We start from the raw sequence: 50,457 nt of genomic DNA on the forward strand, positions 1-50,457 counted from the left end.
CACCCGTCCTGCGACAGTCCGGTGGACCCGGACCCGCCCAACGAGGGCGGACGTTCAGAACGTTCGGTGGTGCCATGAGAAGCGCTCCCCCGCGTGCGAGTCAAGACCGAACGTTCTATCTCGCAAATATGGTGCGGACCGTCCGCAGCGGACCGCGCGGCGCCGTCGCTACGATGGGCCCCGTGGCTGAGATCACCGTGGTCGGCGCCGGAGTCATCGGGCTGTGCATCGCCCACGAACTGGCGGTGGCCGGCCACCGCGTGCAGGTGCTGGCCGCGCAGGAAGCGTGGGCGAGCGTGTCGGGCGTGGCGGCGGCGATCTGGTTCCCGCACGACGTACACGCCTCCGCGCCGGTGCTGGACTCGGCTCGGGCGACCTACCAGCGGCTGAAGCAGTTGGCGTCCCAGCCCGGCACGGGAGTACGCATGCGCCCCGGGACGGTACTGGTGCGCGATGCCGATGCGGACACGTCATGGACGCGTGCCGTGCCCCGGTACCAGTGGCTCGACGCCTCGCAACTGCCCACTGGCGTAGTCACCGATGCCGGGGTCTCGGGCGTGCGCTGCACCGTGCCGCTTGCTCTGACCGACGTCTACCTGCGCTGGCTGCACAGCGCGGTGCTGGACCTGGGCGTGCCGGTGCGCACCGCCGAGGTCCGGTCCCTGCGGCGGGTGCTCGATCAGGAGCAGCCCGATGCCCTTGTGGTGGCCGCCGGGATGCGCTCGGCCGCGCTCCTGGGCGACGACGACCAGACGTACCCCATCCGCGGCCAGGTGGTCCGCCTGGCCAACCCGGGGCTTACCGAGTGGGTCACCGACGACGACAACCCCGAGGGCCTGACGTACGTCGTACCGCGTGACCACGACGTGGTGTGCGGCGGTACGGGAGAACCAGGCTCATGGGATGAGCAGGTCGACTCGCAGACGGAGCAGGCGATCTTGCGCCGGGTGGAGCGGCTCGTCCCCGCCCTGGTCGGCCAGCGGGTGCTCTCGCGTGCGGTGGGCCTTCGCCCGGCCCGTTCGAGCGTGCGCCTTGAATCCGTGGCCGGGTACGACCGGCCGGTGTTCGCCTGCTACGGGCACGGGGGCGCGGGTTTCACGTTGTCATGGGGAGACGCGGCGCGCGTCGTCCGACTGGTCGGTCCGGCCTGATCCCTTGCGCCATGGCCGCTTCACGCCCGCCCGACCGTGCCGCGCGCCCGCGAACTGAACACCCCGTCACGCGGGTTGGGGCCCGGCGGGGTGCGCTGCGCGTGGGCGGCGCACCCCGCCGGGACGCGACCTGGCCGGCGCCGCCGTGGACGCGGACTTCCGGGCCGGTCATCAAGCCGCCGCGGCCGCAGGCGTGCACCGCGTCTACGACGCCGGTCTCCGCGTCGCCGTAGCGGCGGTGCACGCCCCTGTCCGCGGAGGGGCGCCGGCTACAGGCGCTCGCCGCCGGTGGCGTCGATGATCTGGCCCGTGATCCACCGGGCGTCGTGGGAGGCGAGAAGGACGACGACATCGCCGACGTCGGTGGGATCGCCCATGCGGCGGAGAGCGCGGGCCGCGACGCGGCCGGCGATGGCCTCGGAGTTCCCGCGCAACCAGTGGGCGTTCATGTCGGTGTCGGTGGTGCCGGGGCGGATGGCGTTGACGGTGATGCCGCGCGGGCCGAGGTGCTGGGCGAGCGGGCCCGTGAGAGCTTCGAGGGCTCCCTTGGACATGGTGTATCCGATGATGCCGGGCATGGGGAGGCGGGCGGCGCCTGAGGAGACGTTCACCACGCGTCCGCCGTCGGCCAGGCGCGGCAGTGCTTCCTTGATGATCAGAAATGGCGCGGTGGCGTTGATCTGCAGCAGGCGGTTGACGTCCTCGGCGGAGGTCTCCTCGATGACGCCGTCGACGACGATCCCGGCGTTGTTCACCAGTATCCGCACGGGCGCGTCGCGCAACTCGCCCGCGGCCGCGTCGTAGGCGGCCCAGAAGGCGGTGCCGGAGTCGGGTTCGGCCAGGTCGGCGGCGAAGGAGAACGCCGCGCCACCGGCCGCGACGATCTTCCCCACGACGTCGGCCGCGGCGGCCTCGTCCTGGCGGTAGTGGACTGCGACGGTGTACCCCTCGGCGCCGAGACGGTCGGCGATGGCGGCTCCGATGCCGCGGCTGCCGCCGGTGACGACAGCGATGCCGTCGGGCTTACGGGCGTCGAGCGCTTCGATGTCGCGCAGGTCGGTGTCAGACATGGTGCCTCTCTGTCGCCCGCGATCGGGCGGTACTGGGTGCTGATGACGTGGACGCTCCCCCGCTCTGCTCGCTCGCGGCGGCGTCCAGGGAGGGGAACCTCGACCCCCCGACTTCTATTCCGACCGGAATAGAAGTTGCCAAGCCGACGATGCGGGTATGCCGCACGCGACCGCGGGCGACCCGCGACGACGCCTTCCGCGAAGCCCGCAACGACCGCCGTCGCGGGTGGGAACCAAGGGCATCCAAGGGCATACGTCTTCTAGTCCGATCGGTATACATTTCAGCCCAGATCACCGCTCGTAGTGGAGTAGCCTGCACACATGGCTGGTTCGCGGAACGCCGTCATGGGTCGGCCTCGGGAATTCGACATCGACGAGGCGCTTGAGCGCGCCATGCAGCTGTTCTGGGAACGGGGATACGAAGGGGTCAGCCTCACCGATCTGACCAAGGCCATGGGCATCACGAAGCCAAGCCTGTACGCGGCCTTCGGCGACAAAAAGGAACTGTTCCGCAAAGCCCTGGAGCGCTACAGCGAGGGCCCGGCCGACTACGGCACGCGCGCCCTCGAGGAGCCGACCGCACGAGGCGTGGCCGAGGCGATCCTCCATGGAGCGGTCCGGACCACGACACGCCCGGGCTGCCCTGCGGGGTGCCTGGGCGTGCAGGGCGCGTTGGCGTCGAGCGAAGCGGGGCGTCCCGCGCACGACATGCTGGTCGAGTGGCGGAACACCGGCGCTCTGCGCCTTGAGGAGCGTTTCCGGCGGGCCGTCGACGAGAGCGATCTGCCGCGCGACGCCGACCCCCGGCGGCTCGCCCGACACGTGATGACGGTGGCGTTCGGCATCGCCGTCCAGGCCGCCAGCGGCCTCAGCCGCGACGAACTCCAGGACATCGCGGACATGGCACTGGAGTGCTGGCTGCCATACGGGGCGCGCGGCGGACAGGCACAGGACGTTTCCGGCCAGTCCGACTGATCTGGAAGCGCAGCGACAGCGGCCCTCGCCCACCCGCCCGCCCGTCCGGGATCATTGGTCTTCCGGTCGCGGCCGGGTCGCCACTTCCAGGTTGCGGACAAGTTCCTCGCCCGGGGCATCGACACCCTCGTCCTCAGCGGCGTCACCACCAGCGGCGTCGTCCTGTCCACACTGCTCGACGCCGCCGACCGCGACTACCGCGTCTACGTGCTGTCCGACGGTGTCGCCGACTACGACCCCGAGGCGCACTCCACCCTGATCACCAAGGTCTTCCCCTCCCGCGCCCACCTCATCACCACGGACGAGCTGCGGACCCTCGTACGCAAGGGGTGAACCGTACGCTCCGCAGCGGGCGTTCCTGACGTGGAGCGGCGCCTTCGCTCTGAGGGGGCGGGGCGCCGCTCCGCGCCGCGGATGCCCGCCAGTGGCGCCGGCGGCATCCCTGGTGGCGCGTTCGTCAGGACGCGGCCGCGGCCTCGATCGTCATGGGGTGCGTGGCAAGGAGCGTGATGTCGATGTCGGCGTACGGGCGTACGGGCAGGCTCTCCAGCGCCTCTTCCAGGGCGTCGGCGTCAGGGGCGGTCCAGATGCCGACGTTGGCGCGCTGACCGGGCAGGCGCCAGAAGTGGCGCAGCACGCCCTGGCTCATGAGCTCGCGTCCGCGGACGCGCTCCCGCTTGATGAGGTCCTCGCGTTCACCGGGGGGCAGTTCGGATGCGCGAGAGGTGTTGATGCGTACGAGGAAGTCCATCGCCTCGCGTTCCCTTCCTTCGGGTGGCAGGTCCGCATCCGGCGGACGTGGGTCCGCGACAGAGCCCGCGACAGAGTCCGCGGCGGATGCGGATCGACCATACATCGATATTCGTCGAACATCGATGTATGTAGGCTGTCCCTATGCCACGTCAGCTGCGTCACCCCGATCCGCAGGGGATTCCGCTCGCCCAGGTCCTGTCCGCCCTCGGCGACCCGGCTCGGCTGCGGATCATGACGGTGCTGTCCGATCACCGGGAGCACGTGCGGGAGGACTTCCAGCTGGGAGTAGGGCCCTCGACCGTCAGCCATCACATGCGGACGCTCCGGGAAGCGGGCCTGACCTGGCACCGCATGGAGGGGACGCGGTGTTTCGTGTCCCTGCGCGACGAGGCGCTCCAGCGGTTTCCGGACGTCGTGGAGAACGTACTGCGCGTGCACGCGGCGCACGAGGCGGAGGCCGAGGGAGCGGCGAGGTAGGGCGCCGCTCCCCGAAGCAAGCCGGTGGTCGCGATGCCGGTCAGTCGGACGCCCGCGGTGCGGCCCCCGCCGCGGTGCGGTGCGGGCCGGAGGGCAGGGGCACCGCGCCGTCTGCGTACACTTCCACGGTCTCGCGGGTGAGCCAGCCGGTGCGGGCGCAGGTCGCCAAGCCGTACCAGCGCACGGCGCGCAGGACCGTGAGGCTCCACAGGGTCATCAGGGGGGCGCAGGCGAAGACGAGCAGTCGGGTGCGGAGTCGTTCGTTGTCGGGGCGGATGGCCAGGTAGCGCAGGCTGTGGAGGTAGCCGAGCGCGATGGGCATGAGGAGAAGGACCGCCAGCGGGGCTGTCCTGCTGATCGGTTGCAGGAGGATGAACCAGGTGAAGACCGCGGCGGTGGCCAGGGTGATGAACCAGTTGAGTGCCTGGTTCCAGAAGGCGTAGCCCTTGAGCGGGAGGTACCTCACGCGCCAGAAGGAGCGGATCGCGGAGCCGCGCATCCAGCGGATCTGCTGGCGGAGGTGGTGGCTGAGGTTCTGCGGCATGGTGGCGCGGGCGTACGCGGTCGGCTGCTGGACCGTTTTGCCGCGGAGCTTGGCCAGGAGCGTCAGCAGGGAGTCGTCGGAGAAGGTGACGGGCCGCCCCATGAACGTCTCATTGAGGTAGGCGTCGGCGTTGTCCCGCAGCACCTGCGCCCGGTAGGAGGCGCAGCCCCCGGTGTTGACCACGACGGAGCCCAGGACCGACTGCGCGGAGCGCTCGTTGAGCTGCCAACTGACCGCGTACAGGTCGAACAGGCGGGTCAGCCAGTTGGTGTGGGCATTGGCCGACAGGACCACGGCGGCCACCGACTGCACCTCGGCGTCCGCGAAGGGCTGGTGCAGTTCGTCGAGCGCGAGCCGGTCGAGTTCGGCGTCGGAGTCGATGGTCACGAAGTAGTCCGCGTCCGGGCTCGCCGCGGCGGCGGTGAGCTGGGCGTGCCGCTTGCCGCGGTTGTCGGTGCGCTGCCAGACGACCCGGACGCCCGCATCGGCCGCGGCCGGTTCGAACCACTCCCGCACGGCCTCGTAGCCGACGCTGCTTCCGTCGTCGGTGACGTTCACCGAGTCCGGAAGCCGCGTCTGGTCCAGCAGGGGCTGCAAGGAGCGCCGCAGCAGCAGCGGGTCCTCGTTGTAGACGGGGATCAGGACGCAGACGTGGGAGGCGTCCAGGACGGCCTGCTGCGCCGGGGACGCCCGGTACGGGCGTTCGGCGTAGGCCAGCAGCGTCTGCCACAGCAGCCACAGGCAGGTCAGGGAGTACAGGAGGACGAAGGGAGGCCGGCCCCCGCCGCCGAGGGAGGTGAAGGCGTCCACCCGGCGCAGGACGAGGTAGCCGAGGGCCGGCGCGGTGACGGTGGCCGCGGCCAGCACGCGGCGGCCGCGCGCGGAGACGGGTCTGACGCGGATGGTGCCGAACTGCCTGGGCACGCGTCGCCGGCCGGTGCCGCTGCCGCGCCGTTCGTTCCCGCTCATGATCCGGCGGGGCGGTTGCGCCGCCACGTGAGCCGCAGCATCACGACACCGGTCACGACGATCGCGGCGGCCACGGCGAGCAGCCACATCTCGCCGACGGCGAACCCCAGTACGGTGACGGTGCCCAGCCCTGCGCCGGTTTTCGCCAACTGCCCCTCAGACATGCGTCTTCCCCTTCGTCGCGGGAGGCGCGCGGTGTGAACGGCTCGGGCGATACCGATCGAGCCCAGTCGGCCGCGCCTTGCTCCGGAGGAGTGCCCCGGCGGGTCGTCCCGGGTGCCGTGCGCGTCGGTCGTTCGTTCCCATGGCCCAGAACTTCGGGGGCGTCGTATGGGGGTCGCGGTGTTCCGCACGAGGCGCGGGTCGTGCCTGGAGGTCGCCTAGACTGCGAGCCGGCAGAACGGCGGCGACGGGTCGCCGCGCCGTCACCGAACGCCCGCAGGAGGCAGGCTCCGTGCTCCAGTTCCGCCTGATCGTCCCCGCGGACCGTACCGGCGCGGCCACCGAGCTGATCACCGCGACCGTGGGCGCGACCCACCTGACCGTGCTCAAGGGTGCCGCCCTGGACCCGCCCGGTGACGTGGTGACCTGTGACGTCGCCCGCGAGGCGGCGGACCCGCTGCTCACCGGGCTGCGCCGGCTCGGTCTGGAGGAGGACGGGCTGATCGCGGTGGACTCCGTCGACATGACGCCTGTCCCGCAGATCGGACGCGGCGGAACGGGCCGCCCCCGGAGAGGGCGCGGACGCGGTGCTGTGGGACTCGATGGCGCACCTGACCGAGGAGGAGTCCACCCTCACCGTCACGTATCTCGCGTTCCTCTCCGTGGCGACGATGCTCGCCGCCTACGGGGTCATGCTGGACAGTTCCATCCTGATCGTGGGTGCGATGGTGGTGGGTCCGGAGTTCGGTCCGCTGGCCGGGATCTGCACCGGGCTGATACTCCGCAGGACCAGGCTCGTCCGGCAGTCGGCCAAGGCCCTGGTCATCGGGTTCCTGACGGCGATGCTGGTCACCGGCGCGTTCGGCGCGCTCCTCGACCTGCTCGGGCTGTTCAGCCGCTCGCAGTTCGACCGGCCGCACCCCGCCACCCAGTTCATCTGGCAGCCGACCGCCGACTCCTTCGTGGTGGCCCTGCTGGCCGGCATCGCCGGGATGCTCTCCCTGACCTCGGCGAAGTCCGGCGCGCTGGTCGGCGTCGCGATCTCCGTGACGACGGTCCCGGCGGCCGCGAACGCCGCGCTCGCCCTGTCCTACACCTCCTGGCACGAAGTGCTCGGCTCCGCATGGCAGTTGGCCCTCAACCTCGCGGGCATCATCGTGGCCGGCCTGCTCACGACGCTGATCCAGAAACAGGTCTGGCACCAGCAGCGCAAGCGCACCGCGGCAGCCGCCAAACGCTGACAGCCCCCGGGACACCCGGGCCCGCGGGCACCCGGGCCCGCGGCATCCGGCCGGGCCGCCCGGACAGGGGCGGCCCGGCCGGGGGCCGTCACCTCATCGCGGCGAGCGCGGTGTCGACGCCGGCCAGCGGAGATCCGAGGCCGGTCACGGTGTCGTACCCGGGGCCCGCGGTGCACTCGGCGCCGCACAGGCCGTTGGAACCCGCGGTGACGTCGTCGAGCCGGGGGCCCAGGGCGTACACATCGGTGTGGGCGGTGTCGCCCTGCGGTCCGGCCGCGGCCAGCGGCGCCTTGCCCGCCTGGGCGCGGAGCTGGTCGGCCGCGCTGATCAGGGCGGCCCAGGACGGCGCGGACAGGCTGGTGCCGCCGACCTCCATCCACACCGGGCTTCCGCCGGCACTCGTGTAGACGGCCACGCCGGTGTTCGGGTCCGCGACGAAGCTGACGTCCGGGGTGGCACGGTACTGCGCGCCCTGCACGCCCTTCTGGTAGGCCGGGCGCTTCTCGAAGTAGCTGAGGCCGCCGCCGGTCGAGGACCAGGCGGTCTCACCGAGGGTGGTGCCGTCGGCGTCCAACTGGAGGCTCGTGCCGCCGATGGCCAGCGCGTAGGGGTTGGTGCTGGAGTAGCCGGCCGGGTAGCCGGCGTCCCCGGTGGACTGGGTGCACACGGAGTCGCTGAGCGCGCAGTGGTCGTCGTAGAAGGACTCCTCGGAGAACTCCGGCATGCCCCAGCTGTCGCTGACGGCGGCCGGGTGCAGCGAGGCGGCCTTGTCGACGGCCTGGTAGAGCCCGGCGGCGGAGGCGTCGGCCGCTTCCACCAGGACGATCTCGGCGTGCGGTGCCACGGAGTGCGCCCACTCGATGTCGAGGGCCTCCTCTTCCTCCCAGTTGGCGTCGGCGGCCGGCCGGGTGCCGTCGGCGTACACCTGCTGGAAGTCGAAGCAGTCGGTGCCGGCCGGGACGCTGTCGCAGGTCTGCGGCAGGCCGAAGTGGCCGGCGAAGTGGTTCAGGTCGTCCTTCGCGGTCGGGTAGTCGTAGGCGTCGACGATGGCGATCTTCTGTCCGGTGCCGTCGCCGGTCAGTCCCAGCCGGGCCTGGATCTGCTGCGGGGTGTAGCCCTTGGTGGGTTCGCCGGTGTCGTCCGCCCGGGCCGCGACGGTCGACTTGACCTCCAGCGACGGGGTGGCGGTACCCGTGGTGGGCAGGGTGGCGCCTGCGAACGGGGTGGCGGCCGTCACGCTGTCGCCCTGGCCGCCCTTCTGCTTGGCGGCCAGGTCCCTGGGTGCCTTGCCGCTTCGCGGCTGGACGGAGCGGGTGGCGGCGCCGGCCGGCTGCGGGGTGTCGGAGACCTGCTGGACCGTCACGCCGTGCGGGTAGCTGTCCACCGCGATCATGTCGGCGCCGAACCCGCCGGTGCTCAGGGTGAGGTCGTAGGCGGCGTTGTCCAGCGGGAGGCCGACGATGTCGGTGGCCTTGCCGCCGGTCAGGTCCACTGCGGTGGCGGTGCCCGCGTACAGCGAGAAGTCCTCGCTGGTGCTGGAGAGGTAGTCGCCGGACTTCGGGAACGGCTGGTCGTACTGCTCAAGGCCGCCGACGGCCCCGACGAACGTCTCCTTCCCGCCCGTGGTGGTGGCGAAGAGGCCCTGCTGGTTGTTCGGGAGCGTCCCGACGTCGTAGGGCGTGCTTCCGTCGGCGGGGTAGACCGTCATCTGGAAGGAGTGCAGTTCGACCAGGCCGTACTTCGCCGAGGCGGCGAAGCCCTGGAAGGTGTTGGCTCCGGTGGAGTCGTGCTCGGAGACGACCTTGCCGGTGGCCGCGTCCACGATCTGCACCCGGTGCTTGCCGGTGGCGGGCTTGTCACCGCCGAAGGCGAACGCCACCCCCGCGCCGCCGGTGCCGGGGATCGCCGTGCCGGCGAAGGCCCCGGCCTGCTGCTGTATCCAGGTGGCCGAGGCGGTATCGGTGTTTGCGGGCTGCTCGCTCCACAGTTGCGCGCCGGTGCCCGCGTCCAGGGCCACGGCGGTCGGCGCGGGGTCGCTCGGTCCGGTGCCGAAGGCCGACCGGGCGCCCCCGTACTCCAGGAAGAGCCGTCCCCGGCCGTCGGTGGCGGGGGTGGAGTAGAGGACCTGCTTGCTGCCGACGCCGACCGGGCGGTACTGCCACGTCCGGGAGCCGTCGGCGGTGTAGGCGGCGACGCTGCTCGCACCGGTCGCGACGATCTCGCCCCTGGTGACGGCCAGGCCGTACTGGAAGGAGCCCGTGGTGATGTCGGCGCCGACCTTGCCGGTGGCGGGGTCGAGCACCGCGAAGCCGTGGGACGTGGCGGCGACGACGTGCGGGGCGGTCCTGCCGTGCCGGTCGGCGACGTTCGCCACCTGGATCTGGTGGACGGCCGCGCTGACGGCGGTGTGCCACAGGACGGTCGGCCTGGCGTTCTTCAGGGAGCGGCCGTCCAGGGCGAAGACACCGTGGCTCTGGCCGCCGACTATCAGGTCCTTGACGCCGTCGCCGTTGGCGTCGACGGACGCCGCGCCGTAGTTCTCGCTGAACAGCGGCAGGTCGACCGCCTTGCCGTCGGCCTTGTCCAGCGTCCAGGCGTTGAGGTCCAGCCCGACGCTGAGCAGACCGCCCCGGTACGCGGTCACCTGGTCGCCGGTCACGTCGCCGTCACGGCGCCACTCGAGAGAGCCGTTCCGGGCGTCCACGGCGAGCAGTTGGGTGTGGTAGACACCCTCCGGCTCCGACGCGCTGTCCGCGACGTTGTCGGCGACGGCGGCGTAGACCTGGCCGTGGCCTGACGCGTCGTAGGCCAGCGACAAGGTGGGCGCGTCGGGGTTGCCGACGGTGCTGGCGGTCTGCCGGGTCCACACGGTGTCGCCGCCCGCGTCCCAACCGGAGATCGTGCTCTGCCCGTCGCTCAGGTCGGCGTTGATGCCGAGTTCCGCGACGGCGTAGCGGGCCTGCTTGCCGTGGGCCTGGCCGTTGACGACGAAGTCCTCGGGGATGGTGTTGTCACGCGAGGCCAGTACGGTCCGCGCGCCGGTGCGCGCGTCCACCGCCGTCAGGTCCCACCGCACCGCGTCGTAGGGGTCGTTCTGCTCGGCGACCAACACCCGGTCCGAGCCCGGGTCCTGCTGGAGGATGCGCGGGTAGCCCGGGGTCCTGGTGTCGACCAGGGCCTTGCCGCCGGCCGTGCTCACGACCAGGACGTGGCCGGCCGCCGGCCTCGGGTTGCCCAGGCCGAAGGGCGTGTCCGTCCAACCGACCGTGATCCGGCCGTCGTTCAGGGGCTCGATGTCCGTCCAGTCGGCCCAGGGCGCGCCGGTGCTGTACGTCCAGGCCTTCTCGGCGGCGACGTCGCCGCTCCTGCGCGCGGTGAAGGAGTAGGCGAGCAGGGAACTGCGGCTGTCCCCCTGGGTGGCCACCGGGTCGTCGCCCCAGTCCGGTCCTGTGGTGTCGGCGACGATCAGCTTGCCGTCCTGTGCCAGGAGCGAGCCGACGTATCCCGGCAGGAGCTGGTGCCACAGCATGCGGCCGGTGCGGCCGTCGAGCACGTTGACGAACGTGCCCGACGGCAGGTCGGAGCCGGGCGAGGTGAAGGGCCGGGCCGGGTACTGGCCCACCGAGTAGGCGACCGCGACGTCCGCGACGCCGTCAGCGTTGAAGTCGGCCTGGGCGAAGGGGTGCCGGCCGGACGACGACGGCTCGTAGGGGTTGTAGCCCTCGGACATCACCGGGGTGAACGCCTGGGGCTGGTAGGAGTTCGCCGGCGCCACCTTCCAGTCGTCGTAGAGCGAGCCGCTGGTGCGCTGCCACACCGGGTCGCCGTGGGCGTCGTAGCGGGTGACGGAGCCGCCGGCGGACAGGGCCACCCAGTCCCCGGTGCCCTTCAGGGCCAGGGTGGAGACGGAGCCGCGCGCGCTCTCCCAGGTCGTGGACTGGTCGATGGCGGTCGTCGCCGGGGCCGCCGACGTGCCGGACGCGGCGGTCGACGAGGGGGCGGCCGTCGAGGAGGGCGCCGTCGACGACGTGGACGCGTCGTCTCCCGACGCCGCCGCGGCGACGAACCCGGAGGTACCGTCGGCGCTGCGGGTGTACTTCGCGCTCAGTTCCGCCAACTTGGCGGCGTTCAGACGCACGGGTCCGTGCGCGGCCGGGGCGGCGTGCGCCGCCGGTGCGGACAGCAGCGCCGTCGCTACCGCCAGGGCAGCGGCCAGTGCGCCGCCGCGTAGGGCTTGGCCTGCGGATCTCATCCGAACCGTCACTCCTTTGTCACCGCGAGAGGGGGTGGCTGTACCTTTCCAGCCAGCCGCCGGTGATGGGGACGAACCCGGTGGCCTGTTCCGGCCGTTGTCCGCAGCAGGCCACCTGTCCGGCGGTCATTTCCGGGCAATGGGACGCAAGGAGCCGCGATGCTGGAGCCGGTCGGACTCGACGAGGTGGCCGAGCGGGCCTACGGGGTGATGCTCCGTGAGGAGCAGCTGACCGTGGGCCATCTGGCCGGCCTGCTCGACCTGGCGCCCGCGCGCGCCCGCCAGGCCCTGGACGGCCTCGTGACGGCAGGGCTCGCGCAGTGCCACCCGGGGCGGCCCGCGCGCTACGAACCCGTCGATCCCCGCACCGGGCTGACCGGGTTGATCCGTGCACGCCAGCGCGAACTGGAGCGGGTCGCCGCTGCGGTGGAGACGTACGCGGCCGACTACCACGAGCGAAAGCTGCGGGCCGATCCCCGTCTGCTCGTGGAGGTCATCGAGGGGCCCAACGAGATAACCCGGCGGGTCGGGTCGCTCGTCAACAGCGCGGAGGACGAGATCCTCGCCTTCGACGCGCCGCCCTACGTCTCACCGGGCGACACCACGTCCCCGTCCGAACGGGCCGCCCTGGAACGCGGCGTGAGCGTGCGCGCCGCGTACGCCACCGAGGTGCTGGCGCTGCCGGAACGGGCCCGGGTGCTGCGGGAGATGATCGCTCTGGGCGAGCAGGCCCGGGTGCTCCCGCGCGTGCCGACCAAGCTGATCGTCGTGGACCGGCGCGAGGCGATCCTCCCCCTCACCGGCTCCGACGCGGGGCAGCGCACCACCGCCGCGTACGTCCGGCGCTCCGGGCTCAGTGACGCCCTGGTGGAACTCTTCGAAGCGCACTGGGCCGTGGCCACGCCCGTCTTCGCCGCCGCCGACGCGGCCGAACCGGTCGATCCCGAGATCTCCCCCGAGGACCGTGCGCTGCTCCAACTCCTGAACGCCGGGATGAAGGACGAGGCCATCGCCCGCCAGCTCGATCTCAGCCAGCGCACCTTCCGCCGCCGCATCGCGCACCTGCTGAACCGGCTCGGCGCGACCAGCCGCTTCCAGGCCGGCACCCAGGCGATGCGCCGCGGCTGGCTGTGAACGGGGGGCGCGCGGTACGCCGGACGGAGCGGGGTTCAGCCCCCGAAGTGCGGGCTGGTGAAGGAGGAGCCGAAGCCCGGTTGGGAGGCGTCGAGCGAGGTCACTCCGGCGGTGGGGCCGGAGATGGTGGTGGACCCGACGGCGGAGGGCCCCGCGGCGGCGCCCCGGGCGGTCCAGACGCAGCCGGCGGTGTCCTCGCCGGGGACGCCGACGACGACCTCCGCCCTGCCGTCGCCGGTGAGGTCGGCGAGGTGGACGGCGGCGCCGAAGGTGTCGCCCTCCTCGGCCACACCGGGCACGTCCGCGGTGTTCTGCTCCCAGGCCGCGGAACCCGTGCCCGTCAGGCCGGCGGCCGAGCCGCGCAGCAGCGTCACCATGCCCGCTTCGGCAACGGTCCCGATGGCCTCGTCGGGCGCGCCGACCAGCACGTCCGCGAAGCCGTCGCCGTCGGTGTCGCCGACGCTGAGCGCGTAGCCGAAGCCGTCGCCTCGCTCGCCGGCGCCGGGTACGTCCGCGGTGTCCTGGGAGAGGACCTGCGGCGTCCGACTGGAGGAGATACCGTCCGGGCCGCCGTAGAGCACCTCGATCTCACCGCCCACGTGGGCGGCCGACGGGTCGCCGGCGTCGTCGTCGTACGAGCCGGTGACGAGGTCGCCGTAGCCGTCTCCGTTGACGTCCCCGATCTGGCCGGTCAGGCCGTGCGCGAGGGGGAGGCGGGTGACGCCGGACAAGGTGCCGGTGCCGTCGTCGGTGTAGACCGGGCCGCGCCCGTTGCCGTCCTCGAGGCCCGGCAGCCAGAAGAGTTCGGAGGTGCCGTCGCCGTCGACATCACCGATCACCGCTCCCCTGCTCTCGCCGCTGATGCCGTCCCGGACGGCTGCCGACCGGCCGGTGCGGGTGAAGGGGCCGGTGTAGACGACCCCCTCGCACTGCGAACCGACGGCGACATCGGGGGCGCCGTCACCGTTGAGGTCGCCGACCGCCAGGGACTCACCGAACCGGCATGACGTCCGGCCGGCACCGTACCCGGAAGGCGCGGACAGGGTGCCGCCGCCGGAAAGGCCGTTCGGCCCGCCCCAGATGACGTTGACCGTGCCGCGGCCGACGGCGTCGCCCACGCCCTCGTCGGGCGTGCCCACGATCAGGTCCGCGTACCCGTCTCCGTCCAGGTCCGCGCTCGCCGTGGCGGCACCGAACCCGTCCCAGGCCTCCGGCTCCCCCGGAACGCCCTCGCTCGCCTGCGTCACCACCGTCCGGCGGGAACCGCTCGTCCCCGACGCCGAGCCGTACAGCACGACCACGGCGCCCGCGCTCTCCACGCTCCCGTCCGCGGCGCTGGGCGCCCCCACGGCCAGGTCGCGGTACCCGTCGCCGTTGAAGTCGTCCTGCACGGCGGCGGTGTTGGCACCCTTGTAGGCCACGGTCGGCGTGGCAGCCCCGGCCGGCACCGCCGGTCCGGCCACCGCGCCCGCGGCCACCACGGCCGCGGCGGCGACTCCCACCAAGAACCTGCGCACGAACTCCCACCCCCAGGGACATACCCCTTGATCGATCGGGAGATCATACGGCCTACCAAGCCGGCACGGTGTCGATGGGGCCGCGGTCTCGCCCATCCCGCCTTCGCCCCGCACCTCGCCGGGACGGACGCGGGTCCGTGCTCCGACGAGGTGCGGGTCGCGACTGTCAGCCCACCGCGCTCGCCCGCTGGGCGGCGGTCAGCTCCCAGGGACGGGCGGCGGGCCGACGCCGCCGCCGCTGGCCCCCCTCGGCACCACCGGCTCGACGGCCCCCGCGCCGCCCCCTTCGACCGCGACCGCGCCGAAGAACCCGGGCGGGGCCTTCCCCTTCCACTCGGCGGCAGCGGGAGCCACACCGGAGCACAGCGCGGACGACCCGCGCGGCGCGGTCCGGGTGGCGGGCGGCCAGAGCCCGCCGGCCCGCCGGGTGAGCCCAACTGACGGCGCCCGCACGGCCGTCCACGCCCACCCCACACCACCCGCGGGGCACCGGCGCCGCCACCGGTTGCCCGAAGGCCACGACCGGCCGAGGCACACAGGGCGGTGCGGCACGCGTGGGGGTTTGCGTTTGAGCGCGCTCACACCCCTACGGTCCGGGGTATGGAACACGACGAAGCACTGCGGCAGGCCCTGCGCCTGGCGGTGGACCCGCCCGGCGGGGTCTCCGCGGAGGCGCTGCGCGAGCTCGCACGGGACGACGACGCGGCCGAGTGGGACATCGCCACCACCGCGGAGCACCTCGGGGTCAACCCCCACACGTTGCGGTACTACGAACGGATCGGGCTGGTCCGCGTGCCGCGGGACTCGGCCGGGCACCGGCGCTACGACGCGGCGGCGGTCCGCCGGCTGGTGTTCCTGACCCGGATGCGCACCTCGGGCATGCCCATCAGCGACCTGCGCCACTACGTGGAGCTGGTCGACCTCGGCCAGGACACCGTTCCCGAGCGCATGGACATGCTGCTGGAGCACCGCGACACGCTGCGCTCCCAGATCGCCCAGCTGCAACTCGCCCTCGCCGCCACCGAGTACAAGATCGCCACCTACCAGGAAGGCCCCCGGCCATGACCGCCGCCACCGCCCAGTCCACCGCCCAGGCCGCCGCCGAGCCCACCGCCCAGCACGACATCGACAGCCCCGAGAGCCTCGCCCGGCGCCGCCACGGGCAGTCCGTGCTCTCCCGCATCGACGGGCACGCGGGCGAGGCGGTCATCGACTCCCTCGCCGACATCAGCCCGGCCCTCGGCCACCACGTCGCTGCCTTCGCCTTCGGCGACATCTACGACCGGCCCGGCCTCGACCCGCGCAGCCGCCAACTCGTCACCCTCGGGGTGCTCACCGCCCTCGGCGGCTGCGAGCCCCAGCTCAAGGTGCACATCGGCGCCGCCCTCAACGTCGGCATCAGCCGCGAGGAGATCACCGAAGCGCTCCTCCACGCCGCCGTCTACTGCGGTTTCCCCCGTGCCCTGAACGCGACTACCGCCGCCCGCGAGGCCTTCGCCGACCGCGACCGCGACGACGACAGCAACGACAGCGACGGCACCCGCTGACCCCCCGGCGGGACCAGGCGGCGCTGGAGACCAGGGCGGTCTGGTCGCGCAGCTCGTCGAGGGACGTCACCAGCAGGGGGTTGCCGCACTCGGCGTACAGGGCGCGGTGGAAGGCGCGGTTGGCGAGCGAGCGGTCGGCGGCGTCCTCGGCACGGTCGGCGGCGTCCAGCGCGGCGGCGGTCTCCTCCAGCGCGTGCCGGGAGTGGGTGGCGCGGCCGGCGGCCACCGGGGCGCAGTTGACGGTGCATCACCCATTCAGCCGGCGACGGTACGACGGAATACAGGCGTCCGCTCCCCGCCGCTGACCGCGCCGTTTCATATACGAGACAGTGCCGTTCGGGGTCGGCGGAAGGGACGTCGGAGACGGCTGCGTTTCCCTCACGTTCACTCTTTCGCCATCTGCAAGCCTCCTTGAATCCACCCGGTTTTCTCATCTGCTCCTCATGCACCACTGGTTGCGTGTGCACGGCCGGTCGGTCCGTCACGTACGAGCAGGGAGTCGCATGGTGGTGCGTTCGAGAGCAGTCGGTGCCCAACCGGCGGGCAGTGCCGAACCGGCGGGCGGCCAGGAGCCGTTGCACGTCGCCAGCCGGCTGCACGCGTTCAACCGGTTCGAGCTGAAGTACCTGGTGCCGGTCGAGCAGGCCGCCGAGATCCGCGACGAGCTGGCCGAGCGGATGGACCAGGACCCGCACAGCCCCGTCGGCGGGTACGGCGTGTGGAGCCTGTACTACGACACGCCCCGGCTGCGGTTCTACTGGGAGAAGATCGACGGCCTGAAGTTCCGCCGCAAGCTGCGCATCCGGCACTACGGCGACCTCGCCGCCGTCACCGACGACACCCCGGTCTGCGTGGAGATCAAGCAGCGCGTCAACCGGGTCACGCAGAAGCGCCGCATCACCCTGCCCTACGGCACGGCGCGACGGCTGTGCGACGGGCGGGAACTGGTCGAGCACTCCGCGCAGGAGAGCGCCTTCGTGCAGGAGGTGCTCGACCTGGGCGTCCGGCTGGACCTGCGGCCCACCGTGCTCACCGGCTACCAGCGCGAGGCCCTGGTCGGGCGGCACTCCGACACCGGCCTGCGGGTGACCTTCGACCGCCGGGTCCGCGGCCGGGACCGGGACTTCCACTTCGGCACACCCACGCCGGAGAACCGCTTCACGATGCCACCGCACCTGAGCGTCATGGAGATCAAGGTCAACGAGCGCACCCCGCACTGGATCACCGACCTGGCCGCCCGCCGCAACCTCAACCTCATCCGGGTCTCGAAGTACGTCCAGGCCGTCGAGGCGTTCGGCCTGGCCCCGCGGTCGGCCTTCCACGTCCACGAGGCGGACTACCCGCCGCCCACCCCCACCGAAGAACAGCCGCCCGAGCAGCGGCCGGCGCACCCCGACGCGCCGTCGAAAGCAGGAGCACAGTGAACTTCGATCTCCAGGAACTCAGCGGCACGTTCAGCGTGGCCGACGTCGCGGCGGCCATGGTGCTGTCGTTCGTGCTGTCCACGATGATCGGCTACGTGTACCGGTACACGCACCGCAACGTCTCCTACAGCCAGTCCTACGTGCAGACGCTGGTCATCGTCGGCATGATCGTCGCCCTGATCATGCTGGTGGTCGGCTCCAACCTGGCCCGCGCGTTCTCGCTGGTCGGCGCGTTGTCCGTGGTGCGGTTCCGCAACGCGGTCAAGGAGACCAGGGACGTCGGCTTCATCTTCCTGGCCATGTCGATCGGCATGGCGTGCGGTGCCCGGTTCTACACGCTGGCCGCGGTCGGCGCCGTGGTGATCTGCGTCGTGGTCGTCGTGATGTTCCAGTTCAACTGGTTCGCGCTCAACGTGCAGCGGCAGGTCGTCAAGGTCCAGGTGCCGGCCGGTGACGACTACACCCCGCAGATCCGCGACGTACTGATCAAGTACACCACCGAGTTCGAGCTGGTGAGCACCGAGACGATCCGCGGCGGCGCGCTCAGCGAGGTGTTCTACACGGTGCGGCTGAAGCAGGGGGCCGAACCGGGCGACCTGGTCAGCGCGTTGCAGGCCAGGACGTCCGGCCAGCGGGTGACCGTGCTGACCGGTTACGACACCACGGACCTGTGATGGGCGGTCCTGGGGCCGGCGGGCCCGGACCGGACACGCCCGCGACCGTGCGGCGCCGGCGGCGGCTACGGGACCGGCTGCCGGTCCGGCTGCGCCACCACTGGAAGCCGGCCGCGGCGCTGGGCGTCGGGCTCGCGGCGATGGTCGCCCTGCTCGGCAACACCCGGGTCACCCCGTACGTCACCTCCTCCTCGCGCGCCGAGGCCGACCCGATCACCGACAACGTCCGCGGCAGCACACCGCTGTACAGCGCCTCGGTGCCGCACTCGATCGAACTCACCTACCAGCAGACCGACTTCGACAAGATGATGAAGGGGTTCACGAAGGACGGGACCAAGGACTACATCGAGGCCGACCTCACCATCGACGGGGTGTACCTCAACGACGTCGGAATACGTCTGAAGGGGAACTCCACCTTGTCGTCCCTGCGCGGCACGAGCGGCGGCCTGCCCGGCGGCATGCCCGGCGGCCGGGCGGTGCCCCAGGGCGCGCAGGGCGCCTCCGCCGGTGCTCCCGGGGACGCCGGCGGAGGAGGGGGCCAAGGCGCCCAGGGCGGGGGCGGGTTCGGCGGGATGGTGCAGTACGACCTGTCCGCGCAGAAGCCCGAGGAGCTGCCCTGGCTCGTCAAGATCGACGAGTACGTCAAGGGCCGCGCCTACCAGGGCGAGCGGGAAATCTCGCTGCGCCCGGGCAGCAACAGCCAGGTGCCGCTCAACGAGGCGCTCGCGCTGTCCCTGACCACGGACGGCGGCCAGAAGGCCGAGCGGTACGCCTTCACCGAGCTGAAGGTCAACGACCGGCCCGTCGCCACCCGCCTGATGGTCGAGTCGCCCGACACCGACTACGCGGAGAGCGTCGCCGACGGCAACGGCGTGCTGTACAAGGCAAGGGCGGGCGGCAGCTTCGACTACCGCGGGGACGACCCGAGCGCGTACGAGTCCTCGTTCAAGCAGCTCAACATGACCGGCAGCCAGGACCTGGCGCCGGTGATGAAACTCATCAAGTGGGCCAACAAGGCGTCGGACAAGGAGTTCGCCCGGGATCTGCACCGCTACGTCGACGTCGACTCGCTGGCCGCCTACGTCGCGTCGCAGAACCTGCTGCTGAACTCCGACGACATGTCGGGCCCCGGCAAGAACTACCTGCTCTGGTACGACCTGGACACCAAGAAGTTCTCCGTCCTGGGCTGGGACTACAACCTGACCTTCGGCAGCAACGCGACCGCCGGACCGAAGGACTCCATCGGCATCGGCGGTGGCCTGCCCGCCGCGGGCGGGAACACCGGAGCCGGGGCGGACACCGGAGCCGGTACGGGCCCGGCCGGGGCAGGGGCGAGTACGGCCGGCGCGGCGCCTTCCGCGCTGCCCTCGGGGATGCCGAACGCCGGCGGGTTCTCCGGAGGCGGCGGCCAGGGCGGCGACGCCGGCAAGGGCGGCCAGGGCGGCCAGGGCGGGTTCTCCATGGCCCAGCAGATCCTGAAGACCCGGTTCCTGGCCTCCGACGCCTTCGACGGCGTCTACATGAAGGCGTACCGCAGCCTCTACCGGACCTTCTACGGCTCCGGCACGGCCCTGAAGGACCTGAAGTCCATCGCGGCACAAGCCAGTTCCGCCGAGGCGGACCCCAAGTCGCTGGACACCGCGGTGTCCGCGCTGCGGAAGACCGTCACCGAGCGGGCCACCGCACTCGCCAAGGACAAGGAGGTCACCGGCTGACGTACCGGCAGGCGCGGGCCCGCCGACCGCACCGCCCGACCTACCGACCGCAGGAAGAGAAGGGGAGCCGCACACGGCGGCTCCCCTCCACCCATGTCCCACCCGCAGTCCCGCCCGTACCCGACCGCACCTCGAGGTATCCGCACGTGACCGATCCGAACGCCCTCGCGCGCCCACCCGCCGCCCGGCACACCGTCCTGGTCGTGGAGGACGACGCCAGCATCCGTACGCTGCTCGCCTCCGCGCTGACCGCGGCGGGCTACGCCGTGGTGCGCGCGGGCGGCGGCCAGGAGGCGATGTTCGCGGTCGGCAGCCGCCGGCCGGACCTGATCGTGCTCGACATCATGCTGCCCGACACCGACGGCTTCCAGTTCACCCGCGACCTGCGCGCACAGGGCGTGTACACGCCGGTGCTGTTCCTCACCGCCCGCACCGGCGTCGAGGACCGCATCATCGGCCTCAGCTCCGGCGGCGACGACTACGTCACCAAGCCGTTCCACGTCCAGGAGGTGCTGCTGCGGGTCCGGGCGATCCTGCGGCGCAGCGGCGCGACCGCGGGTACGGCCGGGGCCCGCCCGCCGCTGCGCTACGCCGACCTCACGCTCGACGAGAGCAGCCACGAAGTGATGCGCGCCGGGCGGCCGGTGAAGCTGTCGCCGACCGAGTTCCGGCTGCTTGCCTGCTTGCTGGCCCACCCGGAGAGGGTGCTGAAGAAGCCGGAGATCCTCCAGCAGGTGTGGCGGTACGACTTCTCCGGCGACACGCGGATCGTCGACACGTACGTCAAGAACCTGCGCCGCAAGCTCGACCGGGACGCGCCACCCCTGATCCACACCGTGCGCGGGGTCGGCTACTGCCTGCGGCTGCCGCCCGACGCGACGGGCCCGGCGCCCCGGTGAGGCGCCCGCCCCGCCCGCGGCTGCCCCGCATGCCGCGACTGCCCCGGCCGCGTTCGCTGCGCGGCCGCCTCATCCTGATCGCCGGCCTGCTCGCCACCAGCGCCGTGCTGCTCTGCCAGCTCGCCGGTCTGGCGGTGCTGCGCGGCTGGCTCACCGACCAGGTCGACGACCGCCTCACCCACTTCCGCCCGCCCGAGAGCGTCTACCAGGACCTGGCCGCCGGGCGGATTCCGCGCACGCCCAGCCCCGACAGCGCGCTGCCCTCGGACTACCGCGTCTTCTTCTACGACGGCGGCGGCCGCCTGCTGCACACCTCCATGGGCGACGGCGACGGCCCCGGGCCCCGGCTCCCGCAGCGGGCGGCGGACCTGCACCTGGCCGCCGGGCGGCCGAGCACCGTCCCGGCCGAGGGCGGCAGCGGCGGGGCCGGATGGCGGGTGGTCAGCTACGCCGGGCCGGACGCCATGCGGACTGTCGTGGCGCTGCCGCTGGACACCGTGGCCGGCGCCACCGCCAAGCTGCTGTGGCTCAGTCTCGGCCTGGGCGCCGCCGTCGCCGCGGGGGTCGTCGTCCTCGGCAACGGCGCGGTGCGGCTCGGCCTGCGCCCGCTCACCCGCGTCGAGCGCACCGCGCAGCTCATCACGGCCGGGGCGCTGGAACTCAACGTCCCGGTGGCCGACCCCGACACCGAGGTCGGCCGGCTCGGCCTGGCCCTGAACACCATGCTCGACCGGCTGCGGACGGCGCTGCGCCGTACGGAGACCTCCGAGCAGCGGCTGCGCCGATTCCTCGCCGACGCCGGCCACGAACTGCGCACCCCGCTCACCGCGGTGCAGGGCTTCGCCGAACTCCTCCTCGACGAGCCCGGCATGGCCGACCGCAGGCGCCGCGAGGCGCACGCGCTGATCGCGCACAACGCCGACCGGATGAGCCGGCTCGTCGACGACCTGTTCCTCCTCGCCAAGCTGGGCGACACCCCGGCCGCGCACCGCGAGCAGGTCGACCTCCTCTCGCTGGCGGCCGACACCATCGCGACCACCGCGATCCGCCACCCCCAGCACGCCATCTCGCTGGGGCCGCTGGCGGCGCACCCCGCCGGGCCCGAGCGCGACCTCGACATCGTCGAGGCGCCCGGCGACCCGCACCAACTCGCCCAGGTGCTGGGCAACCTGCTGTCCAACGCGTGTACCCACACCCCCGCCGGGACCCGTGTCCAGGTGCGGATCGGTGCCGCGCGCGCCGGGGTGCGCGGCGCCTTGGGCACCGGGGCCGCCCTGCCGCCGGGCATGCCGGTATGCGCGGTGGAGGTCGCCGATGACGGGCCCGGCATCGACCCGGCCGAGGCGCCCCATGTGTTCGAGCGCTTCCACCGGGCGGTGCCGTCCGCCAACGGTGCCGGGTCGGGCGTCGAGCCCGGGTCCGGCCTCGGGCTCGCCATCGCGGGCGCGATCGCGGCGGCGCACGGCGGACGGATCGAGCTGGACAACCGCCCCGGTGCGGGCTGTGCCTTCCGCCTGCTGCTGCCCGGGGCGGGCACCGCGACGGAGGGTGCCGACGGCACCGTGTAATGTGATCATTCACCTGCACGACGGCCGCAGTTCACGAGTTGGCCGCTCGGTGTTCATCGTCTACATTCGCGTAGACATACCTGCCGCCACGGCGACGACCGGCCGGGAACGGGCCGTCCGAGCCGGCTTCGAAAGACGATGCTGATGATCACAGGCGCCGCGACGCTGGCCTTCGACGGGTCGCACATCGACGGACCGCTGTTCACCGCCGTCACGGACCTGGCCCGCGACACCCGCTGGCTCAACGGCTTCGTCGCATGGTGGACCAACGCCCAACTCGGGGTCTTCGCGGTCCTCATGGTCGTGGGCTGGTGGCGGGCCCGACGGCGGGACGGCGCCGCGATGGCGCTGGCGCTCGCCGTGCCGGTCAGCGTCGGGGTGGCCTTCGCCTGCGCCGAGGTGGTCAAGAAGATCGTCGCCGAGCAGCGGCCGTGCCGTTCCATGCCACACGCCTTCATCGTCGAGACCTGCCCGGTGCCGAGCGACTACGCCTTCCCCAGCGGCCACACCACGGCGGCGGCCGCGTCCGTGGCCGCGCTCTTCCTGCTCGACCGCCGGCTCAGCGCGATCGCCGCGCTCTTCGCGGTGCTCGAAGCCTTCACGCGGGTCTACGTCGGCGCGCACTACCCGCACGACGTCGTCGGCTCCGCGCTGCTCGCCCTGCCGGTCGCCTACGCCAGCAGCCTGCTGATCGGCCGCCTCGCGGCCCCCACGATCACGCGGCTGCGGGTCCGCCGTCCGAACCCGTTCCTGGCTGACACCCGCTACGCCCCGCCCGCGCCCCGCGGCGCCGCGGACTCCACCCCGAACAGCCGGAGTCAGGGCCAGAGCCACGGCCAGGGCCGCCACGCCCGACGCTGAGCGGCGCCGCCCCTCACCGCGGGTCGGGCCCCCACCGGGCGGGCCCGAGACCGCTCACGGGCGGCGGGCGAGGAAGACGAACTCCAGCCCCGGGCGGTCGGGGGCGTCCCGCACGCCGGCCACCTCGAAGCCGGCGGCGGCGAGGTCGCCCTCTACCTCCGCACGGGTCCGGAAGCGCAGCGTCGAGTCCGAGGTCAGCGTCACGCCGTCGGCGGCGAACACGTAGGTCGCCCGGAAGGTGACCAACGGCAGCGCCACGCTGATCAGTTCGTGCCAGCTCTCGATCACGCCTGCGCCCGGGACCTCGGCCACCTGGTGGGAATTGGCGCGGGTCCACCCCTCCCAGGCGCGCCGGTCCGGGTCACGGGTCTCGAACACCAGGTGCCCGCCGGGCCGCAGCGCGCCGTACGCGCCGCGCAGCGTCGCCCGCCACACGTCCTGGTCGGTGACGGCCTGGGCGGCGTTCCCCGTCATCGTGGCGAGGTCGACGCGCAGCGGGGGCAGGGCGGTGGCGTCGCCGTGCAGCCAGCGCACGCGGTCGGCGCCCGGTTTGGCGCGGGCCACCTCGACGGACGCGAGCGCCGGGTCGACGCCCACGACGTCCAGGCCGCGGTCGGCCAGGAGCAGGGCGAGGACGCCCGTGCCGCAGCCGATGTCCAGGACGCTGCGCGCCCCCACCTCGTCGGCGAGCGCGAGATACGCCGCCAGATCCCCGCGGTCCGGGTCGAGCGGGTCGTACAGCGCGGCCAGCCGCGCATGCCCGTAGCACTCGTCAGCCATGGGGCGACGGTACGGGGGCGGGGGTGCCCCGGCCACCGGTTTTCGCTGCGCCGCGCTCCATGCCGCTCACCTGCGGTGAGGGGCCGGCCACTCATTCGTCACCGTCTTGACAGGTGACGCACCCGATGCCAGAGTGAAGCCGTGCCCGAGCCGGGAGCGACACGGCGAGGCGGCACCGACCGAGTGGAGGTTGGCCATGGAGAGCATCAAGATCACGGACAGCGCGGCCGCGGCGGCGCGGCGGGCACGGTTCGGCAGCCTCCCGGAGCGGGTCCGCTTCGAGGACATGGTCGAGGTGGCTCCGGTGGAGGGGAAGGACCTCACGGACACCTACGCCGCGGACAAGTCCTTCATCTCCTACTCCTGCCTCGCCCTCGATCTGGGGCTCTGAGCCCCAGCCCCGCCGAAGGGGCCGCCGGCTGCGGGGCGGCGGGTCGGGGGGCGGTCAGATCGTCGGGCCGGCCGCGAGATCCGCGTCCTCGGCGGCGGGATCGGCGCCGGCGTCCGCGTCGGCGTCGCTGAGTCCGAGGCGCAGGTGCTCGGTGTGGTAGACGGCCTGGTCGAGGAGTTCGGCGACGTGGTTGTCGTACAGCGCGTAGACCACCGAGCGGCCCTGCCGGGTGCCGACGACCAGGCCGAGGTTGCGCAGCAGCCGTAGCTGGTGGGAGCAGGCGGACTGCTCCAGGCCGGCGGCGTGGGCGAGTTCGGTGGCCGCGCAGGGCCCTTCGCGCAGGCGGGCGAGGATCAGCAGCCGGGACGGGGTGGCCAGGGCCTGGAGCGTGGTCGCCACCCGCGCGGCGTTGTCCGCGTCCAGGCGCACGCGCGGGACGGCGTTCTTCGCGGGAGCGGCTCCATGACCCATGCGTCAATACTACAGGCGACGCATGAAGGACTGTTCATTTGATCCTGTATCGTGGGCCGGGTCGTCCCTCCTGCCGATGGCCTGCACGAAGGGTCCTGCCTGCCATGTCCTCCACCCTGACCGAGCGCCCCGCCCCCGGGCTGGCCGCGGCGTCCGCCGGAGACGCGCCGCGGCGGCGCACGCGGATCTTCGCGCTGCCCGAGGCCCGGTGGGCGCTCGCCGCGACGCTGCTGTTCCTGGTCGCGCTGCCCCTGCAACTGGCCGGCGCCCCGGCGTGGGCATGGGGCCCGCCGTATGCGGTCGCCTACGCCGCCGGCGGCTGGGAACCGGCCTGGGCGGGGCTCCAGGCGCTCAGGGAGAAGACGCTCGACGTCGACCTGCTGATGATCGTCGCCGCGCTGGGTGCCGCCGCGGTCGGTCAAGTGATGGACGGCGCCCTGCTGATCGTCATCTTCGCCACCTCCGGCGCGCTGGAGGCCCTCGCCACCGCCCGCACCGCCGACTCCGTACGCGGTCTGCTCGACCTCGCCCCGGCCACCGCGACCCGGCTGCTGGACGACGGCACCGAGGAGACCGTCCCGACCGATCGGCTGGCCGTCGGCGACACCGTCCTGGTGCGCCCCGGCGAGCGGATCGGCGCCGACGCCAGGGTCCTGGACGGCGCGAGCGAGGTCGACCAGGCCACCATCACCGGCGAACCGCTGCCGGCCGTCAAGCACCCGGGCGACGAGGTGTTCGCCGGCACCCTCAACGGCACCGGCGCGCTGCGCGTCGCCGTCGAGCGGGACGCCTCCGACTCGGTGATCGCCCGGATCGTGCAGATGGTCGAGGAAGCCTCCGAGACCAAGGCCCCCACCCAGTTGTTCATCGAGAAGGTCGAGCAGCGGTACTCGATCGGCATGGTCGCCGCCACCCTGGCGGTGTTCGCGGTCCCGCTGGCGTTCGGCGCGGTGTTCACCGGCGCGCTGCTGCGGGCGATGACCTTCATGATCGTCGCCTCGCCGTGCGCGGTGGTACTGGCGACCATGCCGCCGCTGCTGTCCGCGATCGCCAACGCCGGCCGCCACGGCGTGCTGGTGAAGTCCGCCGTGGTGATGGAGCGGCTCGGCCGGGTGGACGCCGTCGCCCTGGACAAGACCGGCACCCTCACCGAAGGCACGCCCCGCGTCACCGACATCCGCCCGCTGCCCGGCTCCGGGCTGACCGAGGAGGAGTTGCTCGCGCTGGCCGCCGCGGCCGAGCACCCCAGCGAGCACCCGCTCGCCCGCGCCATCGTGGCCGCCGCCCGCGGCCGGGGCCTCGTGCCGGCCCCGGCCGAGGACTTCAGCTCCGTTCCCGGCGTCGGGGTGAGCGCCCACGTCGCCGGCCGCGCGGTCGCGGTCGGCGCCCCGGCCCGGCGCCTGCACGACCGCGCGGACGACGGCTCGGCCCGCGCCGCCGCGGTCGCCGGCGCGCTGGAGGACGACGGCCGCACCGCCGTGCTGGTCGAGGCCGACGGCATCCCGGTCGGGGTGCTCGGGATCGCCGACCGGCTGCGCCCGGACGCCGCCGCCACCGTCGCCGCCTGCACGTCCCTGACCGGCACGGCGCCGATCCTGCTCACCGGCGACAACCCGCGCGCGGCCGCCCGCCTGGCCGCCGAGGCCGGCATCACCGACGTCCGCGCGGGGCTGCTGCCGCAGGACAAGGTCGCCGCGGTCAGGGAACAGGAGCAGGCCGGGCGCAAGGTCATGGTGGTCGGCGACGGCGTCAACGACGCCCCCGCCCTGGCCGCCGCCCACACCGGCGTCGCGATGGGCCGGGCCGGCTCCGACCTCGCCCTGGAGACCGCCGACGCCGTCATCGTGCGCGACGAACTCGCCACGGTGCCCGCCGTGGTGGCGCTCTCCCGGCAGGCCCGCCGGCTCGTGGTGCAGAACCTGGTCGTCGCCTCGGTGTTCATCACCGGCCTGGTGGTCTGGGACCTGGCCGCCACCCTGCCGCTGCCGCTCGGCGTCCTCGGCCACGAGGGCTCCACGGTCATCGTCGGGCTCAACGGCCTGCGCCTGCTGCGCGAGTCGGCCTGGACCCGGGCCCGCGCCGAAGTCCTCCGGTGAGCCCTCGCCACCCCGACGGGCCCGCGGGCCGCGCCCGGCCCGCCCGCCTCGGCCAGCACGACCTGGGCGCCCGCCACCCGGACGTGCCCGTCGCCCGACGGCGCGAACGCGCCCGCGCCCGCGTCCGCGGCGAGGAGGACGTGCGGGGAGCGCGGATGGCCGCTGCGGTGGACGTCCGGGCAGACGCCGGCCCTGCCGCCGGTAACCGGTGGGGCTCGCCGGCCACCGCCGGCACCGTGGCGGCATGAAGCCGGCCGAATCGCGCCGGCGGCGACCGGTGAACGGTCGGCTGCCGCGCCCCGGCGGACCGGGCCGGCCGGAGCACTAGGGGTGCTGGAGGTAGTGGTCGGTGAGGTGGGCGGCGATGGCCAGGCAGGAGGTCGCGGCGGGGGAAGGGGCGTTGCGCAGGGCGGTGACGGGGCCGAGGGCGGTGAGGGTGAAGTCGTCGACGAGGGCGCCGTGGGAGTCGAGGGCCTGGGCGCGGACGCCGGCGGGGGCGGGCAGGAGGTCGGCTGGGGTGAGGGCGGGGACGTAGCGGGCGGCCTGGGCGGCGAAGGCCCGCTTGGACAGGGAGCCGTGGAGTTCGTGCAGGCCGGCCCGCCAGTGGCGGCGGACGAGGCGGCGGGTGCCGGGCCAGGCGAGCGCGCGGCCGAGGTCGCGCAGGTCGACGTCGCGCCGCCGGTAGCCCTCGCGGGCGAGCGCGAGCACCGCGTTGGGGCCGATGTCCACTTGGCCGTCGACGCGGGGGGTGAGGTGGACCCCGAGGAAGGGGTAGGCCGGGTCGGGCACGGGGTAGACCAGCCCGCGCACCAGCCCGGCCCGTTCCGGGCGGAGCCGGTAGTACTCGCCGCGGAAGGCGAGGATCGCCGGGGAGGGCGCGTCGCCGGCCAGCCGCGCCACCGTGTCGGAGTACAGGCCCGCGCAGATCACCGCGCGGCGCAGCTCGTACGGCCGCCCGCCGCTGGTGACGGTGACGCCGTGCGGGCCGGGCCGGATCGCGGTCACCTCGGCGCCGAGCACCAGCCGCCCGCCGGCCTCGGTGACCTCCCCGGCCAGCGCCCGCGCCACCGCGCGGAAGTCGACGATGGCGGTGGTCGGCGAGTGCAGCGCGGCCAGTCCCCTGACCTCGGGCTCGACTTCGCGCAGCGCGGCCGGGTCGAGCCGCCGCACCCGGGGTACGCCGTTGGCGCGGGCCCGCTCCTGGAGGACGTCCAGCCGCGCCACCTCCTCGGGCGAGTGCGCGACGACGACCTTGCCGATCTCCCGGTAGGGCAGCGCGTGTTCGGCGCAGAACTCCTTGAGCAGCCCGACCCCGCGGCGGCACAGCACGGCCTTGAGCGAGCCGGGCGGGTAGTACAGGCCGGAGTGGACGACGCCGGAGTTGTGCCCGGACTGGTGGACGGCGACCTCCGGCTCCTTGTCGAAGACCACCACCTCGGCGCCGCGCTGGGCGAGCCGGCGGGCGACGGCCAGGCCGATCAGGCCGGCGCCCACCACGCCGACCGGCCGGCCCGAACCGCCGCCGCCGAACCCGGGTACTGCGTCCGCTGCCGGCATCGCGGCCCCGCCTTCTTCCGCTCGTCCCTGTCTGACGGCCTGACGGCCTGGCGTCATGGCGTCATGACGGGCCATGGCGGGCCATGACGCCATGCCGTGCCCCCGAGCATAGAAGCAGCTTCAGCCGGGCAGCCCGGCCAGCCACGTCGTGAGGTGCGCGTTCACCTCGGCGGCGCGCTCCTGCTGGAGGAAGTGCCCGGCGCCCTCCAGGACATGGCAGCCGGCCAGCCCCGGCAGCGTTGCCGGATAGGCCGCGATGGCGTCCGCGAGCCAGGTCGTGGAGGCGTCCAGCGACCCGCCGAGGAAGAGGGACGGCTGCCGGACCGGGGCGCCGTCGTAGGCGGCCAGGTCCTCCCAGTCGCGATCCATGTTGCGGTAGCGGTTCAGCGCGCCGGTCAGTCCGGTCCGTTCGAACTCCCCCGCGTAGAAGTCGAGTTCGGCCGAGCTGAGCCATGCGGGCAGCCCGGCGGCGGAGCCCTCGCCGCCGGCCGCGGCCCGGCCGCCGCCCGCCGCGGCCGGGAAGCGGTCCCTCAACTGCCCGCCGCGGGTGACGAAGTGGGGGTCCGGCGCCCCGGGCGGCGGCATGGTGCCGGCGGACAGCGCCGCGTAGAAACCGGCCAGCCAGCCCCGCACGTCCGGCTCGATCTCGGCCTCGGCGCGGCCGGGCTGCTGGAAGTAGGAGACGTAGAACTCCTCGTCGCCGCCCATCGCGGCGAAGACCTCGCTGGGCCGCGGGCCGCCGCGCGGCGTGTACGGCACGCTCAGCAGGCCCACCGCGCGGAAGACGTCCGGCCGGACCAGCGCGCTGTTCGCCGCGATCGCCGCACCCCAGTCGTGGCCGACCACCACCGCCGTCCGCTCGCCGAGCGCCTCCACCACCGCGGCGGTGTCCGCCACCAGCTCCAGCATGCGGTACGCCGCCGGGTCCGCGGGCTTGGACGAGCGGCCGTAGCCGCGTACGTCGAGGGCGACCGCGCGGTAGCCGGCGGCGGCCAGCGCGGGCAGTTGGCGGCGCCAGGAGTACCAGGACTCGGGGAAGCCGTGCACGAGCAGCACCAGCGGGCCGCTGCCCGACTCCACCACATGGGTGCGCCCCGCGGGTGTCGCGAGCAGTCGGTGGGTGCCGGCTGCGTCGCCGGTGTGCTGGGTCATCTGGGCCTCCCTGGTCCGTACGGCCTGGTCAACGGGGCGCGGCCGCCCTGCCGCCGGGCCCTGACCCGATCATCCGGGCGGCGGCCGCCCGTGGCCGACCCGCCTTGCCGGTCCGGCAAAAGGACCGCCCGTTCCGGCGCAACCGGGGCCGCCACGGCATCCCCTCAGCGCACCCGCGGGCCGCCCATGGCAAGCCCTCGGCCCGCCCCCGGCGCGCCCTCAGCTCCGCCAGCGCACCGCCAGCGTCGGCGGCTTGCGGAAGACCAGGCCGCGCGGCGCGCTCGGCCGCTGCGGGTCGAGCCGCAGCTCCGGCAGCCGTTCGAGGCAGGCGCGCAGCGCGACCTTCGCCTCCAGCCGGGCCAGGTGGGCGCCGACGCAGTAGTGCGGGCCGTGGGCGAAGGCCAGTTGGAGCCGGGTGTTGGGGCGGCGCACGTCGAAGCGGTCGGGGTCGGCGAAGACCTCCGGGTCGCGGTTGGCGCCGGCCAGCGAGACGGTGACGAGGTCGCCGGCGCGGACCCGTACGCCGGCGAGGTCGGCGTCGCGGGTGGCGTAGCGGTCGACCACCGCGGCACCGGGCTCCAGCCGCAGGGACTCCTCGACGGCATTGTCCAACAGGGCTTCGTCGGCGAGGAGTTCCGGTACCACGGCGGGCTCGGTGAGGATGTGCAGCAGCGCGTTGGCGATCATCGCCTCGGTGGTCTCGATGCCGCCGAAGAGCAACACGGCCGCGTTGGAGGCCAGTTCGGCCGGGCCGAGCCGGCCGTCGGCGGCCGCCCGCACCAGCAGGGAGTCCGCGGCGCCGGCGTCCAGGGTGCCGGCGACCGCCGTGCGCAGCGCCGTGTAGGCGGCCGGGCCCTCCGCTCCGGCGTCCTCGCCGTGGGTGAGCCGGTCCACCGCCCGCACGATCGCGTCGTACCACGCCAGGATCGCGGGTACGGGCACGCCGGTCAGCCCCAGCACCTCGGCCATCACCACCGCGGCGAGCGGACCGGCGAAGTCGCGGCGCAACTCGGCGGCGCCCTGCGGCGCGAGGGCGTCGAGCAACCGGCCGGCCTCGCGCGCCACGGCCGGTGCGAAGGCGGCGTGCACCGCCCGCGGCCGGAAGGGGGCCACGAACGGGTCGCGGTGGCGGGCGTGTTCGGGTCCGTCCAGCGAGAGCATGCTCGGGCCGACGACCTGCGCGGTGGTGAAGCGCGGGTCGTCCACGGTGTAGGTGGCGGCGTCCCGCATGACCTCCACGGCCAGGGCCCGCCCGGTCACCATCCACCCGCCGAGCGCGGGCAGCCACACCACGGGGGCGCTCGCGCGCAGCTCGGCCAGGTGCGGGTGCGGATCTTCGGCGAGCTCGGCGAGGGTGACCACGCGACGAACCCTAACCCGGCCTCCCGGGCCCCTCCGGCCCGCCCCCGCCGCAGCCCCGGCCCGGGCGGCGGGCGGACGCGGCGCGGGGCCCGCGGGCGGGTCAGTAGCCGCGGCGGAGGGTGGCGGCGTGGGCGTCGTCGAGGCGGCTGGCGCGGCGCCGGCGCTCGGCGGAGAGCTCGGCGACGGCGTCGGCGAGGGCGGCGAGGATCGCCTCGACGGCGGGGTCGTCGATGCGGGCGGGCAGGTCGGGCGGGCCGGCGGGGGCGGGCGCGGGCAGGCCGAGCGCGGGGTCGGGCGGCGGGGGCGGCGGGGCGCCGACGGTCGCGGCCAGCGCGAGCAGCACCGGTTCGTCGGCCGCCCAGCGGTGCGCGGCGCGGCGCCGGTCCGCGGTGTCCAGCAGCACCGTGCGGCTGCCGCCGAAGGCCAGCCAGCGCCGCTTGCGCTGCCGGGCGACGGTGCCCTCGTCGGTGAGGACGGCCAGGTACGCGGCGGCCAGCCCGCGGCCGCGGCGCCACAGCCACTCGTCCACCGTCTCGAAGGGCAGCGTGCGGGACAGCGCGGCGGCGGCTTCGCCCAGCAGCCGGTCGTCGTGCGGCAGCCGCTCGCCCGGTACGACCCGGCCGCCGGTGAGCGTGGCCGCGCCGGACCGCAGCAGGTCCACCAGTTCCGCCGCGGCCAGCCCCAGCGAGAGGTCGCCGGGCGCCACCTCGCGGCCGGACGGCAGGTCCAACGTGGTGATCAGGAAATCACGCGCTGTGGTCATGGCTGCTTCCCGTTCCGGATGACGGCGGCGGTGGCGACGGCGGCCGCCGTACGGTCGCGCCGCCCTCGGCCCACGCCTCGATTATCCCTCCCCGCGATCTCCGTGCCGGAGCCGCCCCGCCTCCGCGGCCACGGCCCGTGCTCCCGGGTCCGCGCCAGGACCCGCGCCGGCTCCCGCGTCAGGACCCGCCCCGGGGCCCGCGTCAAGACACCGTCAAGGCCGCAGGTGAGCGCGTCAGGAAGGCGCTAACGGACGGCTCCGGGCGGCCCCGGACGGGCTTCAGTGGGAGCGCCCGCCGACCGGTCCACGGCCCGCGGGCGGTCCCGTCCCCTTCCGAACCACTGCACCGGGGTGCTCACGCATGCCAGACCTGTTGTTCCTTCTCCTCACCGTCGTGGTGTTCGCCGTCATCGGCCTGGTCGCCAAGGGGGTGGAACGGCTGTGAGCGCCGAGAACATCGTCGGCCTCGTCGTCGCCGTGGCCCTGGTCGGCTACCTGGTGGTGGCCCTGATCCGCCCGGAGAAGTTCTCGTGAACGACACCCTCGCCGGCTGGTTGCAGATCCTCGCGCTGCTGGCCGTGCTCGCCCTGTCCTACCGGCCGCTGGGCGACTACCTGGCCCATGTGCTGACCTCCCCCCGCCACCTGCGGGTGGAGCGGCTGCTCTACCGCGTCGGCGGCGTCGACGGCGACGCCGACCAGCGCTGGCCGGTCTACCTGCGCAGCGTGCTGGCGTTCTCCGCGGTCTCCGTGCTGTTCCTGTACGGGCTGCAACGGCTCCAGAACCACCTGCTGCTGGCCATCGGCATGAAGGCGGTGGCGCCGGGCGTGGCCTTCAACACCGCGGCGTCGTTCGTCACCAACACCAACTGGCAGTCGTACTCGGGTGAGACCACCATGGGCCACCTGGTGCAGATGGCCGGGCTGGCGGTGCAGAACTTCGTGTCGGCCGCGGTCGGCATCGCGGTGGTCGCCGCCCTGATCCGCGGCTTCACCCGCAAGCGCACCGACCGGGTCGGCAACTTCTGGGTGGACCTGACCCGGATCGTGCTGCGGGTGCTGCTGCCGATCGCCTTCGTCTTCGCGATCGTGCTGGTCGCGGGCGGCGCGGTGCAGAACTTCCACGGCGTGCAGTCGCTCACCACCATCGCCGGCGACCACCAGAGCCTGACCGGCGGACCGGTCGCCTCGCAGGAGGTCATCAAGGAGCTGGGCACCAACGGCGGCGGCTTCTACAACGCCAACTCCGCCCACCCCTTCGAGAACCCCAACGCCTTCACCAACCTGGTGGAGATCTACCTGCTGCTGGTCATCGCGGTCAGCCTGCCGCGCACCTTCGGGAAGATGGTCGGCGACCGGCGCCAGGGCTACGCGATCCTCGCGGTGATGGCGCTGATCTGGGCCGCTTCGGTGGCGGTGATCACCGTCAACGAGCTGCACAGCGTGCACAGCGCGGCCGGGCACGCGGCCGGCGGCATGCTGGAGGGCAAGGAGCAGCGGATCGGCGTGTGGGGCTCGGCGCTGTTCGCCACGTCCACCACGCTCACCTCGACCGGCGCGGTCGACTCCTTCCACGACTCGTACTCGCCGCTCGGCGGCGGCATGACGATCTTCAACATGATGCTGGGCGAGATCGCGCCCGGCGGCACCGGCTCGGGCCTGTACGGGATGCTGATCCTCGCGGTGATCGCGGTGTTCGTGGCCGGGCTGATGGTCGGGCGCACCCCGGAGTACCTGGGCAAGAAGCTCGGCGGCCGGGAGATCAAGTTCGCCTCGCTCTACATCCTCACCACCCCCGCGATCGTGCTGGTCGGCGCGGGCCTGGCGATGGCGCTGCCCGGCGAGCGGGCCGGGATGCTCAACTCCGGCGCGCACGGCTTCTCCGAGGTGCTGTACGCCTTCACGTCGGCGGCGAACAACAACGGCTCGGCGTTCGCGGGGCTGTCGGTCAACACCAACTGGTACAACACCGCGCTCGGCCTGGCGATGCTCGCCGGCCGGTTCCTGCCGATGGTGTTCGTGCTCGCGCTGGCCGGCTCGCTCGGCCGCCAGCAGCCGGTGCCCGCGACCGCGGGCACCCTGCCCACCCACCGGCCGCAGTTCGTCGGCCTGCTCACCGCGGTGATCGTCATCGTGGTCGGGCTCACCTACTTCCCGGCGCTCGCGCTGGGACCGCTCGCGGAAGGTCTGCACTGATGTCGTCTCTGACCACTTCGAAACCCCCCGCGGCGCCGGGTGCGGCGCCGCAGCCCGCCGCGGGCGGCCGGGTCGGCGGCGGCATGCTCGACCCGAAACAGCTGCTGGCGTCGCTGCCGGACGCGTGCCGCAAGCTCGACCCCCGGGTGATGGTGCGGAACCCGGTGATGTTCGTGGTCGAGGTCGGCTCGGTGCTCACCACGCTGGAGGCGGTGAAGGACCCGAGCGTCTTCGCCTGGGTGATCACCGTGTGGCTGTGGCTGACCGTGGTCTTCGCCAACCTCTCCGAGGCGGTGGCCGAGGGGCGCGGCAAGGCGCAGGCCGAGTCGCTGCGCCGGACCCGGACCGCCACCACCGCGCGGCGGCTGTCCGGCTGGCAGCCGGGCGGCTCCTCCTCGGAACCGGCCGGCACCGAGGAGGAGGTGCCGGCGTCCTCGCTGTGCGTGGGCGACCACGTCGTGGTGGCGGCCGGGCAGACCATCCCCGGGGACGGCGATGTCGTCGAAGGCGTCGCGTCCGTCGACGAGTCGGCGATCACCGGCGAGTCCGCGCCGGTGATCCGCGAGTCCGGCGGCGACCGCTGCGCGGTGACCGGCGGCACCTCGGTGCTGTCGGACCGGATCGTCGTGAGGATCACCTCCAAGCCCGGGGAGACCTTCATCGACCGGATGATCGCGCTGGTGGAGGGCGCGGCGCGGCAGCGCACGCCGAACGAGATCGCGCTGAACATCCTGCTGGCGTCGCTGACCATCGTCTTCCTGCTGGCCGTGGTGACCCTCCAGCCGTTCGCGGTCTACGCGGGCGCCGAGCAGTCCCTGGTGATCCTGGTGTCGCTGGTGGTGGCGCTCATCCCGACCACGATCGGGGCGCTGCTGTCGGCGATCGGTATCGCGGGCATGGACCGGCTGGTGCAGCGCAACGTGCTGGCGATGTCCGGGCGGGCGGTCGAGGCGGCGGGCGATGTGACCACGCTGCTGCTGGACAAGACCGGCACCATCACGCTGGGCAACCGGCAGGCCGCCGACTTCCTGCCCGCGCCGGGGGTCAGCGCGCAGCAGCTGGCGGACGCCGCGCAGTTGGCGTCGCTGGCCGACGAGACACCCGAGGGCCGCTCGGTGGTGGTGCTCGCCAAGGAGCGGTACGGGCTGCGCGGCCGCGGCGAGGGCGAGTTGGCGGGGGCGGAGTTCGTGCCGTTCACCGCGCAGACCCGGATGAGCGGGGTGGACCTCGGCGAGGAGGGCGCCGAACGCGCGCTGCGCAAGGGCGCGGCGGCCGCGGTGACGCAGTGGATACGCGACAACGGCGGCTCTCCCGCCGAGGAGGTCGGCCCGATGGTCGACGCGATCGCCGGCAGCGGCGGCACCCCGCTGGTCGTCGGCGAGGTGGTGCGGCGGCGCGACGGCGCGGCCACCGCCTCGGTCCTCGGGGTCATCCACCTCAAGGACGTGGTCAAGGAGGGCATGCGGGAGCGGTTCGACGAGCTGCGCCGGATGGGCATCCGCACGGTGATGATCACCGGCGACAACCCGCTGACGGCCAAGGCCATCGCCGACGAGGCGGGGGTCGACGACTTCCTCGCCGAGGCCACGCCCGAGGACAAGCTCGCGCTGATCAAACGGGAGCAGGCCGGCGGCAAGCTCGTCGCCATGACCGGCGACGGCACCAACGACGCCCCCGCCCTCGCCCAGGCCGACGTCGGCGTCGCCATGAACACCGGCACCTCCGCCGCCAAGGAGGCGGGGAACATGGTGGACCTGGACTCCAATCCGACCAAGCTCATCGAGATCGTCGAGATCGGCAAGCAGCTCCTGATCACCCGCGGCGCGCTGACCACCTTCTCCATCGCCAACGACGTCGCCAAGTACTTCGCGATCATCCCCGCGATGTTCGCCGGGGTCTACCCGGGGCTGCGCCACCTGAACGTGATGGGCCTGCACAGCCCGAGCTCCGCGATCACCTCGGCGATCGTCTTCAACGCGCTGATCATCGTGGCCCTGATCCCGCTGGCCCTGCGCGGGGTGCGCTACAAGCCGTCGTCGGCCGCGGCGCTGCTCAGCCGCAACATCTGGGTCTACGGCCTGGGCGGCCTGGTGCTGCCCTTCGCCGGGATCAAACTCATCGACCTCGTCGTGCAGTTCATCCCCGGGCTGCGCTGAGCGCGCCCGGCTGCGAAGAGTAAGGAAGCCCCCATGCGTATCGTGCGCAACCACCTGGCGGCCCTGCGGATGCTGCTGGTCTTCACCGTGCTGTGCGGGTTGGCGTATCCGCTGCTGGTCACCGGGGTCGCCCAGGCGGCGTTCCCGGCGAAGGCCAACGGCTCGCGGGTGGAGCTGGACGGCAAGGCCGTCGGCTCCAGCCTGATCGGGCAGAACTTCGACCTGCCCAAGAAGAACCCGAACGACCCCGACGAGGTGGCCAAGCCCGACCCGAAGTACTTCCAGCCGCGCCCCTCGGCCGGGTCGTACGACCCGCTGGCGTCCGGCGCGTCCAACCTCGGCCCGAACGACCCGGACCTGGTGAAGACGATCAAGGAGCGCCGCGCCGCGGTCGCCGCGTTCGACGGGGTGGACCCGGCGGACGTGCCGGCCGACGCGGTCACCGCGTCGGGCTCCGGGCTGGACGCCGACATCTCCCCGGCGTACGCGGCCGAGCAGGTCGACCGGGTCGCGAAGGCCCGCCACCTGAGCACCGCCGTGGTGCGGCAGCTGGTGGCGGAGCACACCCACGGCCGGCCGCTGGGCTTCCTGGGCGCGCCCTACGTCGACGTGGTCACCCTCGACCTGGCGCTCGCGAAGCTGGGTTGAGCGTGACGCGCATCCTCGTCGTGGACGACGAGCCGCAGATCGTCCGGGCCCTGGTGATCAACCTGCGGGCGCGCCGCTACGAGGTGGACGCCGCCCACGACGGCGCGACCGCGCTGCGGATGGCCGCGGACCGGCACCCGGACGTGGTGCTGCTCGACCTCGGGCTGCCCGACATGGACGGCACCGACGTCATCGCCGGGATCAGGGGCTGGAGCCGGGTGCCGATCATCGTGCTGTCGGCCCGGCACAGCTCCGACGAGAAGGTGGAGGCGCTGGACGCGGGCGCGGACGACTACGTCACCAAGCCGTTCGCGATGGACGAGCTGCTCGCCCGGCTGCGGGCGGCCGAGCGGCGCCGCTCCGGCCGGGAGCCGGAGCCGGCCGCCGCCCGGCTGGAGACCGCCGCCTTCACCGTGGACCTCGCGGCGAAGAAGGCGACCCGGCACGGTGCGGACGTCCGGCTGACCCCCACCGAGTGGCACCTGCTGGAGGCGCTGGTCCGCACCCCGGGCCGGCTGGTCAGCCAGCAGCAGCTGCTGCGCGACGTGTGGGGGCCGTCGTACCGGACGGAGACGAACTACCTGCGGGTGTACATGGCGCAGTTGCGGCGGAAGCTGGAGGACGATCCGACCCGGCCGCGGCACTTCGTCACCGAGCCGGGGATGGGGTACCGGTTCGAGCCGTGAGCGCCGGTCGAGCCGCGGGCCGGTGCCGGTCCGAGCCGTGGGCCGGTTGCCGTTGGCCGTTACGGCCGTCTGTCCCCGGCGGCGCCCGGTGCGGTGGTCGTCTGATCGCACAAGCGAGGGCAGGTCCGGTGATCGTTTGGATTATGCGATGCTACGGCGGACTTTCCCCTGGCAGCTGCGGAACTATCATCGTGCCCATGACCGCGACCGGCGGCTCGGCGGAGAGGGAGAGTTTCCTGTGACCACCCCACGTATGCGGTTCGCCCGGACCACCCGTCGCGCGCGCTCGCGCGGCCTGTGCGCGGCGGCCGGCGGCGCCGCGCTGCTGCTGGCCCTGGGCGCCTGCTCGTCGTCCTCCTCGAAGTCCTCGGACTCCTCGAAGCCGTCGGGCTCGTCGTCCGCGTCGGCGTCCGGGCCGCAGCAGGTCTCGGGCACCGTGGTGGTCTTCGCGGCCGCGTCGCTGAAGGAGTCCTTCACCGCGCTCGGCAAGGACTTCCAGCAGGCGTACCCCGGCACGAAGGTGGTCTTCAGCTTCGGCGGCAGCGACCAGCTCGCCGCGAGCATCACCGGCGGCGCCCCCGCCGACGTCTTCGCGGCGGCCAGCCCGGCCACCATGAAGACCGTCACCGACAAGGGCGACGCGTCCGCCACCCCCACCGACTTCGTGCGCAACCAGCTGGAGATCGCCACCCTCCCGGGCAACCCGAAGAAGATCGCCAGCCTCAAGGACCTGACCGGGTCGGGCCTTTCGGTGGTGCTGTGCGCCAAGACGGTGCCGTGCGGCGCCGCCGCGCAGAAGGCGCTGACCGCCAGCGGCCTCAAGCTCACCCCCAAGTCGTACGAGCAGGACGTGAAGTCCGCGCTGACGAAGGTGGAGCTGAAGGAGGCGGACGCGGCGGTGGTCTACCAGACCGACGTCAAGAGCGCGGGCGGCAAGGTGCAGGGGGTGACCTTCCCCGAGTCGGCCAAGGCGATCAACGAGTACCCGATCGCGCCGCTGAAGGCCGCGCCGAACCCGAGCGGCGCGGCGGCGTTCATCGCCCTGGTGAAGTCCGCCGAGGGCCGCAAGGTGCTGGGCGAGGCGGGCTTCCTCAACCCGTGAGGCCCGCACCGAAGAACGCCGGGGCGGGGGCGGCGCAGCCGCCGGTACGGCCGCGGCGGCAGCGGGGCGGGGGCGCCGTCCCGCTGCCGCTGCTGCTGCCCGCCGTGGTCGGCCTGGCGTTCCTGCTGGTGCCGCTGCTGGCCCTGCTGGTGCGGGCGCCCTGGCGGAACATGCCCGGCCTGCTGACCGGTTCCGCGGTGTGGCAGGCGCTGCGGCTGTCGCTGGAGACGGCGACGGCGGCGACCGCGGTGGCCATGGTGCTCGGGGTGCCGCTGGCCTGGCTGCTGGCCCGCACCCGCTTCCCCGGCCGCCGGCTCGTACGGGCCCTGGTGACGCTGCCGCTGGTGCTGCCGCCGGTGGTCGGCGGGGTGGCGCTGCTGCTGGCGCTGGGCCGCAACGGCATCGTCGGGAAGTGGCTGGACACGTGGTTCGGCGTCACCCTGCCCTTCACCACGGCCGGGGTGGTGGTCGCCGAGGCGTTCGTGGCGATGCCGTTCCTCGTGATCAGCGTGGAGGGCACCCTGCGGGCCGCCGACAGCCGGTACGAGGAGGCCGCCGCGACGCTGGGCGCCTCCCGCTTCACCGCCTTCCGCCGGGTGACGCTGCCGATGATCGCGCCCGGGGTGGCGGCCGGCGCGGTCCTGGCCTGGGCGCGTGCGCTCGGCGAGTTCGGGGCCACGATCACCTTCGCGGGCAGCTTCCCCGGCCGCACCCAGACGATGCCGCTGTCGGTGTACCTCGCGCTCCAGGACGACCCGGACGCGGCCGTCGCGCTGAGCCTGGTGCTGCTCGCGGTGTCCGTCGCGGTGCTGGCCGGGCTGCGCGACCGCTGGACGGGGGCGGGCACCGGATGAGCGCCGGCGGGCTCGACGCCCATCTGGTGGTGGACCGCGGGGACTTCCGGCTCGACGTGCGCCTGGCCGCGGAACCCGGCGAGGTGGTGGCGCTGCTCGGGCCGAACGGCGCGGGCAAGACCACCTCGCTGCGCGCACTGGCCGGGCTGACCGCGCTGACCGGCGGCCATCTGCGGCTGGACGGGCGGGAGTTGGAGCGCCCGGTGGAGCGGGTGCGCATCGCGCCGGAGCACCGCCCGGTCGGCGTGGTCTTCCAGGACTACCTGCTCTTCCCGCACCTGAGCGCCCTGGACAACGTGGCGTTCGGGCCGCGCTGCCACGGCGCCTCCCGCGCCGAGGCCCGGGCGCTGGCCGCCGGCCTGCTGGACCGGATGGGCCTGGCCGGGCACGCGCACGCCAAGCCGCGCCGGCTGTCCGGCGGCCAGGCGCAGCGGGTCGCGCTCGCCCGGGCGCTGGCCACCGCGCCCCGGCTGCTGCTGCTCGACGAGCCGCTGGCGGCCCTCGACGCCGGTGCCCGGCTGGACGTACGCGCCGAACTGCGCCGCCATCTGGCCGCGTTCGAGGCGGTGGCAGTGCTGGTCACGCACGACCCGCTGGACGCGATGGTGCTCGCCGACCGGCTGGCGGTGGTCGAGCACGGCGGCATCGTGCAGGAGGGCGCCCCCGCGGAGATCGCCCGCCACCCGCGCACCGACTACATCGCCCGCCTGGTCGGGCTCAACCTCTTCCGGGGCGAGGCCGACGGCGCCCGCGTCCGGATCAGCCCGCACCTGGCGCTCACCGGCACCGCCGCACTGACCGGCCCGGCGTTCGCGGCGTTCCCGCCCGGCGCCGTCACCCTCCACCGCGACCGCCCCGACCCGGCCACCCCCAACGCCTGGACCGTCCGCGTCACCGGCATGGAGTCCCACGGCGCCCGGTTCCGCATCACCCTCACCACCACCCCGGACGGCCTCCCCCTCACCGCCGACCTCCCCCCACCCGCGGTCGCCGACCTCTCCCCCGGCGAGGGCACCGCCCTGTGGGCCACCATCCCCCCGTCCGACACCCACACCTACCCCTCCTGACCTCGCACGCCACCGCGCCGTCCCCCGCACAGGGCGGCCCCGCCGGCCAGGTAGACGTGTCCGGCCCGGTGGGCGATGCCCTCGGAAGGAGGCAATTCGGGTGCGGGTTCAGGTCATTGACCTTTGTTCAGCCCCTTGACTGGGGCGGTGGAGGGCGCGATCCTCGCGTACCACGGAAAGGAAAGTTTCCTTACACTGCCCGGCCGCACCTCACCTCCCGCCCCACCGCGGAGCAAGGAGCCCCCACCATGCGCAGATTCCCCCACCGCACCCACGGCGCCCGGAGCACCCGGAGCACCGGCAGCCCCCGGCGGAAACGCTTCCGCCGGGCCACCGGGCTGGCCGCCGCGGCCGCCGCCCTCGGCACCGCGCTCACCGCACTGCCCGGGACCGCCACCGCCACTGCCGCCCCGGCCCCGGCAGCCGCCCCCGCCGTGGCCGCCGCGCCCACCACCTTCACGCACCCGGGCGTCCTGGTCAGCCTGCCCCAACTCGCCTACGTCAAGGAGCAGGTGCAGGCGAACGCGGAGCCGTGGAAGGACGCGTACAACCAGATGATCGGCAGTTCGTACGCCTCCCTGTCCCGCACCCCCAAACCGCGCGCCGACGTGGAGTGCGGGTCGTACTCCAACCCGGACAACGGCTGCACGGACGAGCGGCAGGACGCGATCGCCGCGTACACCGACGCGCTGGCCTGGTACATCACCGGCAACAGCGCCTACGCGCAGAAGGCGATCGAGCTGATGAACGCCTGGTCGTCGACGATCACCGAGCACACCAACAGCAACGCGCCCCTCCAGACCGGGTGGGCCGGCTCGGTGTGGCCGCGCGCCGCGGAGATCATCCGCTACACGTACGACGGCTGGTCGCCGGCGGACATCGCGCGGTTCTCCGACATGCTGCGCGACGTCTACCTGCCCGAGGTGATCAACGGCTCCAACAGCAACGGCAACTGGGAGCTGGTGATGATGGAGGCCGCGGTCGGCATCTCCGTCTTCCTCGACGACTCCGCGGACTACGACAAGGCGATCACCCGCTACCTCAACCGCGTCGCCGCCTACGTCTACCTGTCCACGGACGGCTCGCTGCCCAAGACGGTGCCCGGCAGCGGGCTGGACACCTCCGCGAAGATCATCAGCTACTGGCAGGGGCAGTCCACGTTCGTCACCGGGCTGACCCAGGAGACCTGCCGCGACTTCACCCACACCGGGTACGGCATCGCGTCGATCTCCGACGTCGCCGAGACCGCCGCGATCCAGGGTCAGGACCTCTACCCGCAGGTCGGTGAGCGGCTGCGGCAGGCGCTCGGCTTCCAGTCGAAGTACGAGCTGGGGACGGCCCCGCCGTCCTGGCTGTGCGGCGGGCAGCTCAACCTCGGGCTCGGGCCGGTGACGGAGGTCGGGTTCAACGCGCTGCACAACCGGATGGGCATCGCGATGACCAACACCCAGGCGCTGACGGAGTCGCAGCGCCCGGCGGGCACCAACGCGCTGTTCGTGGCATGGGAGACGCTCACCAACGCGGACAACCCGGATGTGATCCCCACGAGCTGACGGCCTCCCCGCCGTCACATGACGCACGGCCCGCCCCGCCACCCGCGGGGCGGGCCGCGGCGAGCCCTAGCCGTGCGAGCGGTCGTCCGGGAAGTGCGGGGTATGCGGGGCGCGCGGGGGCAGGGGCGGCATCCGGGGCGGCGGGGGCACCGGGGGCGCCTGGCCCGGGTAGTCCGGCAGGTCGGGCGCCGGGGGGCGGCGGCGCGGGGAGCTGCCCGGGCGGGCGGACCGCAGCCGCGCCCTGATGTCGAGGTGCGGGTGGAAGTCGGCCCAGCGCTCCGGGTACTCCGCCGGCGGCAACTGCGCCTCCCGCTCCTCCTCTTCCCCGGTGCTGGGCGCCGCGTGCCGGGCCCGGCGGGCGGCGACCGCGCGGGCCACCACCGCGGCGGCGGCCGCCTCCCGCAGCCGGTCGTTCTCCTCGCGGGCCAGGGACGTGGCGACCGACGGCCACACCCGGTCCACGGCGGCGTTGACGGCCGCGCCCACCAGCACGGCGAACGCGGACACCCCTATCCACAGCAGCACCGCGACCGGCGCGGCCAGCGACCCGTAGATCGTGTGCCCCTCGACGGCGTGGGTGAGGTAGATCCGCAGCACGAAGCTGCCGACCACCCACATCAGCAGCGCCACCAGCGCCCCGGGCACGTCCTCGTACCAGGGCGAGCGGACCGGCACCGAGACGTGGTACAGCGTGGTGAGGAAGGCGATCACGGCGAACAGCGCGGCCGGCCAGTACAGGATGTGCTCGGTGGCGCTGCCGCCGGGCAGGTAGCGGGTGAGCGTGCCGGGGCCGACCACCACCAGCGGCAGCACCGCGGCGCCGACCAGCAGCGCGGCCACGTACAGCAGCAGCGACATCAGGCGGGTGCGGACGATGCCGCGGCGGCCCTCCAGGCCGTACATGATGGTGATGGTGTCGACGAAGACGTTGACCGCGCGGGAGCCGGACCACAGGGCGATCAGGAAGCCGATGGAGATCAGGTCCGGGCGGCGGCCGTGGAAGACGTCGTCCACCAGCGGCTTGACCAGTTGGTTGACGCCCTTGTCGGACAGCACCGTGGCGGACGCCTTGAGGATGTTGTGCCGGATGTGGTCGATGGTGTCCAGGCCTACCACGGTGTCCACGTAACCGAGCGCGCCGACCAGCCCGAGCAGCAGCGGCGGCAGCGACAGCAGCACGAAGAAGGCCGCCTCGGCGGCCAGCCCGGTGACGCGGTACTCCATGCAGGAGTCCACCGTGTCCTTGAGCAGCAGCCAGGCCATCCGGCGTTTGGAGACATTCCGGTACAGCGCGCGGGCCCTGCGCCACCGGCCCGGTCTCCGGTGGCTTCTTTCGTCTGCTGCTTGCACGCCCTTACGTTAGCTGGCATGACTGCCCCCACTCACACGGTCACGAACCAGGCGCCGCCCCTGGTCGGCCATGACGTGTACAGAACGGACCGCGCGCTCGCCGAAGGCGTGGCGCGGCACGCGGCCCCGGAGCGGCTGGCGGAGATCGACGGCGAGCTCAGCGACCTCGGCCGGGCCGCGGGCTCGGCGCAGGCGCAGCGCTGGGGCGAGGAGGCGAACACCTACTCCCCCGTGCTGCGTACCCACGACCGGTACGGCAACCGGATCGACGAGGTCGACTTCCACCCGTCCTGGCACCGGCTGCTGGGCCACGCGGTCACCTCGGGCCTGACCGACGCCTGGTCGCGGCCGGACGGGCACCTGCGGCGCGCGGCGGGCTTCATGGTGTGGACGCAGGCCGAGGCCGGGCACGGCTGCCCGGTGTCGATGACCCATGCCGCGGTGCCCGCGCTGCGCGCCGACCCGCGGCTGGCCGCCGAGTGGGAGCCGCGGCTGGGCGCGCACGTCTACGACCCGCGGCTGGTCGCGCCGGGGCAGAAGCCGGGCGCGCTGTTCGGGATGGGCATGACCGAGAAGCAGGGCGGCTCGGACGTCCGCGCGAACACCACCACCGCGCGGCCGCTGGCGGAGGACGGCACCTATGCGCTCACCGGCCACAAGTGGTTCTGCTCGGCGCCGATGTCGGACGGCTTCCTGGTGCTGGCGCAGGTGCCGGCCGACGGCGGGCAGCGGCTGACCTGCTTCCTGGTGCCGCGGGTGCTCGCCGACGGCAGCCGCAACGCCTTCGCGATCCAGCGGCTGAAGGACAAGCTCGGCAACCGCTCCAACGCCTCCTCGGAGGTGGAGTTCGCCGGCACCTGGGCGCGCCGGGTCGGCGAGGAGGGCCGCGGGGTCGCCACGATCATCGAGATGGTGGCCGCCACCCGGCTGGACTGCGCGCTGGGTTCGGCCGCGCTGATGCGGCAGGCGGTCGCGCAGGCCGTGCACCACGCCGCGTACCGCAGCGCGTTCGGCGGGCCGCTGATCGACAAGCCGCTGATGCGCAACGTCCTGGCCGACCTGGCGCTGGAGTCGGAGGCGGCGACCACCGCGGTGCTGCGGCTGGCGGCGGCCTACGACGCGGACACCCCGCGCGAGCGCGCCCTGCGGCGGCTGGCGGTCGCGGTGACGAAGTTCTGGGTGACCAAGCGGTGCCCGGCGGTGGCGGTGGAGGCGCTGGAGTGCCTGGGCGGGAACGGCTACGTGGAGGAGTCCGGCATGCCGCGGATCTTCCGGGAGTCGCCGCTTAACTCGGTGTGGGAGGGCTCCGGCAACGTGCAGGCGCTCGACGTGCTGCGGGTGCTGGGCCGTGAACCGCAGGCGGTGGACGCCTTCCTCGCCGAGGTCGGCCTCGCGCACGGCGCGGACCCCCGGCTGGACGCGGCGGTGAAGGACCTGCTCACCGACCTCGCGGACCTGGAGGGCGTCGAGACGCGCGCGCGGCGGGTGGTGGAGCGGATGGCGCTGGTCTTCCAGGGCTCGCTGCTGGTGCGGTTCGCGCCCGCGCCGGTCGCCGACGCGTTCTGCGCGTCGCGGCTGGGCCGGGACTGGGGCGCCACCTTCGGCACGCTGTCCGCTTCGGCGGACCTGGCCGCGCTGGTGGAGCGGGCCCGGCCGGTCGCGGTCTGAGCCGGCCGCCGTACAAAGGGGGGCGGAGGTGGCGCCGCGCCGACTCGGCACCACCTCCGGTAACGCGACCCGTACGCGACGGGCCGCCACCGACCGCGAGTTGCAGATGTGCGAGGTCGGTGACGTGCCGTCACTGTCCGTCAAAGTCGCGTACGCTCGCAAGGGTTGCAGCACGTTGCACGTGGTCCGGCCGGTCCGGCGGGCGCGAGGGCGTGGGCACACCGACCACCGATACTGGGCAACGGGGCTGAGCGGAGGCGAGATGGCACACCTTCGGATCGGTCCGGTGCGGCCGGTGGGCACCGGCGGCCGGCCTGCGGCACACCTGCCGGCGCCGGTCCGGGACGCCGCCTGGTCCGGCCGGGCGCCGCGTCCGGCCACCGGGCCGCGTACGGTGATCAGCGAGTCGTGGACGCGCGCGCAGCAGTTGGGCGTCGATCCGGACATGGGCGCGGCGCACCGCATCCTGAGCACCGACGAGGTCGAGCAGCGCCGGCACGCCACCCCGCTCGCGGAGATCATGCCGAGCCTGCGGGACGGCCTGGTCGCGGTCGCGGACGCGACCTGGCACATCATGGTCGTCACCGACGCCGAGGGCCGGGTGCTGTGGCGCGACGGCAGCCACGCGATCCGCCGCCGGGCGGACCGGGTGGGCTTCGCCGAGGGCGCCTCCTGGGCCGAGAACGCCGTGGGCACCAATGCGATCGGCACCGCGCTGGTGACCCGTACCCCGCTCCAGGTGCACTCGGCCGAGCACTTCGTCCGCACCCTGCACAGCTGGACGTGCGCCGCCGCGCCGCTGCACGACCCGCGGGACGGCCGGCTGCTGGGCGTGGTCGACGTCAGCGGCCCCGCGACCAGCCTCAACCCCGCGACGCTGGCGCTGGTGTCGGCGGTGGCCCGGGTCGCGGAGGGCGAGCTGCGGGCCCGGCACTGGGAGGCGGTGGGGCGGCTGCGGTCGGTGGCGGCGCCGCTGCTGACCCGGCTGTCCGGGCAGGCGCTGGTGGTCGACCGCAACGGCTGGGTCGCCGCGGTGACCGGGATGGCCTGCGCCGACCGGGTCGCGCTGCCCGCGCGGGTACGGGCCGGGCAGGTGTGGCTGCCGACGCTGGGCCTGTGCGAGCTGGACCCGCTGCCGGGCGGCTGGCTGGTGCGGGTCGGCGAGCGGGAGCGGCCGGCGGCGGCGCACCGCGTGGTGCTGGACCTGAGCGGGGCGCAGGGTGCCGAGGTGACGGTGCACGGCCCGGCCGGGCCGTGGTCGCAGCGGCTGAGCCCGCGCCACGCGGAGCTGCTGTTCGTGCTGGCGCTGTACCCGGGCGGGCGCAGCGCGACGCAGCTGGCGGCGGACCTGTTCGGCGACCCGAGCCGGGCAGTGACCGTACGGGCGGAGATGTCGCGGCTGCGGCGGACCCTGGCGGGGGTGCTGGCGCACCGGCCGTATCGTTTCGCCGACGGGGTCGGCGTGGAGGTGCTGCGGCCCGGGCGGCCGGCCGACCTGCTCCCGCATTCGCTCGCGCCGGCGGTTCTGGCGGAGCGGCGGTGACGGGACCCCCCGGGGCGGATGGTGCTGTCGGTTCCGGGACCACCTGCCGGTGGGGGGCTTGGCGCGCAGTTCCCCGCGCCCCTTAAAAACAAGCGTGACCGCTATTCGAGATGAAGTGGTCCACATGGTGGATAATGGTGGACTGTCCGAACATCTGCGTGCCACGCTTTCGACATGTCACGCACTGGAATCACCTTGGTAGGTCGGCCGCACGTCGACTTCTGCCGTGTGTCCAGCGCCATCTGTCCGGCGGGCTGAGCACCTGACGGCGCGCTGAGCGCCGACCCCCGCCGTCCCCGCCGTCGTGGATGCGTGAGAGCCGCCTGCCGTCTTCGGCGAGCCGTGATGCCCTGCGCCCGCGCAGGCACCCCCGGGTCGCTCCCGGCCGCATGCAGCCGCCTCGCGCCGTACCGACCCGTATACGCCTGCCCGAAGGACGCATCGCCATGGCCTCCAGCCCTGAGTCCCCCCAGCCCCCGGCCGGGAGCCCCGCTCCGAAGGCCGCGGCCGCCCGCCGCAGGACCGGGCGGCACCGCGGCGAAGGCCAGTGGGCGCTGGGCCACTTCACTCCGCTGAACGCCAATGAGCAGTCCAAGAAGGACGACGACGGCCTCAACGTGCGCACCCGGATCGAGACGATCTACGCGCACCGCGGCTTCGACTCGATCGACGGCGCCGACCTGCGCGGCCGGATGCGCTGGTGGGGGCTGTACACCCAGCGGCGGCCCGGGATCGACGGCGGCCGTACCGGCGCGCTGGAACCGGAGGAGCTGGAGGACAGCTACTTCATGATGCGGGTGCGGATCGACGGCGGCCGTCTGACCGCGGCCCAGCTGCGGGTGATCGGCGAGATCTCCCAGGAGTTCGCCCGCGGCACCGCCGACCTCACCGACCGGCAGAACATCCAGTACCACTGGATCAGGATCGAGGACGTGCCGGAGATCTGGCGGCGGCTGGAGGAGGTGGGCCTGTCCACCACCGAGGCGTGCGGCGACGTGCCCCGGGTGATCCTCGGCTCCCCCGTCGCGGGCATCGCCGAGGACGAGATCGTCGACGGCACCCCGGCGATCGAGGAGATCCACGCCCGCTACATCGGCAGCAAGGAGTTCTCCAACCTGCCGCGCAAGTTCAAGACCGCGATCTCCGGCTCCCCGCTGCTGGACGTGGTGCACGAGATCAACGACATCGCGTTCGTCGGGGTCGACCACCCCGAGCACGGCCCCGGCTTCGACCTGTGGGTCGGCGGCGGCCTGTCCACCAACCCCAAGCTGGGCGTGCGGCTGGGCGCGTGGGTGCCGCTGGGCGAGGTGCCCGAGGTGTGGGCCGGCGTGGTCGGCATCTTCCGCGACTACGGCTACCGGCGGCTGCGCTCGCGCGCCCGGCTGAAGTTCCTGCTCGCCGACTGGGGCGCGGAGAAGTTCCGCCAGGTGCTCCAGGACGAGTACCTGCGGCGCCCGCTGCTCGACGGGCCCGCGCCCGAGCAGCCGGCGCAGGTGTGGCGCGACCACATCGGCGTGCACCGGCAGAAGGACGGCCGCTACTACATCGGCTTCGCGCCGCGGGTCGGCCGGGTCGACGGCGCCGTCCTGACGAAGGTCGCCGAACTCGCCGCCGCGCACGGCTCGGACCGGCTGCGCACCACCGCCGACCAGAAGCTGATCGTGCTGGACGTCGAGGAGGACCGGGTCGCGTCGCTGTCCGCCGGGCTGGAGGCGCTCGACCTCCAGGTGCGGCCCTCGCCCTTCCGGCGCGGCACCATGGCGTGCACCGGCATCGAGTTCTGCAAGCTGGCGATCGTGGAGACCAAGGCCCGCGGCGCCTCGCTCATCGACGAACTGGAGCGGCGGCTGCCGGAGTTCGACGAGCCGATCGCCATCAACATCAACGGCTGCCCCAACTCCTGCGCCCGCATCCAGACCGCGGATATCGGCCTGAAGGGCCAGCTGATCACCGACTCCGACGGCAACCAGGTCGAGGGCTACCAGGTGCACCTGGGCGGCGGCCTCGGCCTCGACCCGGGCTTCGGCCGCAAGGTCCGCGGCCTGAAGGTCTCCGCCGACGACCTGCCCGACTACGTCGAGCGGGTGCTCGGCCGCTTCCAGGCCGGACGCGGCGACGGCGAGCGCTTCGCCCAGTGGGCGGCCAGAGCCACCGAGGAGGAACTGTCGTGACGGAGCGCGCCGCGCCCTTCTACTGCCCCTACTGCGGCGACGAGGACCTGCGTCCCTCGGAGCAGGGGCACGGCGCCTGGGAATGCCGCGCCTGCAACCGCGCATTCCAGCTGAAGTTCCTCGGCCTGCTCGCCGAGGGGTTCAAGGCTCCCTCACCGCACGGCTCTTCCGACGGAGGCGCACCGTGACCACCGCTCCGCACCGTACCGCGCAGGACCTCCAGCGGCTGGCCGAACAGGCCGGCCGCGACCTGGAGGAGGCGCCCGCACTCGACGTGCTGCGCTGGGCCGCCGACACGTTCGGCAGCCGCTTCTGCGTCACCTCCTCGATGGAGGACGCCGTCGTCGCGCACCTGGCCTCGCGGGCCATGCCCGGCGTGGACGTCGTCTTCCTCGACACCGGCTACCACTTCCCGGAGACCATCGGCACCCGGGACGCGGTGGACGCCGTGATGGACGTGAACGTGATCACGCTCACCCCGGTGCAGACCGTCGCCGAGCAGGACGCGCAGTACGGCGCGAAGCTGCACGACCGCGACCCTGACCTGTGCTGCGCGCTGCGCAAGGTCGCCCCGCTGGAGGCCGGGCTGCGCGACTACGACGCCTGGGCCACCGGGCTGCGCCGCGACGAGTCCCCGACCCGGGCCGGCACGCCCGTCGTCGGCTTCGACGCCAGGCGCGGCAAGGTGAAGATCGCTCCCATCGCCCGGTGGACACAGGAAGACGTGGAAACATACGTCGCCGAGCACGGGGTTCTCACGAATCCGCTGCTGATGGACGGCTATGCCTCGGTCGGCTGCGCCCCCTGCACCCGCCGGGTGCTCGAGGGCGAGGACGCCAGGTCGGGCCGGTGGGCCGGCCTCGGCAAGACCGAGTGCGGGATTCACCTGTGAGTCCGGCCGTCGAACCTGTGAATACACCCCGGAGTGCGGCTGCCCGCAGCGGCACGCAACCGACGACGAACCGACCGGCGGCGCACCCGCCGGGGAACCAGGAGGACCGGATGAGCGGCGGAGCCACCGTATGGCTCACCGGCCTGCCCAGCGCCGGCAAGACCACCATCGCCACCGCGCTGGCCGGCCGGCTGCGCGCGGAGGGCCGGCGGGTCGAGGTGCTGGACGGCGACGAGATCCGCGAGTTCCTCTCGGCCGGCCTCGGCTTCACCCGTGAGGACCGGCACACCAACGTGCAGCGGATCGGCTTCGTCGCCGAACTGCTGGCCGCGCACGGGGTGCTGGTGCTGGTCCCGGTGATCGCGCCGTACGCCGACAGCCGCGAGGCGGTCCGCAAGCGCCACGAGGCGCGCGGCACCGCCTACGTCGAGGTCCATGTGGCGACCCCGGTGGACGTCTGCTCGGTACGGGACGTCAAGGGGCTGTACGCCAAGCAGGCCGCGGGGCAGCTGACCGGCCTGACCGGGGTGGACGACCCGTACGAGGTGCCGCTCCGCCCGGACCTGCGGATCGAGACCGAGGGCAGCACCGTCGAGCAGTCGGCGGCGGCGGTGTACGCGTACCTCGGGGACAGTGGCCGCATCGCGAGCGAGAAGAGGTAGGGGCATGACGACGACCGTCGCGCAGAGCGGGGCCAGTGCCAGTCCGTACGCGCTCACGCACCTGGACGCGCTGGAGTCCGAGGCGGTGCACATCTTCCGCGAGGTCGCGGGCGAGTTCGAGCGGCCGGTGATCCTCTTCTCCGGCGGCAAGGACTCGATCGTGATGCTGCACCTGGCGCTCAAGGCGTTCGCGCCCGCCGCGGTGCCGTTCTCCCTGCTGCACGTCGACACCGGCCACAACTTCCCCGAGGTGCTCGCCCTGCGGGACCGCACGGTGGCCGAGCACTCGCTGCGGCTGCACGTGGCGAAGGTGCAGGACTACATCGACGACGGGCGGCTGCGCGAGCGCCCGGACCGCCTGCGCAACCCGCTCCAGACGGTGCCGCTGACCGACGCCATCCGCGA

Annotated in this window: 46 protein-coding genes and 2 pseudogenes; 34 read left to right on the forward strand and 14 right to left on the reverse strand. The window is 73.5% G+C overall.

Going from position 1 to position 50,457, the window contains the following annotated elements; all coding sequences use genetic code 11:
- The first annotated feature begins 182 nt into the window (after positions 1 to 182).
- Positions 183 to 1,151, forward strand: a complete 969-nt coding sequence (locus tag WA788_RS21615) for an FAD-dependent oxidoreductase (RefSeq protein ID WP_335979784.1) — start codon at positions 183 to 185, stop codon at positions 1,149 to 1,151.
- Between the two features lie 269 nt (positions 1,152 to 1,420).
- On the opposite strand, the gene WA788_RS21620 is transcribed toward WA788_RS21615, so the two are convergent.
- Positions 1,421 to 2,221 carry an SDR family NAD(P)-dependent oxidoreductase gene (locus WA788_RS21620; RefSeq protein ID WP_335979786.1) on the reverse strand — a complete coding sequence of 267 codons (801 nt, stop codon included), beginning with the start codon at positions 2,219 to 2,221 and terminating at the stop codon, positions 1,421 to 1,423.
- A 321-nt stretch (positions 2,222 to 2,542) separates the two neighbouring features.
- Between WA788_RS21620 and WA788_RS21625 the strand changes: the two genes are divergently transcribed.
- Together WA788_RS21625 and WA788_RS21630 are read left to right on the forward strand one after the other, a co-directional pair.
- Positions 2,543 to 3,196: a TetR/AcrR family transcriptional regulator gene (locus WA788_RS21625; RefSeq protein WP_335979788.1), complete on the forward strand. Its 654-nt coding sequence runs from the start codon at positions 2,543 to 2,545 to the stop codon at positions 3,194 to 3,196.
- A 54-nt stretch (positions 3,197 to 3,250) separates the two neighbouring features.
- Positions 3,251 to 3,529, forward strand: coding sequence for an isochorismatase family protein (locus WA788_RS21630; RefSeq protein ID WP_443034076.1), 279 nt, complete (start codon positions 3,251 to 3,253; stop codon positions 3,527 to 3,529).
- Positions 3,530 to 3,653: 124 nt separating this feature from the next.
- On the opposite strand, the gene WA788_RS21635 is transcribed toward WA788_RS21630, so the two are convergent.
- Entirely contained in the window at positions 3,654 to 3,947 is a 294-nt protein-coding gene (locus WA788_RS21635) for a muconolactone Delta-isomerase family protein (protein WP_335979789.1), read from the reverse strand.
- A gap of 143 nt (positions 3,948 to 4,090) precedes the next feature.
- On the opposite strand from WA788_RS21635, the gene WA788_RS21640 reads away from it, so the two are divergent.
- Positions 4,091 to 4,426, forward strand: a complete 336-nt coding sequence (locus WA788_RS21640) for an ArsR/SmtB family transcription factor (RefSeq protein WP_335979791.1) — start codon at positions 4,091 to 4,093, stop codon at positions 4,424 to 4,426.
- A 40-nt stretch (positions 4,427 to 4,466) separates the two neighbouring features.
- Here the strand turns inward: WA788_RS21640 and WA788_RS21645 are convergent, their stop codons facing one another.
- A complete protein-coding gene (locus tag WA788_RS21645) occupies positions 4,467 to 5,939 on the reverse strand; it encodes a glycosyltransferase (RefSeq protein WP_335979793.1) in 1,473 nt (490 codons plus the stop codon).
- Positions 5,936 to 6,103: a hypothetical protein gene (locus tag WA788_RS21650; RefSeq protein WP_335979796.1), complete on the reverse strand. Its 168-nt coding sequence runs from the start codon at positions 6,101 to 6,103 to the stop codon at positions 5,936 to 5,938. Before WA788_RS21650 ends, WA788_RS21645 begins: the two co-directional genes overlap by 4 nt.
- Positions 6,104 to 6,393: 290 nt before the next feature.
- Between WA788_RS21650 and WA788_RS21655 the strand changes: the two are divergent.
- Positions 6,394 to 7,342, forward strand: a pseudogene (locus WA788_RS21655) (DUF389 domain-containing protein).
- An 88-nt stretch (positions 7,343 to 7,430) separates the two neighbouring features.
- Here the strand turns inward: WA788_RS21655 and WA788_RS21660 are convergent.
- Positions 7,431 to 11,594 (reverse strand): S53 family peptidase, encoded by a 4,164-nt coding sequence (locus WA788_RS21660; protein WP_335979798.1) that lies wholly within the window; start codon positions 11,592 to 11,594, stop codon positions 7,431 to 7,433.
- A 159-nt stretch (positions 11,595 to 11,753) separates the two neighbouring features.
- Between WA788_RS21660 and WA788_RS21665 the strand changes: the two genes are divergently transcribed.
- The gene (locus WA788_RS21665) at positions 11,754 to 12,728 is read left to right on the forward strand and encodes a helix-turn-helix domain-containing protein (protein ID WP_335979800.1); all 975 of its coding nucleotides are present in this window, start codon (positions 11,754 to 11,756) and stop codon (positions 12,726 to 12,728) included.
- Between the two features lie 35 nt (positions 12,729 to 12,763).
- Here the strand turns inward: WA788_RS21665 and WA788_RS21670 are convergent, their stop codons facing one another.
- On the reverse strand, positions 12,764 to 14,245 hold the full coding sequence (locus WA788_RS21670; protein ID WP_335979802.1) for an FG-GAP-like repeat-containing protein: 1,482 nt from the start codon (positions 14,243 to 14,245) through the stop codon (positions 12,764 to 12,766).
- Between the two features lie 600 nt (positions 14,246 to 14,845).
- Between WA788_RS21670 and WA788_RS21675 the strand changes: the two genes are divergently transcribed.
- Both WA788_RS21675 and WA788_RS21680 read left to right on the forward strand, forming a co-directional pair.
- Positions 14,846 to 15,310 (forward strand): MerR family transcriptional regulator, encoded by a 465-nt coding sequence (locus WA788_RS21675; RefSeq protein WP_335979804.1) that lies wholly within the window; start codon positions 14,846 to 14,848, stop codon positions 15,308 to 15,310.
- Positions 15,307 to 15,792, forward strand: a complete 486-nt coding sequence (locus WA788_RS21680; RefSeq protein ID WP_335979806.1) for a carboxymuconolactone decarboxylase family protein — start codon at positions 15,307 to 15,309, stop codon at positions 15,790 to 15,792. The genes WA788_RS21675 and WA788_RS21680 overlap by 4 nt, the downstream gene beginning before the upstream one ends.
- 10 nt (positions 15,793 to 15,802) lie before the next feature.
- On the opposite strand, the pseudogene WA788_RS21685 reads toward WA788_RS21680, so the two are convergent.
- Positions 15,803 to 16,021, reverse strand: a pseudogene (locus WA788_RS21685) (FCD domain-containing protein); the annotation flags it as partial.
- A gap of 274 nt (positions 16,022 to 16,295) precedes the next feature.
- Here WA788_RS21685 and WA788_RS21690 point away from each other — a divergent pair.
- The 6 genes from WA788_RS21690 (at position 16,296) to WA788_RS21715 (ending at position 22,933) form a co-directional block, all read left to right on the forward strand.
- The gene (locus WA788_RS21690) at positions 16,296 to 17,216 is read left to right on the forward strand and encodes a polyphosphate polymerase domain-containing protein (protein ID WP_435129849.1); all 921 of its coding nucleotides are present in this window, start codon (positions 16,296 to 16,298) and stop codon (positions 17,214 to 17,216) included.
- Positions 17,213 to 17,890 carry a DUF4956 domain-containing protein gene (locus WA788_RS21695; RefSeq protein ID WP_335979808.1) on the forward strand — a complete coding sequence of 226 codons (678 nt, stop codon included), beginning with the start codon at positions 17,213 to 17,215 and terminating at the stop codon, positions 17,888 to 17,890. Before WA788_RS21690 ends, WA788_RS21695 begins: the two co-directional genes overlap by 4 nt.
- Positions 17,890 to 19,605 carry a CotH kinase family protein gene (locus WA788_RS21700; protein WP_335979810.1) on the forward strand — a complete coding sequence of 572 codons (1,716 nt, stop codon included), beginning with the start codon at positions 17,890 to 17,892 and terminating at the stop codon, positions 19,603 to 19,605. Before WA788_RS21695 ends, WA788_RS21700 begins: the two co-directional genes overlap by 1 nt.
- A gap of 146 nt (positions 19,606 to 19,751) precedes the next feature.
- On the forward strand, positions 19,752 to 20,504 hold the full coding sequence (locus WA788_RS21705) for a response regulator transcription factor (protein ID WP_335979812.1): 753 nt from the start codon (positions 19,752 to 19,754) through the stop codon (positions 20,502 to 20,504).
- Positions 20,505 to 20,533: 29 nt separating this feature from the next.
- Complete coding sequence (locus WA788_RS21710; protein WP_335979814.1) at positions 20,534 to 22,072, forward strand: sensor histidine kinase; 1,539 nt, start codon at positions 20,534 to 20,536, stop codon at positions 22,070 to 22,072.
- A 144-nt stretch (positions 22,073 to 22,216) separates the two neighbouring features.
- Positions 22,217 to 22,933 carry a phosphatase PAP2 family protein gene (locus WA788_RS21715; protein WP_335979816.1) on the forward strand — a complete coding sequence of 239 codons (717 nt, stop codon included), beginning with the start codon at positions 22,217 to 22,219 and terminating at the stop codon, positions 22,931 to 22,933.
- A 54-nt stretch (positions 22,934 to 22,987) separates the two neighbouring features.
- Here WA788_RS21715 and WA788_RS21720 read toward each other — a convergent pair whose 3' ends face one another.
- Positions 22,988 to 23,713, reverse strand: a complete 726-nt coding sequence (locus WA788_RS21720) for a class I SAM-dependent methyltransferase (RefSeq protein WP_335979817.1) — start codon at positions 23,711 to 23,713, stop codon at positions 22,988 to 22,990.
- Positions 23,714 to 23,909: 196 nt separating this feature from the next.
- On the opposite strand from WA788_RS21720, the gene WA788_RS21725 reads away from it, so the two are divergent.
- Positions 23,910 to 24,104, forward strand: a complete 195-nt coding sequence (locus WA788_RS21725; RefSeq protein ID WP_335979818.1) for a hypothetical protein — start codon at positions 23,910 to 23,912, stop codon at positions 24,102 to 24,104.
- 54 nt (positions 24,105 to 24,158) lie between these two features.
- On the opposite strand, the gene WA788_RS21730 is transcribed toward WA788_RS21725, so the two are convergent.
- Entirely contained in the window at positions 24,159 to 24,575 is a 417-nt protein-coding gene (locus WA788_RS21730; RefSeq protein WP_335979820.1) for an ArsR/SmtB family transcription factor, read from the reverse strand.
- Between the two features lie 104 nt (positions 24,576 to 24,679).
- On the opposite strand from WA788_RS21730, the gene WA788_RS21735 reads away from it, so the two are divergent.
- Both WA788_RS21735 and WA788_RS21740 read left to right on the forward strand, forming a co-directional pair.
- Positions 24,680 to 26,671 (forward strand): heavy metal translocating P-type ATPase, encoded by a 1,992-nt coding sequence (locus WA788_RS21735; RefSeq protein ID WP_335979822.1) that lies wholly within the window; start codon positions 24,680 to 24,682, stop codon positions 26,669 to 26,671.
- Entirely contained in the window at positions 26,668 to 26,919 is a 252-nt protein-coding gene (locus tag WA788_RS21740) for a hypothetical protein (protein ID WP_335979824.1), read from the forward strand. The genes WA788_RS21735 and WA788_RS21740 overlap by 4 nt, the downstream gene beginning before the upstream one ends.
- A gap of 76 nt (positions 26,920 to 26,995) precedes the next feature.
- Here the strand turns inward: WA788_RS21740 and lhgO are convergent, their stop codons facing one another.
- From lhgO to WA788_RS21760, 4 genes are all read right to left on the reverse strand, one after another.
- The gene (gene lhgO / locus WA788_RS21745) at positions 26,996 to 28,228 is read right to left on the reverse strand and encodes an L-2-hydroxyglutarate oxidase (RefSeq protein WP_335979826.1); all 1,233 of its coding nucleotides are present in this window, start codon (positions 28,226 to 28,228) and stop codon (positions 26,996 to 26,998) included.
- A gap of 120 nt (positions 28,229 to 28,348) precedes the next feature.
- Positions 28,349 to 29,380: an alpha/beta hydrolase gene (locus WA788_RS21750; RefSeq protein WP_335979827.1), complete on the reverse strand. Its 1,032-nt coding sequence runs from the start codon at positions 29,378 to 29,380 to the stop codon at positions 28,349 to 28,351.
- 219 nt (positions 29,381 to 29,599) lie between these two features.
- A complete protein-coding gene (locus WA788_RS21755) occupies positions 29,600 to 30,742 on the reverse strand; it encodes a cytochrome P450 (protein WP_335979829.1) in 1,143 nt (380 codons plus the stop codon).
- 100 nt (positions 30,743 to 30,842) lie between these two features.
- Positions 30,843 to 31,505 carry a GPP34 family phosphoprotein gene (locus WA788_RS21760; protein ID WP_335979831.1) on the reverse strand — a complete coding sequence of 221 codons (663 nt, stop codon included), beginning with the start codon at positions 31,503 to 31,505 and terminating at the stop codon, positions 30,843 to 30,845.
- A gap of 441 nt (positions 31,506 to 31,946) precedes the next feature.
- Here WA788_RS21760 and kdpF point away from each other — a divergent pair, with 441 nt between their 5' ends.
- From kdpF to WA788_RS21805, 9 genes are all read left to right on the forward strand, one after another.
- Complete coding sequence (gene kdpF / locus WA788_RS21765; protein WP_335979832.1) at positions 31,947 to 32,039, forward strand: K(+)-transporting ATPase subunit F; 93 nt, start codon at positions 31,947 to 31,949, stop codon at positions 32,037 to 32,039.
- The gene (gene kdpA, locus WA788_RS21770) at positions 32,036 to 33,700 is read left to right on the forward strand and encodes a potassium-transporting ATPase subunit KdpA (RefSeq protein ID WP_335979835.1); all 1,665 of its coding nucleotides are present in this window, start codon (positions 32,036 to 32,038) and stop codon (positions 33,698 to 33,700) included. Before kdpF ends, kdpA begins: the two co-directional genes overlap by 4 nt.
- Positions 33,700 to 35,856 (forward strand): potassium-transporting ATPase subunit KdpB, encoded by a 2,157-nt coding sequence (gene kdpB / locus WA788_RS21775; RefSeq protein ID WP_435174120.1) that lies wholly within the window; start codon positions 33,700 to 33,702, stop codon positions 35,854 to 35,856. The genes kdpA and kdpB overlap by 1 nt, the downstream gene beginning before the upstream one ends.
- A gap of 33 nt (positions 35,857 to 35,889) precedes the next feature.
- Positions 35,890 to 36,504, forward strand: a complete 615-nt coding sequence (kdpC, locus tag WA788_RS21780) for a potassium-transporting ATPase subunit KdpC (protein ID WP_335979837.1) — start codon at positions 35,890 to 35,892, stop codon at positions 36,502 to 36,504.
- 2 nt (positions 36,505 to 36,506) lie between these two features.
- A complete protein-coding gene (locus WA788_RS21785; RefSeq protein ID WP_335979838.1) occupies positions 36,507 to 37,190 on the forward strand; it encodes a response regulator transcription factor in 684 nt (227 codons plus the stop codon).
- A 253-nt stretch (positions 37,191 to 37,443) separates the two neighbouring features.
- Positions 37,444 to 38,292, forward strand: a complete 849-nt coding sequence (gene modA, locus WA788_RS21790; protein ID WP_335979869.1) for a molybdate ABC transporter substrate-binding protein — start codon at positions 37,444 to 37,446, stop codon at positions 38,290 to 38,292.
- Positions 38,289 to 39,146 carry an ABC transporter permease gene (locus WA788_RS21795; protein WP_335979839.1) on the forward strand — a complete coding sequence of 286 codons (858 nt, stop codon included), beginning with the start codon at positions 38,289 to 38,291 and terminating at the stop codon, positions 39,144 to 39,146. The genes modA and WA788_RS21795 overlap by 4 nt, the downstream gene beginning before the upstream one ends.
- On the forward strand, positions 39,143 to 40,213 hold the full coding sequence (locus tag WA788_RS21800; RefSeq protein WP_335979840.1) for an ABC transporter ATP-binding protein: 1,071 nt from the start codon (positions 39,143 to 39,145) through the stop codon (positions 40,211 to 40,213). Before WA788_RS21795 ends, WA788_RS21800 begins: the two co-directional genes overlap by 4 nt.
- 248 nt (positions 40,214 to 40,461) lie before the next feature.
- Positions 40,462 to 41,766: an alginate lyase family protein gene (locus tag WA788_RS21805; protein WP_335979841.1), complete on the forward strand. Its 1,305-nt coding sequence runs from the start codon at positions 40,462 to 40,464 to the stop codon at positions 41,764 to 41,766.
- Between the two features lie 66 nt (positions 41,767 to 41,832).
- On the opposite strand, the gene WA788_RS21810 is transcribed toward WA788_RS21805, so the two are convergent.
- Positions 41,833 to 43,116: a YihY/virulence factor BrkB family protein gene (locus WA788_RS21810; RefSeq protein ID WP_443034077.1), complete on the reverse strand. Its 1,284-nt coding sequence runs from the start codon at positions 43,114 to 43,116 to the stop codon at positions 41,833 to 41,835.
- 18 nt (positions 43,117 to 43,134) lie between these two features.
- On the opposite strand from WA788_RS21810, the gene WA788_RS21815 reads away from it, so the two are divergent.
- The 8 genes from WA788_RS21815 to WA788_RS21850 form a co-directional block, all read left to right on the forward strand.
- Positions 43,135 to 44,784 carry an acyl-CoA dehydrogenase family protein gene (locus WA788_RS21815; protein ID WP_335979845.1) on the forward strand — a complete coding sequence of 550 codons (1,650 nt, stop codon included), beginning with the start codon at positions 43,135 to 43,137 and terminating at the stop codon, positions 44,782 to 44,784.
- A 262-nt stretch (positions 44,785 to 45,046) separates the two neighbouring features.
- Positions 45,047 to 46,327, forward strand: a complete 1,281-nt coding sequence (locus WA788_RS21820; RefSeq protein WP_335979847.1) for a GAF domain-containing protein — start codon at positions 45,047 to 45,049, stop codon at positions 46,325 to 46,327.
- Positions 46,328 to 46,501: 174 nt separating this feature from the next.
- Positions 46,502 to 46,585, forward strand: a complete 84-nt coding sequence (locus WA788_RS21825; RefSeq protein ID WP_328917755.1) for a putative leader peptide — start codon at positions 46,502 to 46,504, stop codon at positions 46,583 to 46,585.
- 188 nt (positions 46,586 to 46,773) lie between these two features.
- Positions 46,774 to 48,498 (forward strand): nitrite/sulfite reductase, encoded by a 1,725-nt coding sequence (locus tag WA788_RS21830; RefSeq protein ID WP_335979848.1) that lies wholly within the window; start codon positions 46,774 to 46,776, stop codon positions 48,496 to 48,498.
- Positions 48,495 to 48,686: a hypothetical protein gene (locus tag WA788_RS21835; RefSeq protein WP_335979849.1), complete on the forward strand. Its 192-nt coding sequence runs from the start codon at positions 48,495 to 48,497 to the stop codon at positions 48,684 to 48,686. The genes WA788_RS21830 and WA788_RS21835 overlap by 4 nt, the downstream gene beginning before the upstream one ends.
- Complete coding sequence (locus WA788_RS21840; protein ID WP_335979851.1) at positions 48,683 to 49,390, forward strand: phosphoadenylyl-sulfate reductase; 708 nt, start codon at positions 48,683 to 48,685, stop codon at positions 49,388 to 49,390. The genes WA788_RS21835 and WA788_RS21840 overlap by 4 nt, the downstream gene beginning before the upstream one ends.
- Before the next feature lie 110 nt (positions 49,391 to 49,500).
- Positions 49,501 to 50,052: an adenylyl-sulfate kinase gene (cysC, locus tag WA788_RS21845; protein WP_335979853.1), complete on the forward strand. Its 552-nt coding sequence runs from the start codon at positions 49,501 to 49,503 to the stop codon at positions 50,050 to 50,052.
- A gap of 4 nt (positions 50,053 to 50,056) precedes the next feature.
- On the forward strand, positions 50,057 to 50,457 hold a 401-nt coding region (locus WA788_RS21850), incomplete at its 3' end, for a phosphoadenosine phosphosulfate reductase domain-containing protein (RefSeq protein WP_335979855.1).

Source organism: Streptomyces sp. CA2R106, assembly GCF_037034245.1.
In the GTDB taxonomy this organism is placed as follows: Bacteria; Actinomycetota; Actinomycetes; order Streptomycetales; family Streptomycetaceae; genus Actinacidiphila.

Coding starts and splice junctions, on each gene's coding strand:
- WA788_RS21620 (WP_335979786.1), bottom strand. CDS start 2,221: ATGTCTGACACCGACCTGCGCGACATCGAAGCGCTCGACGCCCGTAAG.
- WA788_RS21625 (WP_335979788.1), top strand. CDS start 2,543: ATGGCTGGTTCGCGGAACGCCGTCATGGGTCGGCCTCGGGAATTCGAC.
- WA788_RS21635 (WP_335979789.1), bottom strand. CDS start 3,947: ATGGACTTCCTCGTACGCATCAACACCTCTCGCGCATCCGAACTGCCC.
- WA788_RS21640 (WP_335979791.1), top strand. CDS start 4,091: ATGCCACGTCAGCTGCGTCACCCCGATCCGCAGGGGATTCCGCTCGCC.
- WA788_RS21645 (WP_335979793.1), bottom strand. CDS start 5,939: ATGAGCGGGAACGAACGGCGCGGCAGCGGCACCGGCCGGCGACGCGTG.
- WA788_RS21650 (WP_335979796.1), bottom strand. CDS start 6,103: ATGTCTGAGGGGCAGTTGGCGAAAACCGGCGCAGGGCTGGGCACCGTC.
- WA788_RS21660 (WP_335979798.1), bottom strand. CDS start 11,594: ATGAGATCCGCAGGCCAAGCCCTACGCGGCGGCGCACTGGCCGCTGCC.
- WA788_RS21665 (WP_335979800.1), top strand. CDS start 11,754: ATGCTGGAGCCGGTCGGACTCGACGAGGTGGCCGAGCGGGCCTACGGG.
- WA788_RS21675 (WP_335979804.1), top strand. CDS start 14,846: ATGGAACACGACGAAGCACTGCGGCAGGCCCTGCGCCTGGCGGTGGAC.
- WA788_RS21680 (WP_335979806.1), top strand. CDS start 15,307: ATGACCGCCGCCACCGCCCAGTCCACCGCCCAGGCCGCCGCCGAGCCC.
- WA788_RS21690 (WP_435129849.1), top strand. CDS start 16,296: ATGGTGGTGCGTTCGAGAGCAGTCGGTGCCCAACCGGCGGGCAGTGCC.
- WA788_RS21700 (WP_335979810.1), top strand. CDS start 17,890: ATGGGCGGTCCTGGGGCCGGCGGGCCCGGACCGGACACGCCCGCGACC.
- WA788_RS21710 (WP_335979814.1), top strand. CDS start 20,534: ATGCCGCGACTGCCCCGGCCGCGTTCGCTGCGCGGCCGCCTCATCCTG.
- WA788_RS21715 (WP_335979816.1), top strand. CDS start 22,217: ATGATCACAGGCGCCGCGACGCTGGCCTTCGACGGGTCGCACATCGAC.
- WA788_RS21720 (WP_335979817.1), bottom strand. CDS start 23,713: ATGGCTGACGAGTGCTACGGGCATGCGCGGCTGGCCGCGCTGTACGAC.
- WA788_RS21725 (WP_335979818.1), top strand. CDS start 23,910: ATGGAGAGCATCAAGATCACGGACAGCGCGGCCGCGGCGGCGCGGCGG.
- WA788_RS21730 (WP_335979820.1), bottom strand. CDS start 24,575: ATGGGTCATGGAGCCGCTCCCGCGAAGAACGCCGTCCCGCGCGTGCGC.
- WA788_RS21735 (WP_335979822.1), top strand. CDS start 24,680: ATGTCCTCCACCCTGACCGAGCGCCCCGCCCCCGGGCTGGCCGCGGCG.
- lhgO (WP_335979826.1), bottom strand. CDS start 28,228: ATGCCGGCAGCGGACGCAGTACCCGGGTTCGGCGGCGGCGGTTCGGGC.
- WA788_RS21750 (WP_335979827.1), bottom strand. CDS start 29,380: ATGACCCAGCACACCGGCGACGCAGCCGGCACCCACCGACTGCTCGCG.
- WA788_RS21760 (WP_335979831.1), bottom strand. CDS start 31,505: ATGACCACAGCGCGTGATTTCCTGATCACCACGTTGGACCTGCCGTCC.
- kdpB (WP_435174120.1), top strand. CDS start 33,700: ATGTCGTCTCTGACCACTTCGAAACCCCCCGCGGCGCCGGGTGCGGCG.
- kdpC (WP_335979837.1), top strand. CDS start 35,890: ATGCGTATCGTGCGCAACCACCTGGCGGCCCTGCGGATGCTGCTGGTC.
- modA (WP_335979869.1), top strand. CDS start 37,444: ATGCGGTTCGCCCGGACCACCCGTCGCGCGCGCTCGCGCGGCCTGTGC.
- WA788_RS21800 (WP_335979840.1), top strand. CDS start 39,143: ATGAGCGCCGGCGGGCTCGACGCCCATCTGGTGGTGGACCGCGGGGAC.
- WA788_RS21805 (WP_335979841.1), top strand. CDS start 40,462: ATGCGCAGATTCCCCCACCGCACCCACGGCGCCCGGAGCACCCGGAGC.
- WA788_RS21815 (WP_335979845.1), top strand. CDS start 43,135: ATGACTGCCCCCACTCACACGGTCACGAACCAGGCGCCGCCCCTGGTC.
- WA788_RS21820 (WP_335979847.1), top strand. CDS start 45,047: ATGGCACACCTTCGGATCGGTCCGGTGCGGCCGGTGGGCACCGGCGGC.
- WA788_RS21825 (WP_328917755.1), top strand. CDS start 46,502: ATGTCACGCACTGGAATCACCTTGGTAGGTCGGCCGCACGTCGACTTC.
- WA788_RS21830 (WP_335979848.1), top strand. CDS start 46,774: ATGGCCTCCAGCCCTGAGTCCCCCCAGCCCCCGGCCGGGAGCCCCGCT.
- cysC (WP_335979853.1), top strand. CDS start 49,501: ATGAGCGGCGGAGCCACCGTATGGCTCACCGGCCTGCCCAGCGCCGGC.